At 70.4% G+C, this 54,669-nt stretch carries 57 protein-coding genes and 1 riboswitch (1 of these 58 only partly in view); of the genes, 37 read left to right on the top strand and 20 right to left on the bottom strand.

The window, feature by feature from the left end:
• On the bottom strand, nucleotides 1-118 hold the start of the coding sequence (locus tag AB0M01_RS34660) for a TetR/AcrR family transcriptional regulator (RefSeq protein WP_363676724.1). The gene continues 587 nt to the left of window position 1, outside the view; the window shows 118 of its 705 coding nt (coding positions 1-118); the start codon lies at nucleotides 116-118; the stop codon falls past the left edge of the window.
• Between the two features lie 126 nt (nucleotides 119-244).
• On the opposite strand from AB0M01_RS34660, the gene AB0M01_RS34655 reads away from it, so the two are divergent.
• The 7 genes from AB0M01_RS34655 to AB0M01_RS34625 all read left to right on the top strand — a co-directional run bounded on the left by AB0M01_RS34655 (nucleotide 245) and on the right by AB0M01_RS34625 (nucleotide 5,692).
• On the top strand, nucleotides 245-724 hold the full coding sequence (locus tag AB0M01_RS34655) for a nitroreductase family deazaflavin-dependent oxidoreductase (protein ID WP_363676723.1): 480 nt from the start codon (nucleotides 245-247) through the stop codon (nucleotides 722-724).
• Nucleotides 721-1,791, top strand: a complete 1,071-nt coding sequence (locus AB0M01_RS34650) for an adenosine deaminase (protein ID WP_363676722.1) — start codon at nucleotides 721-723, stop codon at nucleotides 1,789-1,791. Before AB0M01_RS34655 ends, AB0M01_RS34650 begins: the two co-directional genes overlap by 4 nt.
• Nucleotides 1,792-1,843: 52 nt before the next feature.
• Nucleotides 1,844-2,404, top strand: coding sequence for a SigE family RNA polymerase sigma factor (locus AB0M01_RS34645; RefSeq protein WP_363676721.1), 561 nt, complete (start codon nucleotides 1,844-1,846; stop codon nucleotides 2,402-2,404).
• Nucleotides 2,401-3,036 carry a hypothetical protein gene (locus tag AB0M01_RS34640; protein ID WP_363676720.1) on the top strand — a complete coding sequence of 212 codons (636 nt, stop codon included), beginning with the start codon at nucleotides 2,401-2,403 and terminating at the stop codon, nucleotides 3,034-3,036. Before AB0M01_RS34645 ends, AB0M01_RS34640 begins: the two co-directional genes overlap by 4 nt.
• Nucleotides 3,037-3,093: 57 nt before the next feature.
• Nucleotides 3,094-3,789 (top strand): PadR family transcriptional regulator, encoded by a 696-nt coding sequence (locus tag AB0M01_RS34635; RefSeq protein WP_363676719.1) that lies wholly within the window; start codon nucleotides 3,094-3,096, stop codon nucleotides 3,787-3,789.
• Between the two features lie 143 nt (nucleotides 3,790-3,932).
• On the top strand, nucleotides 3,933-4,916 hold the full coding sequence (locus tag AB0M01_RS34630; protein ID WP_363676718.1) for an ATP-binding cassette domain-containing protein: 984 nt from the start codon (nucleotides 3,933-3,935) through the stop codon (nucleotides 4,914-4,916).
• Complete coding sequence (locus AB0M01_RS34625; protein ID WP_363676717.1) at nucleotides 4,916-5,692, top strand: ABC transporter permease; 777 nt, start codon at nucleotides 4,916-4,918, stop codon at nucleotides 5,690-5,692. Before AB0M01_RS34630 ends, AB0M01_RS34625 begins: the two co-directional genes overlap by 1 nt.
• Here the strand turns inward: AB0M01_RS34625 and AB0M01_RS34620 are convergent.
• Together AB0M01_RS34620 and AB0M01_RS34615 are read right to left on the bottom strand one after the other, a co-directional pair.
• Nucleotides 5,655-6,722 (bottom strand): acyltransferase family protein, encoded by a 1,068-nt coding sequence (locus AB0M01_RS34620; protein ID WP_363676716.1) that lies wholly within the window; start codon nucleotides 6,720-6,722, stop codon nucleotides 5,655-5,657. The genes AB0M01_RS34625 and AB0M01_RS34620 overlap by 38 nt on opposite strands.
• Before the next feature lie 132 nt (nucleotides 6,723-6,854).
• Complete coding sequence (locus AB0M01_RS34615; RefSeq protein WP_363676715.1) at nucleotides 6,855-7,805, bottom strand: helix-turn-helix domain-containing protein; 951 nt, start codon at nucleotides 7,803-7,805, stop codon at nucleotides 6,855-6,857.
• Nucleotides 7,806-7,888: 83 nt separating this feature from the next.
• Between AB0M01_RS34615 and AB0M01_RS34610 the strand changes: the two genes are divergently transcribed.
• Nucleotides 7,889-8,140: a hypothetical protein gene (locus AB0M01_RS34610; protein ID WP_363676714.1), complete on the top strand. Its 252-nt coding sequence runs from the start codon at nucleotides 7,889-7,891 to the stop codon at nucleotides 8,138-8,140.
• 216 nt (nucleotides 8,141-8,356) lie between these two features.
• Nucleotides 8,357-9,178, top strand: coding sequence for a class I SAM-dependent methyltransferase (locus AB0M01_RS34605; RefSeq protein ID WP_363676713.1), 822 nt, complete (start codon nucleotides 8,357-8,359; stop codon nucleotides 9,176-9,178).
• 63 nt (nucleotides 9,179-9,241) lie between these two features.
• Here the strand turns inward: AB0M01_RS34605 and AB0M01_RS34600 are convergent, their stop codons facing one another.
• Nucleotides 9,242-9,385 (bottom strand): hypothetical protein, encoded by a 144-nt coding sequence (locus AB0M01_RS34600; RefSeq protein WP_363676712.1) that lies wholly within the window; start codon nucleotides 9,383-9,385, stop codon nucleotides 9,242-9,244.
• Nucleotides 9,386-9,512: 127 nt separating this feature from the next.
• On the opposite strand from AB0M01_RS34600, the gene AB0M01_RS34595 reads away from it, so the two are divergent.
• Complete coding sequence (locus AB0M01_RS34595) at nucleotides 9,513-10,370, top strand: DNA-formamidopyrimidine glycosylase family protein (protein ID WP_363676711.1); 858 nt, start codon at nucleotides 9,513-9,515, stop codon at nucleotides 10,368-10,370.
• Here AB0M01_RS34595 and AB0M01_RS34590 read toward each other — a convergent pair.
• The gene (locus AB0M01_RS34590; protein ID WP_363676710.1) at nucleotides 10,363-11,307 is read right to left on the bottom strand and encodes a hypothetical protein; all 945 of its coding nucleotides are present in this window, start codon (nucleotides 11,305-11,307) and stop codon (nucleotides 10,363-10,365) included. The two genes, AB0M01_RS34595 and AB0M01_RS34590, sit on opposite strands and share 8 nt — an antisense overlap.
• A gap of 113 nt (nucleotides 11,308-11,420) precedes the next feature.
• Nucleotides 11,421-12,329, bottom strand: coding sequence for a hypothetical protein (locus AB0M01_RS34585; protein WP_363676709.1), 909 nt, complete (start codon nucleotides 12,327-12,329; stop codon nucleotides 11,421-11,423).
• Between the two features lie 134 nt (nucleotides 12,330-12,463).
• Between AB0M01_RS34585 and AB0M01_RS34580 the strand changes: the two genes are divergently transcribed.
• Nucleotides 12,464-12,790 (top strand): rhodanese-like domain-containing protein, encoded by a 327-nt coding sequence (locus AB0M01_RS34580; protein ID WP_363676708.1) that lies wholly within the window; start codon nucleotides 12,464-12,466, stop codon nucleotides 12,788-12,790.
• A gap of 96 nt (nucleotides 12,791-12,886) precedes the next feature.
• A complete protein-coding gene (locus AB0M01_RS34575; protein WP_363676707.1) occupies nucleotides 12,887-16,312 on the top strand; it encodes a phosphodiester glycosidase family protein in 3,426 nt (1,141 codons plus the stop codon).
• 92 nt (nucleotides 16,313-16,404) lie between these two features.
• Here AB0M01_RS34575 and AB0M01_RS34570 read toward each other — a convergent pair whose 3' ends face one another.
• Nucleotides 16,405-16,692 (bottom strand): antibiotic biosynthesis monooxygenase, encoded by a 288-nt coding sequence (locus AB0M01_RS34570; protein WP_363676706.1) that lies wholly within the window; start codon nucleotides 16,690-16,692, stop codon nucleotides 16,405-16,407.
• A 74-nt stretch (nucleotides 16,693-16,766) separates the two neighbouring features.
• Here AB0M01_RS34570 and AB0M01_RS34565 point away from each other — a divergent pair, with 74 nt between their 5' ends.
• Nucleotides 16,767-17,678: an LD-carboxypeptidase gene (locus AB0M01_RS34565; protein ID WP_363676705.1), complete on the top strand. Its 912-nt coding sequence runs from the start codon at nucleotides 16,767-16,769 to the stop codon at nucleotides 17,676-17,678.
• A 2-nt stretch (nucleotides 17,679-17,680) separates the two neighbouring features.
• Here AB0M01_RS34565 and AB0M01_RS34560 read toward each other — a convergent pair whose 3' ends face one another.
• The 3 genes from AB0M01_RS34560 to AB0M01_RS34550 are packed head-to-tail and all read right to left on the bottom strand — an operon-like array spanning nucleotide 17,681 to nucleotide 20,321.
• Nucleotides 17,681-18,205 carry a hypothetical protein gene (locus AB0M01_RS34560; protein WP_363676704.1) on the bottom strand — a complete coding sequence of 175 codons (525 nt, stop codon included), beginning with the start codon at nucleotides 18,203-18,205 and terminating at the stop codon, nucleotides 17,681-17,683.
• A complete protein-coding gene (locus AB0M01_RS34555; protein ID WP_363676703.1) occupies nucleotides 18,202-19,353 on the bottom strand; it encodes an AAA family ATPase in 1,152 nt (383 codons plus the stop codon). The genes AB0M01_RS34560 and AB0M01_RS34555 overlap by 4 nt, the downstream gene beginning before the upstream one ends.
• A gap of 8 nt (nucleotides 19,354-19,361) precedes the next feature.
• A complete protein-coding gene (locus AB0M01_RS34550; protein WP_363676702.1) occupies nucleotides 19,362-20,321 on the bottom strand; it encodes a WYL domain-containing protein in 960 nt (319 codons plus the stop codon).
• A 61-nt stretch (nucleotides 20,322-20,382) separates the two neighbouring features.
• Here AB0M01_RS34550 and AB0M01_RS34545 point away from each other — a divergent pair, with 61 nt between their 5' ends.
• Both AB0M01_RS34545 and AB0M01_RS34540 read left to right on the top strand, forming a co-directional pair.
• Nucleotides 20,383-20,781 (top strand): RidA family protein, encoded by a 399-nt coding sequence (locus AB0M01_RS34545; protein ID WP_363676701.1) that lies wholly within the window; start codon nucleotides 20,383-20,385, stop codon nucleotides 20,779-20,781.
• Nucleotides 20,778-21,179, top strand: coding sequence for an SRPBCC domain-containing protein (locus AB0M01_RS34540; protein WP_363676700.1), 402 nt, complete (start codon nucleotides 20,778-20,780; stop codon nucleotides 21,177-21,179). The genes AB0M01_RS34545 and AB0M01_RS34540 overlap by 4 nt, the downstream gene beginning before the upstream one ends.
• Here the strand turns inward: AB0M01_RS34540 and AB0M01_RS34535 are convergent.
• The 3 genes from AB0M01_RS34535 to AB0M01_RS34525 are packed head-to-tail and all read right to left on the bottom strand — an operon-like array spanning nucleotide 21,155 to nucleotide 26,514.
• Nucleotides 21,155-22,945, bottom strand: coding sequence for an alpha/beta fold hydrolase (locus AB0M01_RS34535; RefSeq protein ID WP_363676699.1), 1,791 nt, complete (start codon nucleotides 22,943-22,945; stop codon nucleotides 21,155-21,157). The two genes, AB0M01_RS34540 and AB0M01_RS34535, sit on opposite strands and share 25 nt — an antisense overlap.
• A 27-nt stretch (nucleotides 22,946-22,972) precedes the next feature.
• Entirely contained in the window at nucleotides 22,973-24,751 is a 1,779-nt protein-coding gene (locus tag AB0M01_RS34530; protein WP_363676698.1) for an ABC transporter ATP-binding protein, read from the bottom strand.
• Nucleotides 24,748-26,514: an ABC transporter ATP-binding protein gene (locus AB0M01_RS34525; protein ID WP_363676697.1), complete on the bottom strand. Its 1,767-nt coding sequence runs from the start codon at nucleotides 26,512-26,514 to the stop codon at nucleotides 24,748-24,750. The genes AB0M01_RS34530 and AB0M01_RS34525 overlap by 4 nt, the downstream gene beginning before the upstream one ends.
• Before the next feature lie 119 nt (nucleotides 26,515-26,633).
• On the opposite strand from AB0M01_RS34525, the gene AB0M01_RS34520 reads away from it, so the two are divergent.
• Nucleotides 26,634-28,046, top strand: coding sequence for an MFS transporter (locus tag AB0M01_RS34520; protein ID WP_363676696.1), 1,413 nt, complete (start codon nucleotides 26,634-26,636; stop codon nucleotides 28,044-28,046).
• Here the strand turns inward: AB0M01_RS34520 and AB0M01_RS34515 are convergent.
• Nucleotides 28,043-29,059: a (p)ppGpp synthetase gene (locus tag AB0M01_RS34515; RefSeq protein ID WP_363676695.1), complete on the bottom strand. Its 1,017-nt coding sequence runs from the start codon at nucleotides 29,057-29,059 to the stop codon at nucleotides 28,043-28,045. The genes AB0M01_RS34520 and AB0M01_RS34515 overlap by 4 nt on opposite strands.
• 155 nt (nucleotides 29,060-29,214) lie before the next feature.
• Here AB0M01_RS34515 and AB0M01_RS34510 point away from each other — a divergent pair, with 155 nt between their 5' ends.
• The 6 genes from AB0M01_RS34510 to AB0M01_RS34485 all read left to right on the top strand — a co-directional run bounded on the left by AB0M01_RS34510 (nucleotide 29,215) and on the right by AB0M01_RS34485 (nucleotide 34,994).
• Nucleotides 29,215-30,408 carry an ATP-binding protein gene (locus AB0M01_RS34510; protein ID WP_363676694.1) on the top strand — a complete coding sequence of 398 codons (1,194 nt, stop codon included), beginning with the start codon at nucleotides 29,215-29,217 and terminating at the stop codon, nucleotides 30,406-30,408.
• Between the two features lie 77 nt (nucleotides 30,409-30,485).
• The gene (locus tag AB0M01_RS34505) at nucleotides 30,486-31,352 is read left to right on the top strand and encodes a DUF3152 domain-containing protein (RefSeq protein WP_363676693.1); all 867 of its coding nucleotides are present in this window, start codon (nucleotides 30,486-30,488) and stop codon (nucleotides 31,350-31,352) included.
• Nucleotides 31,353-31,406: 54 nt separating this feature from the next.
• Nucleotides 31,407-32,171: a hypothetical protein gene (locus tag AB0M01_RS34500; protein WP_363676692.1), complete on the top strand. Its 765-nt coding sequence runs from the start codon at nucleotides 31,407-31,409 to the stop codon at nucleotides 32,169-32,171.
• Complete coding sequence (locus AB0M01_RS34495) at nucleotides 32,162-32,827, top strand: alpha/beta hydrolase (RefSeq protein ID WP_363676691.1); 666 nt, start codon at nucleotides 32,162-32,164, stop codon at nucleotides 32,825-32,827. The genes AB0M01_RS34500 and AB0M01_RS34495 overlap by 10 nt, the downstream gene beginning before the upstream one ends.
• Nucleotides 32,828-32,854: 27 nt before the next feature.
• Nucleotides 32,855-32,976, top strand: a riboswitch (TPP riboswitch).
• Nucleotides 32,969-34,297 (top strand): cytosine permease, encoded by a 1,329-nt coding sequence (locus AB0M01_RS34490; RefSeq protein WP_363676690.1) that lies wholly within the window; start codon nucleotides 32,969-32,971, stop codon nucleotides 34,295-34,297. Its footprint overlaps the riboswitch before it by 8 nt.
• Before the next feature lie 25 nt (nucleotides 34,298-34,322).
• Nucleotides 34,323-34,994: a class I SAM-dependent methyltransferase gene (locus tag AB0M01_RS34485; RefSeq protein WP_363676689.1), complete on the top strand. Its 672-nt coding sequence runs from the start codon at nucleotides 34,323-34,325 to the stop codon at nucleotides 34,992-34,994.
• 98 nt (nucleotides 34,995-35,092) lie between these two features.
• Here AB0M01_RS34485 and AB0M01_RS34480 read toward each other — a convergent pair whose 3' ends face one another.
• Entirely contained in the window at nucleotides 35,093-35,677 is a 585-nt protein-coding gene (locus tag AB0M01_RS34480) for a methylated-DNA--[protein]-cysteine S-methyltransferase (RefSeq protein ID WP_363676688.1), read from the bottom strand.
• Nucleotides 35,667-36,161 (bottom strand): sigma-70 family RNA polymerase sigma factor, encoded by a 495-nt coding sequence (locus tag AB0M01_RS34475; protein ID WP_363676687.1) that lies wholly within the window; start codon nucleotides 36,159-36,161, stop codon nucleotides 35,667-35,669. The genes AB0M01_RS34480 and AB0M01_RS34475 overlap by 11 nt, the downstream gene beginning before the upstream one ends.
• 138 nt (nucleotides 36,162-36,299) lie before the next feature.
• Between AB0M01_RS34475 and AB0M01_RS34470 the strand changes: the two genes are divergently transcribed.
• The 9 genes from AB0M01_RS34470 to AB0M01_RS34430 all read left to right on the top strand — a co-directional run bounded on the left by AB0M01_RS34470 (nucleotide 36,300) and on the right by AB0M01_RS34430 (nucleotide 43,629).
• Nucleotides 36,300-36,425, top strand: coding sequence for a hypothetical protein (locus AB0M01_RS34470; protein ID WP_363676686.1), 126 nt, complete (start codon nucleotides 36,300-36,302; stop codon nucleotides 36,423-36,425).
• 102 nt (nucleotides 36,426-36,527) lie between these two features.
• Nucleotides 36,528-37,079: a flavin reductase family protein gene (locus AB0M01_RS34465; protein WP_363676685.1), complete on the top strand. Its 552-nt coding sequence runs from the start codon at nucleotides 36,528-36,530 to the stop codon at nucleotides 37,077-37,079.
• Between the two features lie 19 nt (nucleotides 37,080-37,098).
• Nucleotides 37,099-38,154 carry an ABC transporter substrate-binding protein gene (locus tag AB0M01_RS34460; RefSeq protein WP_363676684.1) on the top strand — a complete coding sequence of 352 codons (1,056 nt, stop codon included), beginning with the start codon at nucleotides 37,099-37,101 and terminating at the stop codon, nucleotides 38,152-38,154.
• Nucleotides 38,151-38,999 (top strand): ABC transporter permease, encoded by an 849-nt coding sequence (locus AB0M01_RS34455; protein ID WP_363676683.1) that lies wholly within the window; start codon nucleotides 38,151-38,153, stop codon nucleotides 38,997-38,999. The genes AB0M01_RS34460 and AB0M01_RS34455 overlap by 4 nt, the downstream gene beginning before the upstream one ends.
• Complete coding sequence (locus AB0M01_RS34450; RefSeq protein WP_363676682.1) at nucleotides 38,975-39,697, top strand: ABC transporter ATP-binding protein; 723 nt, start codon at nucleotides 38,975-38,977, stop codon at nucleotides 39,695-39,697. The genes AB0M01_RS34455 and AB0M01_RS34450 overlap by 25 nt, the downstream gene beginning before the upstream one ends.
• Nucleotides 39,694-41,031 carry an LLM class flavin-dependent oxidoreductase gene (locus tag AB0M01_RS34445; protein ID WP_363676681.1) on the top strand — a complete coding sequence of 446 codons (1,338 nt, stop codon included), beginning with the start codon at nucleotides 39,694-39,696 and terminating at the stop codon, nucleotides 41,029-41,031. Before AB0M01_RS34450 ends, AB0M01_RS34445 begins: the two co-directional genes overlap by 4 nt.
• Before the next feature lie 143 nt (nucleotides 41,032-41,174).
• Nucleotides 41,175-42,032, top strand: coding sequence for a glycerophosphodiester phosphodiesterase family protein (locus tag AB0M01_RS34440; protein WP_363676680.1), 858 nt, complete (start codon nucleotides 41,175-41,177; stop codon nucleotides 42,030-42,032).
• A gap of 173 nt (nucleotides 42,033-42,205) precedes the next feature.
• Nucleotides 42,206-42,622, top strand: a complete 417-nt coding sequence (locus AB0M01_RS34435; protein ID WP_363676679.1) for an ATP-binding protein — start codon at nucleotides 42,206-42,208, stop codon at nucleotides 42,620-42,622.
• A 38-nt stretch (nucleotides 42,623-42,660) separates the two neighbouring features.
• Complete coding sequence (locus tag AB0M01_RS34430; protein WP_363676678.1) at nucleotides 42,661-43,629, top strand: DUF5926 family protein; 969 nt, start codon at nucleotides 42,661-42,663, stop codon at nucleotides 43,627-43,629.
• Between the two features lie 313 nt (nucleotides 43,630-43,942).
• Here the strand turns inward: AB0M01_RS34430 and AB0M01_RS34425 are convergent, their stop codons facing one another.
• Nucleotides 43,943-45,139, bottom strand: coding sequence for an arginine deiminase (locus AB0M01_RS34425; protein ID WP_363676677.1), 1,197 nt, complete (start codon nucleotides 45,137-45,139; stop codon nucleotides 43,943-43,945).
• 203 nt (nucleotides 45,140-45,342) lie between these two features.
• On the opposite strand from AB0M01_RS34425, the gene AB0M01_RS34420 reads away from it, so the two are divergent.
• From AB0M01_RS34420 to AB0M01_RS34410, 3 genes are read left to right on the top strand one after another with little or no spacing between them, the layout of a single operon-like run.
• Nucleotides 45,343-46,095 (top strand): glycosyltransferase, encoded by a 753-nt coding sequence (locus AB0M01_RS34420; protein ID WP_363676676.1) that lies wholly within the window; start codon nucleotides 45,343-45,345, stop codon nucleotides 46,093-46,095.
• Nucleotides 46,095-47,711, top strand: coding sequence for a DUF2029 domain-containing protein (locus AB0M01_RS34415; RefSeq protein WP_363676675.1), 1,617 nt, complete (start codon nucleotides 46,095-46,097; stop codon nucleotides 47,709-47,711). The genes AB0M01_RS34420 and AB0M01_RS34415 overlap by 1 nt, the downstream gene beginning before the upstream one ends.
• A gap of 9 nt (nucleotides 47,712-47,720) precedes the next feature.
• The gene (locus AB0M01_RS34410; RefSeq protein ID WP_363676674.1) at nucleotides 47,721-48,038 is read left to right on the top strand and encodes a cupin domain-containing protein; all 318 of its coding nucleotides are present in this window, start codon (nucleotides 47,721-47,723) and stop codon (nucleotides 48,036-48,038) included.
• Here the strand turns inward: AB0M01_RS34410 and larC are convergent.
• Both larC and larB read right to left on the bottom strand, forming a co-directional pair.
• Nucleotides 48,035-49,438 carry a nickel pincer cofactor biosynthesis protein LarC gene (larC, locus tag AB0M01_RS34405; protein ID WP_363676673.1) on the bottom strand — a complete coding sequence of 468 codons (1,404 nt, stop codon included), beginning with the start codon at nucleotides 49,436-49,438 and terminating at the stop codon, nucleotides 48,035-48,037. The genes AB0M01_RS34410 and larC overlap by 4 nt on opposite strands.
• Entirely contained in the window at nucleotides 49,435-50,151 is a 717-nt protein-coding gene (gene larB / locus AB0M01_RS34400) for a nickel pincer cofactor biosynthesis protein LarB (protein ID WP_363676672.1), read from the bottom strand. The genes larC and larB overlap by 4 nt, the downstream gene beginning before the upstream one ends.
• Nucleotides 50,152-50,249: 98 nt before the next feature.
• On the opposite strand from larB, the gene AB0M01_RS34395 reads away from it, so the two are divergent.
• Nucleotides 50,250-50,741, top strand: coding sequence for a DUF4446 family protein (locus AB0M01_RS34395; RefSeq protein ID WP_363676671.1), 492 nt, complete (start codon nucleotides 50,250-50,252; stop codon nucleotides 50,739-50,741).
• Nucleotides 50,742-50,766: 25 nt separating this feature from the next.
• Here AB0M01_RS34395 and AB0M01_RS34390 read toward each other — a convergent pair whose 3' ends face one another.
• Complete coding sequence (locus AB0M01_RS34390; protein WP_363676670.1) at nucleotides 50,767-52,356, bottom strand: diacylglycerol kinase family protein; 1,590 nt, start codon at nucleotides 52,354-52,356, stop codon at nucleotides 50,767-50,769.
• A 105-nt stretch (nucleotides 52,357-52,461) separates the two neighbouring features.
• On the opposite strand from AB0M01_RS34390, the gene serS reads away from it, so the two are divergent.
• Both serS and AB0M01_RS34380 read left to right on the top strand, forming a co-directional pair.
• Nucleotides 52,462-53,736, top strand: a complete 1,275-nt coding sequence (serS, locus tag AB0M01_RS34385; protein ID WP_363676669.1) for a serine--tRNA ligase — start codon at nucleotides 52,462-52,464, stop codon at nucleotides 53,734-53,736.
• Nucleotides 53,733-54,527, top strand: a complete 795-nt coding sequence (locus AB0M01_RS34380; RefSeq protein ID WP_363676668.1) for an HAD family hydrolase — start codon at nucleotides 53,733-53,735, stop codon at nucleotides 54,525-54,527. The genes serS and AB0M01_RS34380 overlap by 4 nt, the downstream gene beginning before the upstream one ends.
• Nucleotides 54,528-54,669 lie beyond the last annotated feature (142 nt).

Genomic DNA, 54,669 nt, shown 5'->3' with positions numbered 1-54,669 from the left:
CCGCGCGCAGCGAGAGCCGTTCCGCGCCGTCGGTGGCGAGCTGGCGGCGGGCGGCGTCCTTGATCTCCTGGGTCAGCTCGGCGCGGGCCCGGTCCCTGGCTGTTCGTCCGGCGTTCATGACACGCAGTTTGCCATGATCACCGCACCAAAGCGAGAGCACTGCTCTTGACTCGGGAACGACAAGCGTGTTCACTGGTCACAACAGAGAGCACCGCTCTCGAAAACTGAGGAAGGCCAGACCGCCATGAAGCAGACGTACGACAGCAAGCGCGTGATCACCGCCGGCCACGGCAGCATGCTGGTCTTCAACAGGATCGTCGCCGCGCTGACCAAGGCCGGGATCAGCCTGATGGGCAGCCGGGTCCTGTCGGTCAAGGGCCGCAAGTCCGGCGAGTGGCGCAGCACCCCGGTCAACCTGATGACGCTGGACGGCCAGCCGTACCTGGTCGCGCCGCGCGGTCACGTCCAGTGGGTCAAGAACCTGCGGGCCAACCCCGAGGCCCGTCTCCGGATCGGCCGCAGGACCGAGGTGTACGACGCGGTCGAGCTGGCCGACGCCGACAAGCCCGAGGTGCTGCGGCTCTACCTGAAGAAGTGGGCCTGGGAGGTCGGCGCGTTCTTCGAGGGCGACGTGGACAAGAACTCCTCGCTGGAGACGCTGCTGGCGGTCGCGCCCGGCGTACCGGTCTTCCGGATCACCAAGGATGCCAAGATGGGCCGATGATCACTCCCGAGCAGTTGACCGCGGCGCCGAAGGTGCTGCTGCACGATCACCTGGACGGCGGGCTGCGACCCGCGACGATCGTCGAGCTGGCCCAGGAGATCGGGCACCAGCTGCCGCGCACCGACGCCGGTGAGCTCGGCGAGTGGTTCGTCGAGTCGGCCGACTCCGGCTCGCTGGAGCGCTACCTGGAGACCTTCGACCACACCGTCGCGGTGATGCAGAACGCCGAGGCGATCACCCGGGTGGCGAGCGAGTGCGTGCAGGACCTGGCGGCCGACGGCGTCGTGTACGCCGAGATCCGCTACGCGCCCGAGCAGCACCTGACCGCAGGGCTGTCGTTGGAGCAGGTCGTCGACGCGGTCCGGGTCGGTTTCGAGCACGGGATGGCGAACGCCGAGCGCCCGATCGTGGCCCGCCAGCTGCTGACCGCGATGCGGCACCAGGCGCGCTCGATGGAGATCGCCGAGCTGGCCGTCGCCTACCGCGACGCGGGCGTGGTCGGCTTCGACATCGCCGGCGCGGAGGCGGGCTACCCGCCCACCCGGCACCTGGACGCGTTCGAGTACCTGCAGCGCGAGAACGCGCACTTCACCATTCACGCCGGCGAGGCGTTCGGGCTGCCGTCGATCTGGCAGGCGATCCAGTGGTGCGGCGCCGACCGCCTCGGCCACGGCGTCCGGATCATCGACGACGTCACCGAGAACGCGGACGGCAGCGTCGAGCTGGGCCGGCTGGCGGCGTACGTCCGCGACCGCCGGATCCCGCTCGAGATGTGCCCGAGCAGCAACCTGCAGACCGGCGCCGCGACCTCGATCGCCGAGCACCCGATCGGCCTGCTCACCAAGCTCCGCTTCCGCGTCACCGTCAACACCGACAACCGCCTGATGAGCGGCACGTCGATGTCCCGCGAGCTCGCCCTGCTGGCCGAAGCCTTCGACTACGGCCTGGCCGACTTCCGCTGGTTCGCCATCAACGCGATGAAGTCCGCCTTCCTCCCGTTCGACGAACGCCTCGCCATCATCGACGAAACCATCAAGCCCTGGTACGCCGCCGAGCTGAAGGTCTGACTGCTCAGCTCCCGCAGGCAACCTCCCGGCGGCCCGCGGACTCTATGAAGGCATGCAGGGGGAGACGTTCTCGGAGCCGGGCGTGTGGGTCGGCGCGTCGTCCGTACGGCGGGAGGACGACGCGGCGGCCGAGTTCAGTGCGTACGTCGCCGAGCGGTACGACGGCCTCTTGCGGATGTCCTACCTGCTGACCCAGGATCGCGGCCTCGCCGAGGATCTCCTGCAGACGACGTTGGCGCGCTGCTGGTTGTCCTGGTCGAAGATCAAGGCCGCGAACCCGCACTACTACGTACGCCGCTCGCTGGTGAACACCCACCGCGCCTGGTGGCGGCGCAAGCGGAGCCGACTGGAGATACCGACCGACGCCGTCCCGTACGACGTCGCCGACGGCGGGTACGACGTGCTGCACGAGAACGCCGTGCTGCTCGACGCGTTGAGCCGGCTGCCGCGCAGGATGTGCGCGGTGATCGTGCTGCGCTACCTGGAGGACCTGTCCGAGGTGGAGACCGCGCGGATCCTCGGCTGCAGCACCGGCACCGTGAAGAGCCAGTCGAGTCGTGCGCTGGCGAAGCTGCGGGACGATCCCGCGCTGAGCAAGGAGACCTGGCGATGAACCCCGAGGAGCTGCGCCGGCGTCTGCAGCAGGCCGTCGAGCCGGTCAGCGGGTACGGCGACCCGCTCCCCGCGGTCCAGCGGCGCGTGGGCAGTCTCGCCCGTCGCCGGGCAACCGCGACCACCTGCGCGCTGGTCCTCGCCGTCACCTCGGCGGCGTGGCTCGGTACCCACCGCGCCGGCAGCGAGCCGTCGCCGCGCACCCCCATCGCCACCAGCCTGCAAGGCGGAGGCGGCGCCCAGGCCTCGGCGATGGTTCCCAAGACCGGCGGCAAGTACCTCGTCGGGCAGACCTCGCTGACGATCGACCTGCCGGCCACGCCCGTCCTGACCCAGTGGCGGCAGCAGGCGATCGGTCAGGCGCAGCCCCGCGACGCGATCTGGTTGCTGGCCCGTTGCACTCACACCTCCGCGCAGGTCGTCGTCGCGCTACAGAGTGCGAAGAACCCGGCCGTCACACCGCGTCCAGTGCGCTGTGCGACCAAGATCCAGTTCGCCGTACCGGCCGACTGGTCCGCAGGATCACTCGCCGAGCTGTCGGTCGGCGTCGGCAGCGCGGGCGAGGTCGTGGTCGAGGCGGGCCTGTACCGCGCCGAGTCCTGTCGCCGTACGGCGGAGTGCTCGATCACTTGACATCGGGTACCCGCGAGCGAATACTCGATTTCGAGTAATCGAGATCGAGGAGGGACGATGGCCCGGCGCAAGGTGAGCAACCCGCTGGCGTTCGCCGTGCTCGGCAGCCTCGGCGAGCGGCCGATGCACCCGTACGAGATCTCGACCATGCTCAGGTCCCGCGGCAAGGACGGCAGCATCAAGCTCAACTACGGATCGCTGTACTCCGTGGTGACGGCGCTGGAGAAGGCCGGGTTCATCGAGGCCGTCGAGACCGTGCGTGAGGGCAACCGGCCCGAGCGAACGATCTACGCGATCACCGCGCAAGGCCGGGCCGAGTTCGACGACTGGCTCGCCGAGCTGCTCGGTACGCCGGAGAAGGACTTCAGCCAGCTCGAGGCCGGTCTCGCCTACCTGCCGGCCTTCGCGCCGGACCGGGTCGCCGAGCTGCTCGAGCAGCGGGCCGGCGTCCTGGAGCAGGAGATCGCGAAGCTCAAGGGCATGCACGACCAGATGCGCTCGCAGCAGTTCCCGGAGATCTTCTGGATCGAGTCCGACTTCCGGGTCGCGCTGCTGCGCACCGAGGTCACCTACGCCCGCCGGCTGGCGGAGCGGATCCGCACCGACGACCTGGCGGGCACCGAGTTCTGGCGGCGTACGCACGAACTGGTCGCCGAGCTCGGCGTCCAGCCGGCCGATCTGCTGCGCGACCCGGTCAAGTACTTCGGTGTCGACTTCGCCTGGTTGCGGGAGGTCCCACCGGAAGCCCGCTGAGAAACGGCCCCCGGCGTCAGGTGCGGCAACACCTGGACCGAGGGCCGTCAGTTCCCTGAGCCGGTCCCGAAGGACCTGATGACCCAAGGCGCACCATCAGGATAGACGGGCCGGCTCCCACACCCCATGAAGGAGCCGTAGCAATGGTCAGTCATGCCCTGACGGCCGTCGACCTGGTCAAGACCTACCCGGGAGCCCGTCGGGCGCCGGGTGTCCGGGCCCTCGACGGTCTCACGTTCAGCGTGCCGGAAGGCGTCGTGCTCGGTCTGCTCGGACCGAACGGCGCCGGCAAGTCCACCACCGTCAAGATCCTCACCACGCTGTCCCGGGCCGACTCCGGGACGGCGCTGGTCGCCGGGTACGACGTCAACCGCGAGCAGGACCAGGTCCGGCACGTGATCGGCTACGTCCCGCAGAAGCCGAGCTCGGACCCGATGGCCACCGGCCTGGAGAACCTGGTGCTCAGCGGCCGCATCCACGGCCTCTCACGCTCCACCGCGACCAGCAGAGCGCAGGAGCTGCTGGAACGCTTCAGCCTCACCGAGCAGGCCACCCGCCAGGTCAAGACGTACTCCGGCGGTCAGCAGCGCCGCCTCGACGTCGCGCTCGGGCTGGTGCACCGGCCGAAGGTGCTGTTCCTCGACGAGCCGACCACCGGCCTCGACCCGGAGGCGCGCGCCGATCTGTGGGCCGAGGTCCGGCTGCTGGCCGGCGACGAAGGCCTGACGGTGCTGCTCACCACGCACTACCTGGAGGAGGCCGACCGGCTCGCGGACCAGCTGGCGATCGTCGACCACGGCAAGGTCGTCGCCGAAGGTACGCCGGAGGGCCTGAAGGCGGAGCTCCGCGGCGACACCGTGCAGGTCGAGCTGGTCGAGGCCGACGTCGACGGTTCGGTCCGCGCGCTGCTGGCCGGCCTGCCCGGCATCGGCGAGATCGTTGTCGAGGGCAACGCTCTGCGCGCTCGCGTCGATCGCGGCGCGACCGCCGTACCAGCCGTGCTGGGAGCACTTGAGGAGAAGGCGATCCCGGTCGGCGCGGTGACGGTCTCCCGGCCGTCGCTCGACGACGTGTACCTCAGCTACACCGGCCGCTCGTTCCAGGCCGCGGAAGAGCAGGTGGCGTGATGAGCACCGTTCTCGCCCACACCGGGTTCATCACCTCCCGCTGGCTGCGCGCGCAGTTCCGCTCGCCGGCCCTGATCGCGTTCACGCTGGTGCAGCCGGCGATCTGGCTGCTGCTGTTCGGGCAGCTGTTCCAGGGCATCGTCCGGCTGCCAGGCTTCGGCGACACGTCGTACATCGCCTTCCTCACGCCGGGCATCGTGATGATGACCGCGCTGATGTCGAGCGGCTGGAACGGCACCACGTTCATCACCGACATGGAGCGCGGGGTGATGGACCGGATGCTCGCCTCCCCGGTCCGCCGCGGCGCGCTGATGGCCGGTCAGCTGCTCAGCAACGCCACCTCCACAGCGATCCAGGCGCTGCTCGTGTTCGGCATCGGCCTGGCAGCCGGCGCCCGGTACGACGGCGGCGTGGTCGGCTTCCTGGTCACCGTCGCGGCCTCGGTGCTGATCGGTACGGCGTTCGGCTCGCTGTCCAACGCGGTCGCGCTGCTCACCCGGCAGCAGGAGGCGCTGATCGGAATCTCGCAGTTCGTCTCGCTGCCGCTGACGTTCCTGTCGTCGATCATGATCGACCCGAAGCTCGCCCCGCACTGGGTCGAGGTCGCGGCCCGGTTCAACCCGGTCGACTGGGCCACGGTCGCCGCCCGCGAGGCGTTGTCGGCCGACCCGGACTGGGCGTCGGCGGGCCGGCACGGCCTGTGCCTGCTGGCGTTCACGCTGCTCGTCGCGTACCTGTCTACCCGGGCCTTCCGTACGTACCAGCGCTCGGTCTGACCCCGAAGGGGGCTCGTCCCAGGCGAGTCCCCTTCAGCACGCGGAAGGCCGGCTCCTCGACGTACTTGGTGAGCAGCCAGGCCAGGACGACGACGCCGGCGATCGATCCGGCGACCTGCAGCGGCCGACCGAGGCCGAGCGTCATCAGGTGGTAGGCGATCAGGTAGCCGACCTCCTGGTTGAGCAGGTAGAGGCCGAACGAGATCCGGGCCAGGAACTGCACCGGTCGCCGTACGCGAGTGAAGACCGTCCAGTCCGGTCCCCGCGCGGCGAAGGCGACCAGGACCAGGAAGGCCCCGATCCCCAACGAGGACGGCAGATCCGCCGTGTGCACGTACTGCGCGTAGACCGTCGCCACCAGGAGCGCACCGAGCTGCACGGCGCCCATCCGGCGCTGCGCCCACAACCAGATCGCGACGCCGATCGCGAACAGCTGCAGGCGGTGGAAGCCGAAACCGTTCCACACCTGCTGCACGACCAGCGGGCTGTGCAGGATCCGGTCGTTCCACTGCAGGATCACCGGCGCGACCACCATCACCCACAGCAGCACCGTGATCCGCGACGGCGCTCCGATCCCGCGCGGCCACAGCAGCGCAGCCGCGGCGAACGCCAGCAGCTGCAGCGGCAGCGTCCAGTACGAGCCGTCGATCAGCCGCACGGTCGGGTCCAGCGATGCGATCAGCGTCAGGTTGCCCCACAGGTCGCGTGGCGTGGGCAGGATCCAGTTGTCCGGGCCGAACAGCACCAGCAACGTGTACGTCGCCAGCACAGCCGCCAGGTACGGCGGCAGCACGCGACAGATCCGTTTCCACAACCAGCGCAGCGTCGAGCCCTTGCGGACGGTCACGCAGACGAAGTACGCGCTGATCACCAGCAGGATGCTCGCGCCGACCTGGAACGGGTGCCGCCCGAGCGGCTCACCGAGCTCCGGGTGCAGCACCGGGCCTTCGAACGCGGCGTGATTGAGAACGACAGCGGCAACTGCGACGACGCGGACGACGTCCCAGCTCAGGCGGCGTGACGGTGCCACCTGGCGAGCGGGCGGTTCCAATTGCGACAACTCACAGACATCTCGACCGACTCCCCCTGGAGTGCCCGTCGATCCTAGGCAGACCGCGACGGCCGATCGCAACTTGTGTGCGAAGGGTCACGCCAGGTTTCGTCAGGCGGTCTGGAAGGTACGCCGGTAGTTCTGCGGCGGTACGCCGACCACCCGGCGGAAGTGGTGCCGCAGCAGCGCCGCCGTCCCGAAGCCGGCCTCGGCCGCGATCTGCTCGATCCCGAGCGAGGTCTGCTCCAGCAGGGTTCGCGCGTGCAGCACGCGCTGCGTGGTGACCCACTTCAGCGGCGTCGTCCCGGTCTCGGCGACGAAGCGGCGGGCGAACGTGCGCTCCGACATCTGCGCGCGGCGGGCCAGGTCGGGCACGGTGTGCTCGACCGTCAGGTTGGCGACCATCCAGTCCAGCACCGGCTGCAGGCTGTCGCCCGACGACTCCGGGACCGGCAGCTCGACGTACTGGCGCTGGCCGCCGTCGCGCTGCGGCGGAACGACCATCCGGCGGGCGATCCGGGTCGCGACCGCGCTGCCGAGCTCGCGGCGGACCAGGTGCAGGCAGGCGTCGATGCCGGCCGCCGTACCGGCGCTGGTGATGATGTTGCCGTCGTCGACGAACAGGACGTCGGAGTCGAGCTGGGCGCGTGGGTAGCGCTCGCGGAAGAGCTCGGCGTAGCGCCAGTGGGTGGCGCAGTTGCGCCCGTCGAGCAGCCCGGCCGCGCCGAGCACGAACGCGCCCGAGCAGACGGTCAGCAGGATCGCGCCGCGGGCCTCGGCCTTGCGCAGGGCGGTCAGGATGCGTTCGTCGTACGACTCGCGCCAGGTGGTGGCGGGCAGTGCGACCAGGTCGGCGTCCTCCAGCTCGTCCAGCCCGTACGGCGCGATCACGGCCGAGTGGCTGCTGGTCCGCAGCGGCTCACCCGGGCGGGTCGAGCAGACCTTGAAGTCGAACGCGGGAACCCCGTCGTCGGTCCGGTCGATCCCGAACACCTCCGAGAGCACCCCGAACTCGAAGACCGCGACGTCCTCCATCAGCACCACGGCGATCTTGCGCAACATGCGAGCCAGTATGGCAGAAATTTGATGAAGGGGGTCAGTAGTGCCAATTGTGGCTGGATCTGGACGGTAGAATGATTACTGCCATGACCGGAATCGTAGCTCTCGCAGTCCTCACGCTCGCCATCGTCGCCGCGCTCGAACTGAGCAACCGCCGCCACTCCACCGGCCTCCCGGCCGGCCCGAGCAGCGACCGCGACCTGGCCCGGACCAAGCTCGACCTGCTCGCCCTCGGCGGCAGCGCCAAGCCCTTCACCCACAAGCCCGCCACCACCCCCGGCGCGGTCGTCCACATCCGCCGCGCCCGGCTGCACACCCACGGTCGCCACGCGGCCTGAAACCGGGGGCGGGATCCGCTAGTCGCTGTGTTTTTGGCGTCGACTTCGTCGCCGCGGGTTTTGGGGCTTTTTCGCCCGCTCTTCCCTCGTCGGTCGGTCGCTGCGCTCCCTCCCTCCTCAGTCCAGAGCGGGCGGCCCCAAAACCTGGGGGATCAGGTGGCGCCTAGGGGGTAAAACCCCGGGCGGACCCGCCGGTTGCTGTGCGACAGTCTCGGCATGGACGACTACCGCGTGGTGAACCGGGAGAACTGGGACGAGCGGGTCGCGGCGCACGCGGCCTCGCCGGGGTACAAGCTGGCGGAGTTCCAGGCGGACCCGGAGTTCATCTCTGATGTGGTCAGATTCGACCTGCCACGGCTCGGGGACATCGCCGGGCTGCGCGGAGTGCACCTGCAGTGCCACATCGGGACCGACACGGTCTCACTCGCCCGGCTCGGGGCGCGGATGAGCGGGCTGGACTTCTCCGGCCCGGCGGTCGCGCAGGCGCAGTCGTTCGCCGACGGGCTCGGGCTGGAGGTCGACTTCCACCAGGCCGACGTGTACGACGCGGTCGAGGTGCTCGGCGCGGCGGCGTACGACCTGGTCTTCACCGGGATCGGCGCGCTCGGCTGGCTGCCCAGCATCGACAAGTGGGCCGCGACGGTCAGCGGCCTGCTGAAGCCGGGCGGCCGGCTGTTCATCCGCGAGGGCCACCCGATGCTCTGGTCGCTCGACGACGCGACCGAGGACCTGGCCGTGAACTACCCGTACTTCGAGACCCAGGAGCCGATGGTCTTCGACGAGGGCGGGACGTACGTCGAGACCGACACCGAGTTCCAGCACAACGTGACCCACGAGTGGAACCACGGCCTCGGCGAGATCATCACCGTGCTGATCGAGCACGGCCTGCAGCTGACGGCGTTCGAGGAGCACGACAGCGCGCCGTGGGTGCCGCTGCCGGGCAAGATGACCAAGGACCCCGACTTCGACGAGTGGCGCCTGACCGACCGGCCGGAGCGCCTGCCCTGCACCTACACGCTGCAGGCCGTCAAACGCTGACGGGCGCACCTCGGACCCGGCGAGGGTCTTCCCTGCTCGCCGGGCCGGGCGGAGTCGTCGGGGTCAGCGCGCGGTACGCCGCTGCTGGACCTTCTGGAACATCTCCTTGGCCTTGCGCTGGTTCTCCGGCTTGCTCAGCTCGCGCTGCGCGACCTGCACCAGCTTGGCGACCACGGCGCCCTTGACCAGTGACTTCACGAAACCCATCGGGGGCCTCCTTCTCTGCTTCCCTCGAAGGTAGCGGCTCGATCAACCGCAACCCATAGGTGATCCACCGGAGCCGTCCCCGGGTGAACCCGTGGGATCTGTCGGCGCCGTACGGCACACTGGGCAGGTGCCCGAGTTGCCGGAAGTCGAATCGCTGGCGGGGTTCCTGCGGGAACGAGCCGTCGGACGGGCGATCGTGCGTGCCGACATCACCGCGATCAGCGCGCTGAAGACCTACGACCCGCCGATCTCCGCCCTCACCGGGCTGCTGATCGACGACGTCAGCCGGCACGGCAAGTTCCTCGACATCGAGGCCTCCGGCGTGCACCTGGTGATCCACCTGGCCCGGGCCGGCTGGTTGCGCTGGCGCGAGCAGCAGTCGACCGGTCTGGTCCGGCCGGGCAAGGGCCCGATCGCGCTCCGGCTGATCCTGGACGACGAGTCCGGTTTCGACCTGACCGAGGCCGGGACGCAGAAGAAGCTCGCGGTGTACGTCGTCCGCGACATCACCGAGGTCCCGGGGATCGCGAAGCTCGGCCCCGACCCGTTCACGCTGTCGGCGGAGGGTTTCGCCGAGATCATGCGCGACGCCGGCCGGGTCCAGCTCAAGGGCGTGCTGCGCAACCAGTCGGTGATCGCCGGCATCGGCAACGCCTACTCCGACGAGATCCTGCACGTCGCGAAGATGAGCCCGTTCAAACCGGCGTCGAACCTGACCGACGACGAGCTGCAGGTCCTCTACACGGCGATGCGTGAGACGCTGTGGGACGCGGTCGAGCGCTCGAAGGGCCTGGCCGCGCAGGACCTCAAGTCCGAGAAGCGCAGCGGGATGCGCGTGCACGGCCGCAAGGGCGAGAAGTGCCCGGTCTGCGGTGACATCGTCCGCGAGGTCAGCTTCGCCGACTCCTCCCTGCAGTACTGCGCGACCTGCCAGACAGGCGGCAAGCCGTTGGCCGACCGCCGCCTGTCCAAACTGCTCAAGTAGTCATCTGGTCGAACATGCTTTTCACGTCCGCCGAGTTGGGCGTCGCCAGCAGGTACGGCGTACCGCTGGTCGTCCGGCGTGACGTCACCGCGAACACGTAGCCGAGGTTCGCGTCGATCCGGTCCTTCATCCACGGCCCACCGCTCGCGCCGCCGTTCATCGTGCAGTTCAGCGCCGCGTCGGTGCTGCCCCAGGCGAACGTCGTCCCGTCGCAGTAGTACGGCACCTCACCGTTGTACGGCGGCTCGGCCGGCCAGCCCCAGATCCGGGTCCCGGCCTGGGCGCGACCGTTGCCCCAGACCAGCCCGTTGCCGCCGACGGCGTCGATCAGGTTGCGCCCGTTGCGCTGCTGCAGCGTGACGAACGCCTGGTCGTGGCTGAAGTCGCTGCTGCTGATCCACGAGTTGAACGTGCGCGCCTGGCTCCAGTTCCACAGCCCGGCGCCGGACTGGCCGTTGTAGTACGACGGCGCGAACACGATGTTGCTGTGCCAGCCCTGACCGGCTCCGCCGTGCACGCAGTGGCCGGCGGTGATGATCAGGTTCTTGTAGCTGTTGTTGATCGTCGACGCCGAGCAGACGTAGTTCAGCCCGTTGTAGCTGAAGAACACCTTGCCCGCCGAGCTCGGCACCGGATCGTTCGCGACCTTCGACTTCGGCGCCACCGGGTGCGACGCGACGCCGCCGGCCTGGCTCGATTTCCCTTGCGGGGCAGGGGTTTCGAGGCTTCCCGGCAGGTCGGCCGGGATCGCGTTCTTCAGCTTGTCGGCGGTCCAGTAGCCGGTGGCGTCGAGCCCGCCGGCCTTCTGCGGTACGGCCGGAGCCTGTACGGCGGTAGTGGCGGCCGGTGGGGTCGCCGTCGAGGTGGTGGCGGTGGCAACCGCCGTACTGGTGAGCAGAGCGCCGGCTACGAGCAGGCGCAGGACAGGTCGGGTCATGGGCGGTGACTCCTCGTTCGGGGCGGTAACTGTCAGGAGGTGACCGATCACCGACAGTAGAAATCACCGGTACGCCGCCGCGCAACGCCCTGTCCGGTTTTGACCAGAACCGTTCACCAGGGCAACGACGCCGAACGCCGCCCGGCGTCCAGCCGCACCACCAGCGGCTCCGCGTCCGCGCTCGTCCGCCGCAACGTCGTCGGCCGCCCGACGGTCGCGCCTGGTTCGAGGTCCTCGAACTCCCAGGCGTCGGCCTTCCCCGCCCACCCGCTCGGCACCGGCAGCTCGACCGAACCGCGCACCGCCGTCCGCCCGAAGTTCGTCACCTGGACCTCGAGCCGCCCGCTCCGCGCGTGCACAGACGCCAGCACGGTCCCGACCGGCGCGACCAGCGCGCGGGTCACGACCAGCCCCGCAACCGACAGCCGCACCACCCGCCCGGCCCGGACGGCAAACGGCCCGAGCACGTGCCCGACCGCCTCCGCCGCCGGTACGCCGTACGCGCGTCCGGCGACCCGCACCTGGTACCGGCTGCCCGGAGCGAGGCCCTCGATCAGCCGCATCCCGGCCTCGGCCGGCCCGATCAGCCGCACGCCGACATCGGCCGTACGCCGCGCGACCAGGTGGAACGTCGGCCGCGACAACGCGCTCGGAGTCAGGTCCCAGACGCCGTCGGCGTTGGCGGTCGTGGTGTCCGGCGGGACGATCCGCAGCTTGCCCTGCAGCGCGACCTTGATGACCGTGAGCGGTGGGCTGGTCTCGTTGTCGCCGGGCAACCGCGCCGGCAGTTCGTCGCCGGGCAGCCGGACGACCAGGTCGTCGCCGTCGCGCCGCCAGGTCAGCGCCTTGCCGGACTGTTCCTCGACGACGTGCCGCGGCGTGGTCGCGAGCCCGGGCAGCCGGACCTCGTGGTCGGCCGGGCGGCGGGTGATCCGGAGCAGCAGCACGCCGCAGTTCCGCAGGATCGCCTCACCCCACGGTTGCGGGCCGAACTCGCCCGGAATCCCTTCGACCAACGCCAAGCCGTGCCTCCCCGTTCGCTCGTCCGACTGTCCGCCGCCGGGCGACGTACTGTCAACGCGCGATCCACCCGCTGGGCAATCGCATTCCGCGCTCCGGATGTGGCGGCCCACGGCAAGGCTGCAATGATCGTCCCATGACGCAGAACCCGATGATTCCGGCCGTCGTCGTCTCCGACGTGGACGACGCGATGCTGGCCGAGGCCTTCGTGCTCGACGTACGGGAACCGGACGAGTGGACCAGCGGCCACATCGAGGGCGCCACCCACATCCCGCTCGGCCAGCTGCAGCAGCGGGTCGGCGAGGTCCCGCTCGGCCAGAAGGTGATCTGCGTCTGCGCGGTCGGCGGCCGCTCCGGCGTCGCCACCCAGTTCCTGCTCGCGGAGGGCCGCGAGGCGATCAACCTCGACGGCGGCATGCACGCCTGGGCGTCGTACGGCCGCCCAGTCGCCACCGGCGAATAAAACCTTCCGATCGACGACCGGAGACGTTAGTTTGTCACCGGTCGTCGATCGGCGTACGCCCACGCCGACTCGGACGCCCCATCCCGAGGAGGCACCGTGTCCGCTCCCGTACGACGTACGCTCGCCACCGGTCTGCTCACCGGTGGCCTGCTCCTCAGCGCCGCTCTTCCACCAGCCTCAGCCGCACCTGACCAACCAGTCGAAGCCCGGCACGGATCCTCTGCCGCCTCCGACATTCCTGACATCGCCATCGCACCGCCCGGCGAAGGCATCGTCACCCGCCGCACCGACAGCCCCGTCGCCCCCGGCGTCAACTACACGAGCTTCGACCGCCTCGACGCCCGCGGCTGGCTGCGCGGCGACATCCTCGTCGCCGACCTGGACCGCAAGGGCGTCACCGTCGACTACCTCAACCCCGGTACGGTCTCCGGCCGCGAGGTCCTCAGTCAGCAAGCCCAGCGCAAGCAGGCGATCGCCGGCGTCAACGGCGACTTCTTCGACATCAACGACACCGGCGCACCCCTCGGCGTCGGCATCGAGCGCGACGCCGACGGCGGCCCCGGCCGCTTCGTGAACGGCCCCGCGGCCGGCCACAACGAGACCGCCGTGATCGGCGCGAACGGCCTCGGCCGGATCGCCCAGGTCTTCCTCGAAGGCTCCGCGACCGACGACGACGCCAGCAAGGTCGACCTGACCAACCTCAACTCCCCGACCGTCAACGCCAACGGCATCGGCCTCTACACCCCGCAGTGGGGCGAGGCCGCCCGCACCCGCACGGTCGACGGCCTCCCGACCGTCCGCGAGGTCATCCTCCGCGACGGCGTGGTCGTCTCGTCGGCCACGACCCCCGCGACGACCCCGCTCGCCGCCAACGAGCAGGCCCTGATCGGCCGCGAGTCCGGCGCCGCGGCCCTGCAGGCGTTCGAGCCCGGCGACCACATCGACGTGAAGTACGGCCCGCGAGCCGACGCCGCCGACGCGGCGGTCGCGCTGAGCGGCAACCTCCAGTTGGCCCGCGACGGCCAGATCCTCGACGTCGACGACACCGCCCTTCACCCGCGCACCGCGATCGGGTTCTCCGAGGACGGCCGCCGGATGATCCTGCTCACCGTCGACGGCCGGATGGTCGACTCCCGCGGCCTGACCGAGAAGGAGCTCGCCCGCCTGATGCTCGACCTCGGCGCCGACGACGTGCTCAACCTCGACGGCGGCGGCTCCTCCACGATGCTCAAGCGAGCGCCCGGCGAGGCTGCCCCCGAGGTCGTCAACAAGCCCTCCGACGGTTCCGAACGCCTCACCCCGAACGGCCTCGGACTCCTTCCGGTCAAGGGATCCGGCCAGCTCAAGGGCTTCCGCGTCGAAGCAACCGGTACGGCGGAAGAGCCGGCCGACGCCGACCTCACCCGCAGCGCGAAGGTCCTCACCGGCCTGACCCGCGTCCTCACCGCCCGCGGCCACGACGAGACCTACGCGCCGGCCCCCGGTACGCCGTACTGGTCGGCCGGCAGCAACGCGCGGGTCACCAGCCAGGGCGTCGTCACCGGCCGCCGCGGCGGCGACGTCGTGATCACCGCCGCGAAGGGCCACGCCAACGGTCGCTTCCCGATGACCGTGCTCGGCGAGCCGACCCGGCTCGCGCCGTCGAGCAAGCAGGTGTCGCTGCCGAACGCCACCAGCAAGGGCTTCTTCAGCATCACCGGGTACGACGCCGACGGTTTCTCGACCTGGGTCGAGCCGCGTGACGTCAAGCTTGCCTATGACAGCACCCTCGTCAATGTCGTTGCCAAGGGCAATGGGTTCGAGGTGAACGCGCTCGGCACCGACGCGGTCTCCACCGTCGTCACGGCGCGCGTCGGCAGCCTCAGCACCCAGCTGAGCGTCACCGCCGGTCTGAGCATCGAGGTGGTCGACGAGGTCGACGACCTGACCCGCTGGCAGGCCAACGCCGTACCGGCCGGTGCCGCCACCGCGTCGCACTCGGCGGCCGAGGGGCACGACGGCGGTCAGGCCATCGCGCTCGACTACTCGCTCACCGGCAGCACCGCCACGCGGGCGGCGTACCTGTCGATGACGCCGCAGCAGGTCCTGCCCGGGCAGCCGCAGAAGCTCGGCGCCTGGGTGTACGGCGACGGCAAGGGCGCCTGGCTGCGGGCCAACGCGTACGACGGCGCCGGCGGCTCGGCGCAGACGCTGAACCTCGCGGCGACCGTCGACTGGACCGGCTGGAAGTACGTCGAGGCCGACATCCCGCCGGGGCTGACGATGCCGCTGAAGTTCTGGCGGATCTACGTCGTCGAGACCGTCCCCACCCGCCAGTACGCCGGGCGGATCGTCGTCGACGACCTGACCGTCCGCGGTGCGCCGCCGGTCACCGTGCAGCCGCCGGCCAAGGTGGTCGACCCGATGGTCGTTGCCGACGGCAAGCTCGACGGGAAGCGCTGGAAGTTCGCCGTCCTGTCGGACGCGCAGTTCACCGCCGACGATCCCGAGTCGGACTTCGTCAAGCAGGCCCGGCGGACGATCCGCGAGGCGCTCGCGCAGCGCCCGGAGTTCCTGGTGATCAACGGCGACTTCGTCGACCGCGGTTTCGCGAACGACATCGCGCTGGCCAAGCGGATCATCGACGAGGAGGTCGCGGGGAAGGTGCCGGTGCACTACGTGCCGGGCAACCACGAGAGCTACGGCCCGGGTGACCTGTCCGAGTGGACGAAGGTGTTCGGCGCGCCGACCAGCACGTTCGACCACAAGGGCACGCGGTTCGTGCTGCGCGACTCCTCGCTCGGCTCGCTGCGCGCCGGTGGGTTCGCGCAGATCCTCGACCTGCGGCGTCAGCTCGACGACGCCGCGCGGAACAAGGCGATCCGGAACGTCGTCGTGATGGCCCACCACCCGATCGACGACCCGTCCCCGACCGCGAACTCGCAGCTCGGCGACCGCAAGGAGGCCGAGCTCCTGGTCCGCTGGCTCGCCGACTTCCGCGCCACGACCGGCAAGGGCGCGGCGTACATGGCGGCCCACGCGGGCACCTTCGCGGCGACCCGCACCGACGGCGTCCTGCTCCCGCTGACCGGCAACTCCGGCAAGAGCCCAGCAGCCGCTCCCGACGCCGGCGGCTTCACCGGCTGGGCGCTGGTCGGCATCGACCCCACCGCCCGCGCAGCTGACGCCGGCGTACGCCACTGGTCGGCCCCGGAACGCAGCTGGTTCCAGCTGGAACTCCGCCCCCACGTGGACACCCTGGAGCTGGCCGCCCCCACCACCCTCCGCCGAGGCCAGTCCACAACAGCCACAGCCACCGTCGTCCAGGACACCCGCCGAGTCCCGGTCACCTTCCCAGTCTCAGCCGACTGGACCGGCTCAACCTTCCTCCACGTAGGCCCGGCAAACACAGCCCCCTTCTGGGCCGCCGCCTCCTACGACCCAACCACCAGCACCCTGACCGCCCTCCGCCCCGGCACGGTAGACCTCACGGTCACCGTCAACGGCACCACGAAGATCCAACGCATCCGCATCGACTGGTAGCGACGTGCACCACCGTCCAACCCACTGAAACGACCCCGACACGCCGAGTGCATCGGTGTGTCGGGGTCGTTGGTGGGTGGTGGAGATCCGCGTCAGCCTTCGACGTCGGTGAAGTGCTCCACGTGCGGCGGGTTGGCGAAGTGGGGGCCGATCAGGCCTCGCCAGATGCCGAAGGCGTCGCTGGCGCGGAAGGCTTCGTGGGCCTCGACGGACTCCCACTCGACGAGGAGGACGAAGCGGGTCGGGGTCTCGATGCCGCGGGTCATTCGGATGCTCTGGGCGCCGGCGCCTTCCAGCTGTCGCCGGGCCTCGCGGTACGCCGCCTCGAAGTCCGCTTCCTGTCCTGCCACCACGTCGATCAACGCAATCTCGAGAGCCATGTCGTCAGCTTTTCACGTGGCCGTCGAGGCGTCCGGGTGTGGTCGGAGGGTGGACAGCGGATAGCGTTCCGGGTGTGACGGACGTGAGGAAAGCGCGGCGGCTGCAGGCCGGGGACCGGGTGGCTGTGGTGGCGCCGGCCGGGCCGTTGAAGGCGGAGCGGCTGGAGGCTGGGAGCCAGAGGCTGCGGGAGTGGGGGCTCGAGGTCGAGGTGATGCCCTCGGCGCTCGCGCGCGACGAGCGGCTGCCGTACCTGGCGGGGAGCGACGCCCAGCGCGCCGAGGACTTCACGAACGCCTGGCTGGACGACCGGTTCGCGGCGGTGTTCTGCGGGCGTGGCGGGTACGGCGTCCAGCGGATGCTGCCGCTCCTCGACCTGGACGCGCTGGCCGCGGTGGAGAAGGTGTTCGTCGGGTTCAGCGACATCACCGCGCTGCACGAGGCGCTCAACGCGCGCGGGCTGGTGACGGTGCACGGCCCGATGGCGGCCGGCGTCGAGCAGCTCGCGACCGGCGGTGACCGGCTCAAGGACCTGCTGTTCGAGCCGGAGAAGGTCGTCGACCTGCTGGCTCCGCGCGGTGCACAAACGGTCGTCGCCGGTACGGCGGAAGGCCGGCTGCTCGGCGGCAACCTGGCGCTGCTCGCGTCGAGCCTCGGCTCGCCGACCGTGTCGAAGCCGCACGGCATCGTCCTGCTCGAGGACATCAGCGAGGACGGCTACCGAGTCGACCGCCTGCTCACGCAGCTGCTCCGCGCGGGCTGGTTCGACCACGTCACCGGGCTCGTCATCGGCGACTTCAGCGAGGCCGACGACGACGGCCTGGTCGCGGACGTGGTGCGCGAGCGGCTGGAGCCGCTGCAGGTCCCGATGGTCACCGGCGCCGCGATCGGCCACGAGGACCTCAACCTCGCCGTACCGCTGGGCCTGCCGGTCCAGCTCGACGCGACCAACGCCGTACTGCGGCCGCTCGAGCCCGCGTTTTATTGAGATCAGTCCCGGAAGGCAGCCCCCTTCGTAGATCGATCGACGACGCGCTCGACGATGCGCTCGATCACCCGGTCTGGATCCTTCCATTTCATCGCCAGCCGATCGGTGTCCATGCCGTGCTCGGCGACAATGTCACGCAATGCCTCGAGGTCGAGGGCGCCGAGCAACGTCCGCAGATGAATCTCTCCGCCGTTGGCGTATGAGACGAAGGGATCGAACGGGCCCGGGTTTCGGCGGTTCTGCGGTCGTCGTGTTCTCGCTGAACTGCTCGGACTGGCCGGACCTCGAAGCGCCTTGGACAGCGAGTTGGCGAAACGAGGGCCGCGGCTGGCTTCGAGTGCCACGGCGGTGAAGAGGCGGGTCAGTGTCGCGGCCAGTTCGGGATCGCGCTGACGAAGGCCCGCGATCGCGACGTCGAGCGAGTCGTCTTCTTGTCCGTGGGCAGGGCTGCCTGGCTGTGCTGCATTGCCTGATGTCACGTTCAGCTCGACCGGTGTGTCGGTCTGCTCGGTCGATGACTCGCTCACAGTTTGTCCTCCACCATCTCGATGAACTCCTTGGTCAGTGCGTGGAAGTCGTTGAAGCGGCCCTGGTAGCCGTACTTCTGTCGCAGCGTCGACCGCCGAACGAACTCGGCCGAAGCCGCAACATCGTTGCCTTCGGGAATGATGGTTTCGAACACCTCGGGAAATTTGTCGTCACGCTCAAGCTGCTCCACCGTGTTCTGGTGCAGCGTCGAGGCGGCCCGAAACTTGGAAACGATCACGCCGAGTGGCTCGATTGTCTCGCCGATGCCGTTCGCGAAATCCTCGACTCGCTTCGTGATCTGCGGAATGCCGTACGTCGAGAGCACGTCGGGGATCGTCGGGATTACATACCCCCCGGAGATCCTCAGTCCGTTCAGCGTGACGATCCCGAGGTTGGGCGGGCAGTCCACCAGCACGTAGTCGTAGTTGTTCACGATCGGTTTGACCGCCTTGCGCAGCAGATCGGTGGGGTTGTTCGAGAAGAACTTCCCCGACGACATTGACCCGAGTCGGTCCTGAACGTCGATCAGGTCGAGCGAGGAGGGCAGTAGATCGACGTCGCGGACGTCCGTGACTGGGCTGACTCCCCGCTGCAGCGTGGCGTCAAGGTCGAACTCAGGCTCCTCGCCGTCCGCCTTCAGGGCATCGGTGAACAGCGTGGCGAGGGTGTGCTTGGCGTCGTTCAGGCGTTTCCACGCGTTCTCGCCGATCAGCATCGTGGTCAGGTTGGTCTGGGGGTCTAGATCGATGACCAGCACCTTCTTGCCGAACTCGCGCGACAAGAACTCCGCCAGTGCCGCCGTGGTGGTCGTCTTGCCGACGCCACCCTTCAAATTGATGGTCGCGATGGTGTACGCCGCCATGATTCTGTTCCTCCGTTTGAGGTATCGCTTGATCTGGCCTGCCCGATAGACAGGCCCGCTCCGCAGATCTGCTGCGGGACTGGGGAACCGATCGTCGCGAGTACGCCAGTTGGATACGACAGTGCGACTCACCCCGGCGAGTTCGGCGATCTCGTAGATGCCCAAGAGGTCGCGGTCGTCGGGCTGCGCAGGCACTTGTTCTCCAAACGTGAACAGGATTAACGGCCCTTGAGTCCAGTGTGAATGCTGTTCACGCTGTTGGCAAGAGCTGATGAAGGTGTTCACAGGTTAAGTCATGGTGGGCCCTCGGCATCTAGATGGCGCTCGGCCAGCCACTGCCCGAAGCGCTGCAACCGAGCGCTCAAGTCGGCAGGCTCGATCACGTCCAGATCCAGGTTCAGGTACGCCAGCCACCGCGCAGCCCAGTCCAGGTCGTCGGTGCCGAAGACCAGCTCGCACTCGTCACCGACGTCCACCACGGCCGCCACGCTCGGGTCGACCAGCTCGCGGACCAGGTCGCCCGACGTGTGCACAGCCACCCGCACCTGATGCCGCCACCGCCCCTGCGCCAACGACCGAGCGACCAGCTGAGCCGCATCGTCAGGTGGAGCAGGTGCTGCCACAGCAATCCCCAATGCCTGAACCCGCGAGATCCGGTCGGCGGCGTACACCCTCCACTCGTCCCCACCCCGCGGACAAGCCACCAGGTACCAAAGCCGCCGCAGCGTCACCAACCGGTACGGCTGCACCTCCACAGCATGGTCCTCCGCAGCCCCCAGCCGCCGGTGCCGGAACCGCACCGCCTCACCAGCCCGGCACGCCAGCGCCAGCTGAACCAGCACATCGCGGTCCGCCCGCCGCGGCGTACGCCCCTGATAAGCCTGTACGTCGGTCAGCGCCGTCAACCGCGTCTGCCACTGCGACGGCACGACCTGCGTCAACTTGGCCAGTGCCGTCACCGCCGCCGTCTCCAGCCCCTCGACTCCAACGCCTGTCCGCAGGCTCAGCGCCACCGCAGCCACCTCGTCGGCGTCCAGCAGCAGCGGCGGCATCGCCCGGCCCTGCGCCAGCCGGTAGCCGCCGTCGCGGCCAGCGGCGCCGTCGATCCGGTAGCCCAGCTCGCGCAGCTGCGCGATGTCGCGCCGCGCGGTCCGCTCGGTGACGCCGAGCCGGGCCGCGAGCGTGGGCGCGGAGATCCCCGGGTGGGTCTGCAGCAGCGCGAGCGTCTCGAGCCGGCGGCTGGTGGTGCTCATAGCCGAAAACTACCTGGAAACCCGGACACAATCTGACCGGGTGAGGGATGATCCTGGGGTCATGACCGAGAAAACGCTGCTCCGACCCGAAGGACTCGTGAACTCCCCGGCGTTCACCCACGTCGCCGTCGTCCCGGCCGGGATGACCACCCTGTACGTCGGCGGCCAGAACGCCGTCGACGGCGCAGGCCGCCTGGTCGGTGGTGACGACGCCGCGGCGCAGACCGAGCAGGTGATGAAGAACCTGAAGACCGCGCTGGCCGCCGCGGGCGCGACCGTGCACGACCTGATCTCGATGACGATCTACCTGGCCGAGGAGGTCGACCTCGCCCAGGCGTACCCCGTCGCCGCGGCCGGGCTCGAAGGCGCGGCGCCGACCGTGCAGGGCATCCGCGTCACCAGCCTGACCGTCCCCGGCGCCCTCCTCGAGGTCAGCGCGATCGCGGCGATCGCCCCGTGACAGGGAAGACCAAGGACGCCGGCTGGCAGATCGGAGTCTCGAAGACCATCGACCGCCCGGTCGACGAGGTCTGGGACTTCGTCACCTCGCCGGCCGGCGTCGCGATCTGGCTCGGCGAAAGCGTCACCCTGCTCAACGAGAAGGGCACCGGCTACGAGACCAAGGACGGCACCCGCGGCGAGCTCCGCAGCTTCCGGGAGCACACCCGGGTCCGCCTCACCTGGCAACCAGCAACCTGGTCGCACGAGACAACGCTGCAGCTGTCGGTAGCCCCGACAGCTGCAGGTAAGGCTCGTCTAGTCGTGCACCAGGAACGCCTGGCCAACGCCGCCGAGCGGGAGCAGCAACGCACCCATTGGCAGCGCGTCGTCAATCAGTTGGTCGAGGCGCTGGCCTGAAGGTGCTCGCGCAGGAACGCGAACGCCTTCGGGTACGCGTCCAGCTTGTTGGCGCGCTTCACCAGCCCGTGCCCCTCGTCGCCGTATACGTGCAGCTCGCACGGCACCTTCCGCTGCTCCAGCGCCGCCACGATCTGCTCGGCCTCGGACAGCGGCACCCGCGGGTCGTTGGCGCCGTGGATGACGAACAGCGGCGCCTGGATCGCGTCCACCCGGCTCAGCGGGCTCACCGATTCCAGGAACTCCCGGTCGGTCTCCAGGTACCCGTACTCGCGCTCGCGGACCCGCCGCCGGTACGGCGAGGTGTTCTCCAGGAACGTCACCAGCGAGGCCACGCCGACCAGGTTGACCCCAGCAGCCCACAGCGACGGCTGGAAGGCCAGCCCGGCCAGCACCATGTAGCCGCCGTACGAGCCACCCCAGAGCGCGACCCGCGACTGGTCGACACCGATGGTCGGCAGCCACGCGTGCAGCGCGGCCAGGTCGCGCACGGAGTCCAGCCGCAGCTCCCGGTCGTCCAGCGAGTACCAGCGCTTGCCGTACCCCGTGGAGCCGCGCACGTTCGGCACCAGCACGGTGTGGCCGTCGGCAACGAGTCCGGCGACCAGCGGGTGCCAGATCTTGCCGTGCTGCCACTCCGGACCGCCGTGCACGAACACCACCGCCGACCCGTCGCCACCGCCCTCCGGCTGGTAGACGTAGACCGGCACCTGCTCACCGTCGAACGACTCCACCCGGTACGACGTCGGCGGCGTCAGCCCGGCCGGCACGGCGACGGCGTCCGGCGCCCGCACCTTATCCAGCGAACCGCCGGCCACGGAGTACCGGAACACATGCTGCGGCTCGACCGGACTGCTGTAGGTGATCACCAGGTGCTCGCCGTCAGCGGACCAGTGCGGCTGCGCCTCCACCAGCACCGCGCCGCAACCACCAGCAGGCAGGTCGATAGGAGCGACCAGCTCGCCGTCGGCAGTGTGCAGCGCCAGTGAGATCTCCCCGTCCACATTCGCTGCCACTAGCAGGTGCTGCCCGTTGGGGCTCGCCCAGCCGACCAGGTCGCGCTCGTCGTCGGTGACCACCGGCGTGAGCGAGCGCGTCGCCAGCTCGTACCGAAACACCGCGACCCGGTCCCGGTCGATGTCAGCGGACAGCAGGAACCCGCTGGAGTCCGGCAGCCAGGAGACGGCGTACGACGCGTTCGGGTCCTCGTACGCCGTGACGTCGCTGATCTCACCGGTCGCGGTCTCGACCAGCAGCACGTGGCTGGAGTTCGCCGGACCACCGGCGCGGCTCACCGCGACCCACTGGTCGTCCGGCGACGCGTTCACCGCGTAGACGTAGCCGCCGCCGTCGTACAGCGTGGTCTCCTCGCCGGTGGCGAGGTCACGGGCGACCAGGTCGAAGTCGATCTCGTTGCGGCGGTTGGTGGTGAACAGCACCCGGCCGGGCCGCGCGGCGATCAGGTGGTGGAAGTACGCGGGGTCGTGGACCAGCGGCTCCGAGGAGGAGCCGGCCAGATCCAGCAGCGACAGCTGACCGCGCTCGTCGCCACCGGTGTCGTGCTCGACCACCACGTGGCGGGTGTCCGGGACGTAGGCCGCGTTGACCACCCGCTCACCAGAGGAGGTCAAGGTGCGCCAGTCGCCGTCCGGTCCGACCTCGTACAGCTCACGGACGCCGCTGCCGTCGTACCCGATCAGCAGGCGACCCTCAGGGTCGATGTCAAAGGCAACAAGATAGGGAAGGGCGAGCAGCGTGGGCAGCATGCTGCCGACCCTACCCACCCTCCCGTGTCATCGATCCCCGTGCCAGGAGTGCCACAGCGCGGCGTACGGACCGCCCGCATCGACCAGGTCGTCGTGCCCGCCGAGCTCGACGATCCGGCCGTCCTCGACGACCGCGATCACGTCCGCGTCGTGCGCGGTGTGCAGCCGGTGCGCGATCGCCACGACCGTCCGGCCCTCCAGTACGCCGGCCAGCGACCGCTCCAGGTGCCGGGCCGCGCGCGGGTCCATCAGCGAGGTCGCCTCGTCCAGCACCAGCGTGTGCGGATTGGCGAGAACCAAGCGGGCCAAGGCGACCTGCTGCGCCTGCGCGGGCGTCAGCGTCGTACCGCCGGAGCCGACCTCGGTGTCGAGACCGTGCTCGAACCCGGCCACCCAGGCGTGCGCGTCGACCGAGCGCAGCGCGTCCCAGAGCTCGGCGTCGCTCGCCTCCGGACGGGCCAGCAGCAGGTTGTCCCGCATGCTCCCGACGAACACGTGGTGCTCCTGGTTCACCAGCGCCACGTGGCTGCGCACCTGCTCGGCCGACATCTCGCCGAGCGCAGCACCGCCCAGCGTGATGTCACCGACGCGTGGCGAATAGATGCCGGCCAGCAGGCGGCCCAGCGTCGACTTCCCGGCGCCCGACGGCCCGACCAGCGCCACCCGAGCGCCCGGCTCGACGGTGAGCGTGACGCCGTGCAGCACGTCGCGGCCCTCCAGGTACCCGAAGCGGACCTCGTCGGCCAGCACGGTCCGGCCTTCCGGCTCGTCCTGGTCGCCGCCGGCGGCCTCCTCGATCTCCCGGACGCCGACCAGCCGGGCCAGCGAGACCTGGGCGACCTGCAGCTCGTCGTACCAGCGGATCATCATGTTGACCGGCTCGACCAGCATCTGGATGTAGAGCGCGCCGGTGGTCAGCGCACCGACCGTGATCCAGCCCTGGATGGACAGCGCGCCGCCGACCATCAGCACCGCGGCCAGCGCGATCGCGTGCGTCATGTTGATCACCGGGAACAGGATCATCCGCAGGAACAGCGTGTACCGCTCCCAGGCGACCCACTGCCCGATCCGGGTGTCACCGAGCTGGATCCGGCGGCTGCCGAGCCGGTGCGACTCAACCGTGCGGCCGGCGTCGACGGTCTCGGCCAGGCCGGACGCGACCGCGGCGTACCCCGCGGCCTCCGACCGGTACGCCGAAGGCGCGCGCCGGAAGTACCAGCGGCCGCCGACGATCAGCACCGGCGCGGCGATCACCAGGGCGACGGCCAGCTCCGGCGCGGTCACCACGAGCGCACCGATCAGCAGACCGCCCCACACGACGGCGATGGTCAGCTGCGGTACGGCGTCGCGCATCGCGTGCGACAGCCGGTCGATGTCGGTGGTGATCCGGGACAGCAGGTCGCCGGTCCCGGCCCGCTCCAGCACGCCCGGCGGCAGCGCCACCGAGCGGACCAGGAAGTCCTCGCGCAGGTCGGCGAGCATCTCCTCGCCCAGCACCGCGCCGCGCAGCCGGGTGATCCGGACGAACACGGTCTGCACGATCAGCGCGACCAGGAAGCCCAGGACGACGTACGGCAGGTTGACGTCGGTGTCGCCGATCGACAGCTGCTCCACCACGTTGCCGAGCAGCCAGGGCCCGACCATGCCGCTCAGCGCCGCGATGGCGTTGACTGCCGTCAGCCAGCCGAACGCCCTGCGGTGCCGGCGGAACAGGACCTTCAGGTAGGCCTTCACCGTCGCCGGACCGGCCACCGGGAGGCGGGCCGCCTCCTGCGGGGCGGCCGGGTCGTACTCGGGGCGCTTCACACCGACTCCTCGAGAGTGGGTTCGTCTTCACGGGTCACGACCGCGCGGTAGCGCAGGTCGCTGTGCACCAGGTCGCGGTGGACGCCGACGGCGGCCACCCGGCCGTCCGGCACGAACACCACGCGGTCGGCGCGGTCCAGCATCAGCGGGCTCGACGTGAACACCACGGTGGTGCGGCCGGACCGCAGTGTCCGCAGGCCGTCCGCGATCCGCGCCTCGGTGTGCGCGTCGACGGCGCTGGTCGGCTCGTCGAGCACGAGCACCGCCGGGTCGACGTACAGGGACCGGGCCAGCGCCACCCGCTGCCGCTGGCCACCGGACAGCGACCGGCCCCGCTCGGTCAGCACGGCCTCCATCGGGTCGTCGGTGCCACCGGCAGGCAGCGACTGCCGCAGGACCTCCAGGATGTCGGCGCACTCCGCCGCATCCAGCGCCTGCTCGGCCGTCACGGCTCCGCTCGACGGTACGTCGAACAGCTCGCGGACCGTCCCGGACAGCAGCACCGGGTCCTTGTCCTGCACCAGCACCGCCGTACGGGCGGACTCCAGCGGCAGCTCGTCGAGCGCCACGCCATCCAGCAACGCCGACAGGTCGTCAGGCTCCGCCTCGGGGCTGTGGCCGCCCAGGTGGTCGGCCAGCCGGCCACCGGCGTCCGGGTTACCGCAGACGACCGCGGTGAAGCTCCCGGCCGGCACCTCCAGCCCGGAGACCGGGTCGAACAGGTCACCGTCGGGCACCTGCGCGGCGCCGGTCCCACGGGTCTCGTCCATCCGCTGCAGCGACAGCACGCGAGCCGCCCGGCGCGCGGACACCTTGGAGAAGATGAACGCGCTCGCCGTCTCCTCGAAGGTGTGCAGCGGCACCAGCATGAACGTGATGAAGCCGTACGTCGTGACCAGCTCGCCGACGGTGATCCGGCCGGCCACCACCAGGCGGATGCCGAACCACACCACGACGACCAGGAACACCCCGAACAGCAGCACCTGCAGCGCCGCGATCAGCGACCACATCCGGGCGCTGTGCACCGCGCTCTGCCGGTACTCCTGGGAGGCCGAGCGGTACCGGTCGAGGAACAGCTGCTCACCGCCGATGCCGCGCAGCACGCGCAGCCCGGCGACGGTGTCGGCGGCCAGCTCGGTGGCCCGGCCGCCCTTCGCGCGCTGCGCGTCGGCCCGGCGCTCGGCCGGACCCATCAGCGGCACGATCGAGAAGGCCAGGACCGGTACGGCGATCGCGACCACCAGACCCAGCTGCGGCTCGTAGAAGAGCAGCCCGATCACCACCGCGAAGCAGGTCAGCAGCGCGGCCGCGAACCGGCCGAGCACCTCGACGAACCAGCCGATCTTCTCGACGTCGCCGCTGCTCACCGCGACCACCTCGCCGGCCGCGATCCGGCGGGTCAGCAACGACCCGAGCTCGGCGGCCTTGCGGAACAGCAGCTGCTGCAGGCGGGACGCCGTACTGATCCAGTTGGTCACCACCGCGCGGTGGAAGAAGGAGTCGGCGGCCGCCTTGGCCGCGCTGAAGGCGAGCAGCAGGAGGACGGCCAGCACCAGCTTCGACCAGGACTTGTCGATCACGGCCTGGACGGCCAGGCCGACGGCGACCGGTGACGCGGCGATCCCGCCGAAGTAGAGCAGTCCCCAGCCGAGCGCGGCCAGCTGCCCGCGCAGCTGCTGGTGCTCCAGCCAGAGGATGAGTCGGAGACCGGACCGGGTGTCGGGCACACCCGGATCGGCGAACGGAACAAGGCGCAACGACATGACGTCTCACAGGAGGCGTAGGAGGGGGTTTTGGCACCTGACCAGGCGAACAGACCAAGCCTAGGCGGGGCCCCGACCGGCCCTCAAACTGTTTTCGGGCCGAATGAGACACTGCCGAGGTGGGCGAGCTGACTCGGCGCAGGCGGTTGCTGGTGCTGGGCATCTGCTGCCTGAGCCTGTTCATCGTCGGGCTGGACTCGACGATCGTGAACCTGGCGCTGCCGGCGATCCGGGCCGACCTGGACGCGTCGGTGGCCAAGCTGCAGTGGACGATCGACGCCTACACGCTGGTGCTGGCCAGCCTGCTGATGATCTCCGGCTCGACCGCGGACCGGGTCGGGCGGCGGCGGACGTTCCAGGTCGGGCTGGTGCTGTTCGGGCTCGGCTCGCTGCTCTGCGGGCTGGCGCCGACCGTGGACCTGCTGATCGGGTTCCGGATGCTGCAGGCGGTCGGCGGCTCGATGCTGAACCCGGTCGCGATGTCGATCATCACCAACACCTTCACCGACCCGCGCGAGCGCGCCCAGGCGATCGGGCTCTGGGGCGGCGTGGTCGGGCTGAGCATGTCGGTCGGGCCGCTGGTCGGCGGTGCCCTGGTCGACTCGGCCGGCTGGCGGTACATCTTCTGGATCAACGTCCCGGTCGCGCTGGTCGCCCTCGTGCTGACCGCGCGGTTCGTCCCGGAGTCGCGGGCCGCGGTGGCGCGCCGGATCGACCCGGTCGGTCAGGTGCTCGTGGTGCTGCTGCTCGCCGGTACGACGTACGGGATCATCGAGGGCCGCGCGGCGGGCTGGACGTCGCCGCTGATCATCAACTGCTTCGTGGTCGCCGTCCTCGCGCTGGCCGGGCTGGTCTTCTACGAGCGGCGCCGCGACCAGCCGCTGCTCGAACCGCGCTTCTTCCGCAGCGCACCCTTCTCCGGCGCGACGCTGATCGCGGTCGCCGGTTTCGTCGCGCTGTCGGGCTTCCTGTTCCTCAACTCCCTGTACCTGCAGGAAGTTCGCGGCTTCACCGCGCTGCACGCCGGGCTCCTGACGTTGCCGATGGCAGCGATGACCGTCGTGTTCGCGCCGGTCTCCGGCTGGCTGGTCGGCCACCGCGGCCCGCGCATCCCGCTGGTCGTCTCCGGCGTGATGCTCGCCATCAGCGGGCTGATCCTGTCCCAGCTCACCACCAGTACGCCGACCCTGCTGCTGCTCGGCGGCTACCTGATCTTCGGGCTCGGCTTCGGCGTGATCAACGCGCCGATCACCAACGCGGCCGTCTCCGGCATGCCCCGCGCCCAGGCCGGCGTCGCGGCGGCGATCGCCTCGACCAGTCGCCAGGTCGGCGCCTCCCTCGGCGTCGCGATCGTCGGCACCGTGCTCACCGCCCGGCTGACCGGCCCGCTCGAGACCGGCTTCGTCGACGCGGCCAAGCTCTGCTGGTTCATCATCGCGGGCTGCGGCGTCCTGGTCCTCGTCCTCGGCCTGATCACCACCGGCCGATGGGCGCAGCGCACTGCCCGAGCCGTTGCCGCCGACCTGACCTAACCGTCGTACAGGCCGGCCCGGCCGAGCGCCTTGAGGCGGCCGCGGAGGATCTTCTGCCGCCGCTCCTCCTCCGGGAACAGCTCCACGTACGCCGGACCCTTCGCCGCGAGCAGGTCGTCGTCGAGCCGCCGGACCGTGCCGGCCGGGAAGCGGTGCGTCATCGCGGCCTGGACCGCGGCGCTGTCGATCCCCTGCAGCAGCTCGGTCAGCTCCTCCTCGGTGCTGACGCCGAGGTCGGCCAGGATGCCGAGCATCCACGCGTAGTGGTTGGTCTTCGCGTGCGGAGCGTCCGGGTACCGCCGGGTCAGGTACGTCGTCAGCGTCGCCGCGGTCAGGTCGCGCGGTGCCTCGTCGTCCGCGGCGGCCGCCAGTTCGCGGTACAGCCGGTCGATCTCGGTGAACTCGTTGTCGGCCAGCTCCATCAGCGCCGCCGCGAGCAGGAACCGCCGGTCGAACTCCGGCTTGCGGTCCGGTGGGATGTCCAGCTTGTACCGGATGTCGTGCTCGAACTCGGCCCACGCGTGCTGGACCGCGGTGCGGACCTGGATCTCCATCACCAGGTTCCGCAGGACGGCGTACTCGGGCAGTTCGCGGCGGTGCGCGTTCAGCCGGACCAGGTAGTGCTTGCTGGCGTAGCCGAAGACGCCCTGCGCGCGGGTGTGTGCGCCCATGTCGGTGTGCTCGACGATCTCGAACTCGGCCTCGATCACCTCGCAGACCCGGTCCACGGCCTCGACCAGGAAGGTGATGATCCGGGCCGCGACCAGGTCGGTGATCTGGTTCAGCGGGTCGTCGTACTTCGGCCGGGCCGGCTCGCCGGGCCGCGGTTTGGAGGCCTTGGACAGGAACGAGTCGGGGTCCTTCGCGCGCGCCGTCGCGCTCAGGTAGTTGATGCCCTCCTCCTCGCCGATCAGCTCGTTGATCAGCGACTCGAGCTTGCGGGCACCGCCGACGTACTGCTGGTGCATGCGCTCGTACTGCGCCGCGGCCTGGACCGCCCAGTCCCCTCCCATGCGCAGACCATAGTCGGCTACGCCCCGATAGGCGCGTCTAGGGAAATCTAGTGATTTCGGTAGAGAACGCGAGTCTTTGACAGATCAGCGACACGCGCTCGGGTTCGCTAGCGAAATCTAAGGAAAACGCTAGACGCGCTCATACAGTGAAATGCATGGATCCGATCCGGAATCCCTATGCGCCCGGCGCCGGCCAGCGCCCGCCCGAGCTGGCCGGACGCGACACCGAGGTGCGGCAGTTCGAGGTCGTGCTCGAACGCGTCGCCGCGGGCCGCCCGGAGCGGAGTCTGGTGCTCAGCGGACTCCGCGGCGTCGGCAAGACCGTGCTGCTGAACACGCTGCGCTCCCAGGCGATCAAGCGGGCCTGGGGCACCGGCAAGATCGAGGCCCGGCCGGACCAGAGCATCCGGCTGCCGATCGCGCAGGCGATGCACACCGCGATGCGGGAGCTCGGCCACCGGCACCGCGACGACGAGCGGGTCGACCAGTTCAGCGCCGTCCTGAAGGCGTTCGCGCTGCGGACCGCGCAGAACGACCGCAAGGGCATCAAGTGGCACCCGCCGGTCGACGTCGCCGCCGCCAAGGGCCGCGCCGACTCGGGTGATCTCGAGATGGACCTGATCGAGCTGTTCGCGGACGCCGCCGACCTGGCCGGCGACCTGTCGGTCGGCGTCGGGCTGTTCATCGACGAGATGCAGGACATCTCCGACGACGACCTGTCCGCGCTCTGCGCCGCGTGCCACGAGATCTCCCAGCAGAGCGCGCCGCTGGTCGTGGTCGGCGCCGGGCTGCCGCACCTGCCCGCCGTACTGTCGGCGAGCAAGTCGTACTCCGAGCGACTGTTCCGCTACGTCCGCGTCGACCGGCTGGCCCGCGAGGCCTGCGACCGCGCGCTGATGATCCCGGCCGAGTCCGAGGACGTGTACTTCGAGGAGGAGGCCCTCGACGAGCTGTACGCGCAGACCGACGGCTACCCGTACTTCGTCCAGGCCTTCGCGCACGCCACCTGGGACCACGCCCCCGCCAGCCCGATCACCGTCAAGGACGTCGCCGTCGCCGGCCCCGAGGCGTCGGCCGAGCTCACCGTCGGCTTCTTCGGCTCCCGCTACGAACGCGCGACGCCGGCCGAACGCGAGTACATGCGCGCGATGGCCGAGCTCGGCGTCGGCGTCGCCGACGGCTCCGTCCCCACCGCCGAGGTCGCCGGCACCCTCAAACGCAAACCCCAGTCGTTGTCCCCGGCCCGCGACGGCCTGATCAAGAAAGGCCTGGTCTTCTCCGCCGAACGCGGCACCGTCGCCTTCACCGTCCCGCACTTCGGCAAGTTCCTCCGCACCCGGACTGCCTGAGCTGTCAAACTCTTGACCGGAAGCTGACGTGAACCGGCCTTTCGGGAATTACCGGTGAGTCGCTAGGGTGAACCGACATGACCACCGGGCGGAACGGGCAGCGTGCGGGCACGCGTGCGTCCAGATCCGCCAAGCGGCGGCGCAGTGCGCGGCACTGCCGGAAGAAGTCGTACAAGGCGCAGTGGTTCTCGGTGACCGCGCTGGCCGTGCTGGGGACCGTGATGGTCGTGCACCCGGACGCCGGGCGGCAGAGTCTCGCGGCGTCGTTCGCGGAGCAGCAGGACGCGGTGGCGCAGCCGCCGGTGCAGCCGGTTGTGGTGCCGACGCACATGCCGTCGGCGGTGCCGACGCTGACCAAGCCGCAGCGGCCGGCGCCGACGCTGACGCGGCAGCCGAAGGGCTCGAAGCCGAACGTGACGGTGTCGACCGGCAAGCTCAGCGTCGTACCGGGCTTCGCCAAGGCGACGCGGAACGTCGGCAAGATGACCTACCGGATCGAGATCGAGCAGGGCCTGTCGCTCAACCCGGCAGCCGTCGCCACCGCCGTGCACAAGACGCTGACCGACCCGCGCGGCTGGCAGGCGCTGCACCCGGTCAGCTTCGAGCGGACCGACAAGGCCGACGCCGACCTGCGGATCATCCTCGCGACGCCGACGCTGACCGACAAGCTGTGCCTGCCGCTCGACACCGGCGGTGAGGTCTCCTGCCGGGTCGAGGACCGCGTCGTGCTGAACGCCAAGCGCTGGGTGTACGCCGTACCGGCGTACAACGGGGACGTCGACCTGTACCGCAACTACCTGGTCAACCACGAGGTCGGCCACGCGCTCGGCCACGGGCACTCCGACTGCGACCAGCCGAACACGCCGGCCCCGGTGATGATGCAGCAGACCAAGGGCCTCGGCGGCTGTCTCCCGAACGCCTGGCCGACCACCAAAGCTACCTAGTCCCACACCCTCCGGCATGAGAGTCTGACGAGAAGACCAGCCGAGGGAGCCACGATGTCGTCACCGCAGTTCCCCACCTACGGCCGGGGCGACGACCCGGACGAGCAGGACCGCAGCCAGTACTACGCCAAGCCGGTCCCGTACGGCCACGAGACCTACCCGCAGCCACCGGCCGAGCAGCCACCAATCTACGGCCAACCTGGTGACACCCAAGGCCACCACCAGCCACCGGCGTACCGGCCCGGCCACCCGTACGGCGCTGCCGCCGCACCCCAGTCGCACCAGCTCCCGTCGTACGGGCCGGAGCCTCGCCGCGACCCCAGAGCTGCCCGGGTGGTCCTGCTGGCAGCAGTGATCGCCGGTGTGTACGGCCTGCTCGTCATATCCGTGCAGCGGGTCTCCCTGCGCGAGATCTCCCAGGCTCCGGGCTCTCCGCTCAACCACCCGCTGCGGACCGACGTGCTGGACACCATCGGCCAGCTGCTGACGGTGATCGTCGGCATCGCCGCGCTGGCGATGTGGTTGCGCGACCTGCAGGGCCGCCGGAAGGCCCGGCGCGAGCTGGACCCGTTCGAGCTCGGCGGCCTGCTGCTGGTGGCGCTGTCGCTGGTGCCGATCCTGATCTGGCTCGGCATGGTGCTGAGCACCGGGCTGGGCGCGGTGGACGACTCGCTGCACCGCCTGCCGACGGCGTACGGGTGGGGTGGGTTCGGCCTGCTGCTGCTCGCTCTGGGCTTCGCGCTCGGCTACCGCGAGCTCAAGCCGGAGGTGGCCAACCCCGTCGTCCAGGCAGCACCGGACCGGCCCCCGTGGGAGTGATCGCGCCGGTCGTCCTGGTGCCAGGGCTCGGCCTCGGCCCGGAGTCCTACGGCCCGACCCAGCAGCACCTGGAGATCCCGTCCGACGTCGTCACCCTCCCCGGGTACGGCGAACCGACGCGCGACGACGACCTGCACGTCGAAGCCCTCGCTGATCGCCTGGCCAAGCACTTGCAGCCCGGCACGGTCCTGGTCAGCCACTCCGCCAGCTGCCACGTCGCCGTCGCTACAGCGCTCGCCTACCCGGACCTGGTCTCCGCGCTGATCCTGCTCGGCCCGACCGGTGACGTGACCGCCTCCGGGTGGCCGACGCTGGCCGGCCGCTGGGTCCGCTCGGCGCTGTGGGAGCGGCCGACGCTGATCCCGACGCTCACCAAGCAGTACTTCCGGACCAGCTTCCCAGCGATGGCCCGCGCCGAGCAGGTCGGTCGCCAATACGACCTGGCCGCAGCGCTGCCACAGGTCGCCGTACCGGTTGTCGTGCTCAGGTGCTCCCACGACCACTTGTGCCCAGCGGCCTGGGCTCAACGGCTTGCGGACCTGGCCGGTGGCGAGGCCTGGACGCTGCCAACTGGCTCGCACATGCCGGTGCTGACGAACGGCCGCGACCTGGCGGCGTTCATCCATCGGGCAGCCGGTGTATACAAAGCTGGATGACGAGCTAAAGTTGACGCGCTAACAACACCACACCTCCGCGGGAGCTCGCACCGGATTGCGGGCTGAGAGGGCGACGAGCATCAGCCGGGTCGCCGACCGCCTGAACCTGACCGGGTAATGCCGGCGTAGGGAGCAGGTCAGATGACCACGACTGCTGTCCGCAAACCCAGTACGACGACCGAAGCGCCGCTCGTCCTGACCACCGACGCGCCGCGCACGCTCGGTTTCTTCGACCAGTTCACGCTCTGGGGCAACCTCGGCATCTCGCTGTTCGGCCCGGTCACCGGCGCGCTCGTCGCGGCGTACACCGGATCGCTGTGGCAGGGGCTGCTCGCGGTCGTCGTCGGCTGCGGGATCGGCGCGCTGGTGCTCGGCGGCGCGGCCGTCTTCGGTTCGCACACCGGCGCTCCGGCGATGGCCAGCCTGCGCGGGCTGTTCGGCCGCCGCGGCTCGATGGCGCCGACGGTGCTGAACATCGCCCAGAACATCGGCTGGGCGACGATGGAGATCATCGTGATCTCGCAGGCCGCGGTCGCGGTGACCGGCGAGCGGTGGCGCTGGCTGTTCGTCGTACTGGCCGGGGTGATCGCGACCGCGATGGCGGTCCGGCCGCTCGGCAGTGTGAAGCTGCTGCGCAAGTTCATGGTCTGGTTGGTGCTGCTGGCATCGATCTACCTGTTCGTCCAGGTGCTCAGCAAGCCGGTCCACGATCTCCCGCAGGACAGCGTTTTCGGCTTCTGGCCCGGTGTCGACCTGGCCGCGGCCGGTGTCGTCTCGTTCGCGCCGCTGGCCGCGGACTACACCCGGCACTCGCGCACCAACAAGGCCGCCTTCGCCGGTTCGTCGCTCGGCTACGGCCTGGCCGCCATCCTGTACTACGCGCTCGGCGTGCTCGCCGTCGCGACGCTGCAGACCAACAGCACCGACGTGATCACCGCGCTGGTCACGCTGCCGGCCGGTGCGATCGCGCTGTTCGTGCTGCTGGTCGACGAGGTGGACGAGGCCTACGCGAACGTCTACTCGACCACGATGGCCGCGCACAACCTGGTCGGTCACCTCGATCGCCGCTGGCTGTCGGTCGGGATCGGCGTCCTGGCCACCGGCCTCGCCCTCTTCGTTGACCTGGGCAACTACACGCAGTTCCTGTACCTGATCGGCTCGGTCTTCATCCCGCTCTTCGCGGTGGCGATCGCGGACTTCTTCGTGGTCAGCCGGATGAACTGGAACGTCGGCGACAGCGCGCCGTTCCGCTGGCAGCCCGCGGTCGCGTGGGTGTTCGGCTTCGTCGCCTACCAGCTGGTGAACCCGGGCACGGTCAGCGGCTGGTCGCCGTTCTGGCTGGACCTGCAGGGCAAGCTGTTCGGCGGCGAACCGGTGCCCGGCTGGCTCGGTGCGACGTACACGTCGATCATCGTCTCGATGGTCGCCGCGGTTGCGTTCGGCGCGATCGGACGCCCGAGGAGACAGTGACCGGAGACTTCGCAATACTTGCGCAATGCTGAACTCCGCACTGCGCAGCCGGGCCGAGTACGCCGAACTCGGCGCCGAGGGTCTGGCCGCGCGCACCACGCCCGAGCGGGACGCAGCCGTCGTGAAGGCCGTCGAGGAACTGCTCGACGGCCGGGAGTCGGTGCTCGACCTGTGCTGCGGCTACGGCCGGATCGCCCTGCCGCTGCGCCGGGCCGGCAAGGTCGTGAGCGCCCTCGACATCTCCCCGAACCTGATCGAAGCCGGCCAGGCCCAGGCCGCCGAGGAGGAGCTCCGGATCGACTGGGCGGTCGGGTCGATGACCGACCTGCCGTACAAGTCGGACTCGTTCGACGCGGTGATCTGCCTGTGGACGGCGTTCCACGAGCTGTTCGGCGAGGACGAGCAGCTGTCGACGATCTGGGAGATCTCCCGGGTGCTCAAGCCGGGCGGCCTGGCGATCATCGAGGGCCCGGTCTGGGGACCGGCGACCGCGTCGGAGATCGCGAACGGCCTGCGCCAGGGCCCGGAGCACCGGATCGTCACCACCGAGCACTTCGGCACCAGCAGCATCCACTTCATCCACGACGAGGCCAGCTACGGCCGGCTCTGCGCGGCCGCCGGGATCAAGGACTACAAGGTCTACAAGCGCGAGTGGGGCGGCCGGCGCCGGCTGATCCTGGAAATGCATCAAAGCTGACACGTCAGGAAAAAGAAGAAGCAGATCCCCACTCCACAATGGGGACCTGCTCCTTCACTGACCAAAGTCTAAATGTTTTCTCCCGACCGGTGGAAAACTCAGCTTTTCGATTCAAGATTCAAAAGGAAGCGTTTCGCGTCCAGGCCGCCGGCGTACCCGGTGAGCGCGCCGCCCGCCCCGATCACCCGGTGGCAGGGAAGCACCACGCACAAAGGGTTCGCGCCCAGTGCGGTCCCCACGGCACGGGCCGCCTTGGGTCGTTCGATGTCGCCCGCGAGCTCGCCGTACGTCGTCGTTCGCCCGTACGCCGTGAAGCGCGGCAGGTCGGTCAGGACCAGGCGCTGGAAATCCGTCGCCAGCGTCAGGTCGACTTCCAGGTCGAACGTTCGCCGCTGCCCGGCGAGGAATTCGTCGAGCTGGCGCCGTACGTCGTCCAGCGGCGCCGACTGGCGCAGGACGCGCGGCGAGATGGCGCGGGCCAGCCGGTGCGTCATCGTCTCCTCGTCGCCGAACGAGCTGGCGACGACCTTGCCGCCCGCGGTGGCGAGCAGCATCCGGCCGATCGGGGTGTCGTGCAGGGTGTAGGCGACGTCCGCGGCCGGGAGCACCGGCGGGCGGGCCGGCGATCGGTCCAGGTCAGGGCCGCCGAGGCGGCTGAGGCGTCCTTCGAGGTCAGTCATCATCAACTCCGAGTGTGCTGCGCAAGGTGGCCAGCGCGTCGCTGACCAGGCGACGCGACGCGGCCGGGGTGGTGTCGAGGGCGGCGGCCACTCCGTGGTGGTCGAGGTCGCCGACGTACTTGAGCGTGACGGCGTACCGCTGCCGCTCGGGCAGCGCGCCGACCGCCTTCCAGAGCTCGGGATCGGGCCAGTCCGCCGCGTCCGGCCCGTCGACCGCGACCGGCGGCGCCTCGTCGAGCGGCCGTTGCGGCTTCCGCGCGCGGTGCACGTCGGTCGCGCACCGCGCGGTGATCGTCAGCAACCAGCTCCGCAGGTTCTTCGCCGAGGTCAGCTTCGGGTACGCCGCGAACGCCTTCTCCCAGGCCCGCTGCGCGACGTCGTCACCGTCCACCGGCCCGGCCAGGGCCCGGGCCAGCCTGGTCACGTCGCGCCAGTGGTCGTCGACGAGCACCTGGAACGGCGGCAGGCCGGTCTTGTTCGTAGCCATCACGCCAGTAGAACGCACTGCACCTCAACCCTGTGAGCCCGCCTCACCTCCTCTCTCCCTCTGTTCTGCTGTGGACTCCTGTCCCGGATACCGAGATTGTCTAGTTTTCCAGTCGACTTTGATGAGACAGTGATTGACATGACGACGACCAGGCAGCACCGCGAGCGCGGTCGAGGGGACTTCACCCTCGTGCTGACCAGCCGTCTGCTCACCCGCCGCCGCGTCATCGACCAGATGCGGACGGCCAGCGCGACCTGTCGCTGACAGCCGCCTGAGGCCCGTCGAGGCCCCGCACGATCACCCGCACCGGTTGCGGCCGACCGCAGAGATCCGCCGCCGGGTTCACCCCTGCCCAGAGGGAGTGTCATGTCCGTCCACGCGATCAACCCTGCCCAGAACCACCGTCCCGGGCTCACTGTCGTGCCCGACCACCTGGACGAGCGGACCGTCGACGCCGACCTGTTCCGTTCCGTGTTCCGCCGGCACGCCGCCGGCGTCGTCGTGATCACCGCCGACGCCGGCCACGGCCCGGCCGGTTTCACCGCCACCTCACTGGTCTCGGTCAGCTCGCTGCCGCCGCTGGTCTCGTTCTCGATCGCGACCACGGCGTCCAGCTGGCCGACCATCCAGTCCACCCAGAGCGTGGTGATCAACTTCCTGGACGCCGGGCAGCGCGACCTGGCCGGCCGGTTCGCGACCAGCGGCATCGACCGCTTCGCCGACCCGACCCGCTGGTCCCGGCTGCGCACCGGCGAGCCCGTCCTGGACGACGCCCCGAGCTACCTGCGCGCGCTCGTCGAGCACCGCTTCGCCGTCGGCGGCAACCACATCGTCGTGGCCCGCCTGGCCGTGCACGCCGAGCGCCGCGAGCACGAACCGCTGCTCTACCACGACGGCCAGTACGTCACCACCGCCTGAGCTGATGAGGAATCCCCTTATGTCGAAGAGAAAACTCGCCGTACTGGCCGGAGCCGCCGCCGCGATCACGCTCCTGGCCGGCTGCGGTGGCGCCGCCGAAGCCGGCGGTGGCCCGAAGCTCGCCCTCGACGCCGCGCTGCCGACGTCCGCCGTACCGGACGGCGTCAAGATCGTCGTCGGCGATCCCACCACCCAGAAGGCGCTCGAGCTGTCCGGCCAGCTCGGCAAGGTCGACAAGTTCGTCCAGTTCGCCAACCTGAGCGGCGGTCCGCAGACCACCGAGGCGTTCCGGGCCAAGGCGCTCGACCTCGGCTCGGTCGCGGAGATCCCGCCGATCCACGCCACCTGGACCGGGCTGCAGGTGAAGATCGTCGCCTCGAAGTTCCGCCAGGACGCGCTGAACCACCCGATCTACCAGCTCGGCGTCGCGCCCGGCGTACCGGTCAAGACGCTGCAGGACCTGCGGGGCAAGAAGATCGCCTACAGCCCGGGGCAGGCGCAGGGCGCGCTGGTGCTCAAGGTGCTGAAGAAGGCCGGGCTGACCAAGGACGACGTGAAGCTGGTCGAGCTGCCGAGCACCGGAGACATCTACCCGAACGCGCTCGCCGCGAAGCAGGTCGAGGTCGCCCCGATCGGTGGCGTCGCGATCAAGCGCTACCTGACCAAGTACGGCAAGGACGGCGCGACCACGATCCAGCACGGGATCCGCGACGACGCCGGGCACCTCTACACGCTGACCTCGTCGCTCGAAGACAGCAACAAGGCCGCCGCGATCCGCGCGTACGTCGCCGCCTGGGGCGTCGCGCAGGAGTGGATCGACAAGCACCCGAAGGAATGGATCGAGGGCTACTACGTGAAGGACCAGGGCCTGACCACCGCCGATGGCCAGTGGCTGGTCGACAACGCCGGCCACCCGGAGATCACCAACGACTGGAGTGCCGCCATCACCCGCCAGCAGGAGACCATCGACCTGCTGTCCAAGGAGACCGGCAACGAGGACATCAAGGCCGCCGACCTGTACGACCTGCGCTTCCAGCCGGTCGCGGCCGACGCGATCAAGGCGGCGGCCAAGTGAGCGGCTCAGCGGCGACGCTGACCGGCGTACGGGCGTCGAAGGCGGTCACGACCCAGCCGGTACGACGGCGCCGCCGGCTCGGACCGGGCAAGCCGATCCGCTTCGGCGCGCTGATCGGACCGGTGCTGCTGCTGGTGATCTGGAGCATCGGCTCGGCCGCCGGGTGGCTGGACCCGCGGATCCTCTCCGCGCCGTGGACCGTCGTCACCACCACCGGCGACCTGATCGCCGACGGCCGGCTGCAGTCCAACCTGATCACCTCGACGCAGCGGGCGTTCCTCGGGCTCGGCCTGGGCGTCGTCCTCGGCACGGTGCTGGCGCTGCTGTCCGGCCTGAGCCGGATCGGTGAGGCCGTGCTCGACGGGCCGATCCAGATCAAGCGCGCGATCCCGTCGCTGGCGCTGCTGCCGCTGCTGATCCTGTGGCTCGGCATCGGCGAGACGATGAAGGTCACCACGATCACGCTCGGCGTCTTCGTCCCGATCTACATCCACACCCACAACGGCCTGCGCACGATCGACAGCCGGTACGTCGAACTGGCGCAGACCGTCGGGCTGTCCCGGTGGACGTTCATCCGCCGCGTGGTCCTGCCCGGCGCGCTGCCGGGTTTCCTGCTCGGCCTGCGGTTCGCGGTCACCGGCGCCTGGCTGTCGCTGGTCGTGGTCGAGCAGATCAACTCCACCAGCGGGATCGGCTACATGATGGAGCTGGCCCGCACCTACGGGCAGACCGACATCATCATCGTCGGCCTGGTCCTGTACGGCGTCCTCGGGTTGCTCTCCGACGGAGCGGTCCGCCTGATCCAGAGGAGGGCCCTGTCATGGCGACGCACACTGGCGGACTGACGCTGACGAAGGCCGTCGAGGTCCGCGGACTCGTCCGCTCGTACGGCGACCGCGCGGTCCTCGACGATCTCGACCTGAGCATCGCGCCCGGGGAATTCGTTGCCCTGCTGGGGAAATCGGGATCCGGCAAGAGCACGCTGCTGCGCGCGCTGGCCGGGCTCGACCACGACGTGACCGGGACCGGTGAGCTGGTGGTGCCGGAGAACGTGTCGGTGGTCTTCCAGGACTCCAGATTGTTGCCCTGGGCCCGCGTTCTCGACAACGTCGTACTGGGCCTGCGGGACGCCTCGGAGCGTGGGCTGCGCAGCCTCGACGAGGTCGGGCTCGCCGGGCGCGAGAACGCCTGGCCGAACGAGCTGTCCGGCGGCGAGCAGCAGCGGGTCGCGCTGGCCCGCTCGCTGGTCCGCGAACCCGCGCTGCTGCTCGCCGACGAGCCGTTCGGCGCGCTGGACGCGCTGACCCGGATCAAGATGCACGTGCTGCTGCGCAAGCTCTGCGCCGCGCACCAACCCGCCGTACTGCTGGTGACGCACGACGTCGACGAGGCGATCGTGCTCGCCGACCGCGTGATCGTGCTCGATGAGGGCCGCGTGGTCGCCGAGGAGCGGATCGAGCTGGCTCCGCCCCGCAACTCCGCCGACCCGGCGTTCGCCGCGGTCCGGACCCGACTTCTCGATGCCCTGGGGGTAACGCTATGAGCAGGCAGTTGCACCTGAACGCGTTCTTGATGAGCACCGGTCACCACGAGGCGTCGTGGCGGCTCCCGGAGAGCAACCCGGTCGCCAACACCGACGTCGGGCACTACCAGGAGCTGGCCCGGACCGCCGAGCGCGGCAAGTTCGACTCGATCTTCTTCGCCGACTCGCCGGTCCTGTTCAGCGACGTCGGCCGGCGCCCGGCCGGGTCGCTGGAGCCGACCGTGCTGCTCACCGCGATCGCCGCCGCGACATCCCGGATCGGGCTGATCGCGACCGCCAGTACGACGTACAACGATCCGTACAACCTGGCCCGCCGGTTCGCGAGCGTCGACCACGTCAGCGCCGGCCGGGCCGGCTGGAACGTCGTCACCACCGCCGGCCCGGACGCCGCGAAGAACTTCAACCTGGCCGACCAGCCCGCCCACGCGGACCGCTACGACCGGGCCGCCGAGTTCCTGGAGGTCGCGTTCAAGCTCTGGGACTCCTGGGAGGACGACGCGACGCTGGCCGACAAGGAGTCCGGCGTCTGGGGCGACAACGCGAAGGTCGCCCCGATCGACCACGTAGGCCGCCACTTCCAGGTCCGCGGCCCGCTCAACCTGCCGCGCTCCCCGCAGGGCCATCCCCTGATCGTCCAGGCCGGCTCCTCGGAGGACGGCAAGGGCCTGGCCGCCCGCTACGCCGAAGCGGTCTTCACCGCCCAGCAGACGCTCGAGGACGCCCAGGCCTTCTACGCCGACCTCAAGGCTCGGACGGCGGCGTTGGGTCGTGACCCCGACGGTCTGAAGATCCTCCCCGGGATCGTCCCCGTCATCGGCTCCACCGAGACCGAGGCCCTCGCCCTGGAACGCGCCCTGGACGACCTGATCAAGCCCGAGTACGCCCGCCAGCAACTCGCCCGCACGCTCCGGGTGGCCCCCGAGGACCTCCCCCTCGACCAGCCTCTCCCCGCGGGCCTCCCCGACGAGGACGAGATCGAAGGCGCCAAATCCCGCTACACCCTGATCGTCACCCTCGCCCGCCGGGAGAACCTGACGGTCCGCCAACTCATCGGCCGCCTCGGCGGCGGCCGGGGCCACCGCACCTTCACCGGCACCCCCGACCAGGTCGCCGACGCCATCCAGTCCTGGTTCGAAGCCGGCGCCGCCGACGGCTTCAACATCATGCCCCCGGTCCTCCCGTCCGGCCTGGTCACCTTCACCGACGAGGTCGTCCCGATCCTCCAGCGGCGAGGCCTCTTCCGGGAGGACTACACCGGTACGACGCTCCGCGACCACTACGGTCTCCCGCGCCCCGCCGGCCGGACCGCGTCGTTGCAGGAGGCAACAGCCTGAGCGATCCGTTGCCAGCCGGACGGCGGCCCCTCCTCCGCCGTCCGGCGCTCGGTCAGCAACCGCGAGACAAATCGGTAACCGATTTCCGAGTTGGCGGCGTGGCTGGGTGAAAGGTTGGCCGGGATGCGTGCCAGAGTTGGCTCATGGCGAAACGCCCGAGCGTTGTTGCTCATCGCGGCGCGAGTGAGGTCAGTCCCGAGCACACGCTGGCGGCGTACCAGCGTGCGGTCGAAGCCGGGGCGGACGGGCTCGAGTGCGACATCCGGCTGACCTCCGACGGGCACCTGGTCTGTGTGCACGACCGCAGGATCGACCGGACCTCCAACGGGCGGGGGGTGCTGTCGACGATGAGCCTGGAGGAGCTGGACGGGTTCGACTGGGGGTCGTGGAAGAACCCGTGGGCCGACCTGGACGACGAGGCGGACCTGCCGAGTCCGGATCTGACCAAGGTGCTGACGCTGGACACGCTGCTGGCCACCGTGCGGGACGCGGGGCGGCCGGTCGAGCTGGCGATCGAGACCAAGCACCCGACCCGGTACGCCGGGCTGGTCGAGCGCCGGCTGATCGAGGCGCTGGACCGGTTCGGGTGGGCGCACCCGCGGATCGGGTCGGAGTCGCCGGTGCGGGTGATGTCGTTCTCGTGGCTGTCGCTGCGGCGGATGCGGACGATGGCGCCCGGCGTACGGACGGTGCTGCTGATGGACCGGGTGCCGCTGCGGTTCCGCGACGGGTCGCTGCCGACCGGGGTCTCGTACGCCGGTCCGAGCCTGGAGCTCGTCACCGCGCACCCGGAGTACGTCGACCGGGCGCACAAGCACGGTCACCAGGTGCACGTGTGGACGGTGAACACCCCGGAGGACGTCCGGCACTGCCACGCGCTCGGGGTGGACGCGATCATCAGCGACCGCCCGGAGGTCGCGATCGCGACGCTGGCCGAGCATCCGGACCGGCCGCCGCTGCCGCCGTCGCGGACCCGGCGCCGGCTCACCCGCCGGCGCTGAACTACTTCTCAGTTTTATCGGGGCATTTCGTGATCACCTGAACGCACTGAGTGATTTGTACGTTCAATTCTCTTGATTTGCCCGCTGTCGTGTAACAGAACTCTCACAGGGGTTTTCAAGCCCTTGATCGTGGGCAGATGTGCTAGTGCTGTTCCGACCCGAGGAGACCCTGCTTGTCCTCTGCGACCATGCCCGCCGACGTGAGCGTCGTGGACGTCGTCCTGCCGCACGAAGTGTCCGCGGTGGCGGCCGCCCGTCGCCGTCTTCACGACTTCCTGATTCGGGCCCAGGTCGCCGAACCCACCTGCGACGACGCGCAGCTGGTCCTGTCGGAGCTGCTCTCGAACGCGATCCGGTACGCGCCCGCGCTGCCGACCGGCGACGTCCGGGCGACCTGGTGGGTCGACAAGGCCGGGGTGCACATCGAGGTCACCGACGGTCGCGGCGACACCGAGCCGCAGCGGATCGTCGAGGCGCACCCGGAGTCGATCGGCGGCCGCGGGCTGGCGATCGTGGACATGCTCAGCTCCGACTGGGGTGTCCGCACCGGCGACAAGAGCCGGACCGTGCACGCCGTCGTACCGCTCTGACTAACTCTCCGCGGGAAGATCCTGCAAGACTGCGGTGCATGGGAAAGAAGTCGCGCAACCGCGCCAAGAACACGACAACCGTCGAGCTCGACCCGGCCGACCTGGTCGACGTCGGCCCGCGGGAGCCTTGCCCGTGCGGTTCGGGCAAGCGGTTCAAGCAGTGCCACGGCAAGGACCGGGCGCAGGCCGCCGACGCGTTCGTGGTCCGGCCCTTCGAGGGGCTGCCGGCCGAGTGCGACCTGATCGCGTTCCGTGAGATCGTCCCGGCCGGAACGGCGGAGGTGACGCTGACCGGCGAGCACCAGGGCAAGAAGGTCAACCTGGTCACGCTGCTGCCGATGGCGATGCCGGGTCTGGTCCGCGACGACGAGACGATCTGGATCGGGCTCCAGACGCACGCGTCGACCGGTGACCCGAGCCGCGACGTCGCGCACGCGATCACCGCGGCGCTGGCCACCGAGCCGGGCAACCCGATCCAGCTCGGCGACCTGCTCAAGGACGGCCCGCGGCTGCAGGACCTGATCGACACCACCGAGCCGATCGTCGCCAAGGTGCACGAGGGCTTCGACTTCTGGGTCGGCGAGAACGTCGAGGACCCGACCGGCGAGGTCGCCGCGGGCCTGGAGCGGGCCAACGCGGCCGCGGCCCCGACGGTCCGGCTGGAGTCGGTCGAGGCGGCGTACTGGACGCAGATCGGCGACCGCCGGTACCTGCGCTGGGTGATGCCGCACAGCGAGGACGACCTGCTGAACGCGCTGGCCCGGCTGCACGCGGCCGGTTCGTCGGCGCTGGTCGACGGCAGCCGGCTGATCGGCTCGTTCCGCGCGCTGGGCGTGCTCGCCCCGGTCTGGGAGCTGCCGGCCGACACCGAGGCCGCCGACCTGGAGAAGCCGGCCGCGGACTTCCAGACCGCGCTCGACAAGGCACTGAAGGCCGGTACGCCGCTCAGCACCGAGGAGCGCGCCGCCAAGGCCGGCCTGGCCAGCCGTCAGCTCACCATCCGCTGACGGCCACCCACCCCGGGCGCGCAGCCGGGATCTTGAACACCTCCGCGGGGCCTCGGACATGTTATTTCGTGTTCAAGGCCCCCAGGTGGTGTCCGAGCCCACAACACAGAGGCCCCCGGATGGTGTCCGAGCCCCCTCCACGCAACGCGAAGGCCCCCGCACCTGAGGTGTGGGGGCCTTCGCAACGTGGACGGCCCAAGTCCTGCTGACGGGGGAGCAACAGGGCCTGGGCCTAGGCATGAAGAGTACTCACAAGTTGCCTTCACGACAACCCCCGATTTCACTCCGCGTGTCGTCAGGCTTACTTGCGCCCTCAACCACCAATCGGGGCGCGCAGCACCGGGCAGGACATGCAGCGCGGCCCGCCGCGGCCGGACCCGAGCTCGGAGCCGGAGATCCGGATCACCTCGATCCCGGACTCCTCCAGCCGCGCGTTGGTCTCCACGGTCCGCTCGTAGGCGATGCAGACCCGCGGGGCCAGCGCGAGGGTGTTGTTGCCGTCGTCCCACTGCTCGCGCTCGGCGGTGACCGGGTCGAGGCCGGTGTCGATCCGGCGCAGGGTGTCGATCCCGAGCGCCTTCGCGGCCGCGACCAGGAACGGCTCCGGCTCGGCGACGTGCAGCCGGTCGCCGTCGGCGGTGACCGCCAGTGCCCGCATCTCCTCGGCCATGTTCGGATACATCAGTACGGCGTCGACGTCGACCATCGTGCAGACCGTGTCCAGGTGCATGGTCGCGCGCTGCTGGGCGATCGGTACGGCGAGCACGGTGTGCGCGAGGTCCTTGGCGAACACCCGCTGGGCCAGCCGCTCGACACCGGCCGGCGTCGTCCGCTCGCCGACCCCGACCGCCAGTACTCCGGGGCCGAGCGCCAGGACGTCGCCGCCCTCGACGTGCTCGAGCTGGTGGTCGTACACCTTCTCGGCCCCCGCGAAGCGTGGGTGGAAGCTGTAGATCAGGTCGGTCAGCTGGCTCTCCCGGACCCGCGCGGGCATCGCCAGCGAGGTCACCGCGACGTTGTCCCGGATCCAGACGCTCGAGTCGCGGGTGAACAGCAGGTTCGGCAGCGGGTCGATCAGGAAGTCCTCGTGCGCCAGCAGCGACGTGACCAGGCCACCGGCCCGCACCTCGTCGTTCCGTACGCCGGCCATCAGCGCCTCGGCGAGCTGGTCCGGGTCGAGCGCGCTGAGCGCGTCGCGCAGGTAGTTGCGCAGCGTGTCGCCGAGCCGGAGGTCCTCGATCGTGCCGGCCACCGCGGTCGCGCGGGCGTCGGGATCGGTCAGCGCCTCGGTCAGCAGCTCGCCCAGGTAGAGCACCTCGACGTCGCGGTCGCGCAGCGCCTGGGCGAAGGCGTCGTGCTCGTCCTGCGCGCGGCCGACCCAGGGCAGGCCGTCGAAGAGCAGCTTGTCGTTGTTGCGCGGGGTGAGCCGGCGCAGCTCGTTGCCCGGCCGGTGCAGCATCACGGTTCGGAGCGGGCCGACCTCGCTGTCGACGCCGTACGGCTGGCTCATGCCTGTCCCTCTCGTCGCGGTTCCGGGTGCTGTCCACGCTACGGCAGCGCGGCGGCCGCCGTACGGATCAACGAATGTGTCTGATTGTCCGACAATCTTCGGAGGAAAGCGAACCGGAGCCGGTCCTTCGAAAGAACGAGATGTCCACAGCGAGCGGGTCCGGAGGCCAGCGATCGGCTCGGGAGCAATTAGGCTGCGGTGCTGTGTCCGGGAATGATCAGCCGTCGGTCGAGCCGCAGCGTGGGGTTGCCTGCGTGATTCCGGCGAAGGACGAGTCCGCGCGGATCGCGGCCACCGTGGACGCCGTCCGCAAGCTGGTCGGTGTCGACCTGGTCGTCGTGGTCGACGACGGGTCCACCGACGAGACCGCCGCCGAGGCCGAGCGGGCCGGTGCGGTGGTCGTCCGGCACGAGCGGAACCAGGGCAAAGCCGCGGCGATGGAGACCGGCGCCGCGGAGGTCGCGCGCCGCGACGGCGCCCGCGCGCGGCACCTGCTGTTCCTGGACGCCGACCTGACCGACACCGCGACCGGCGCCGAGCCGCTGATCGCGCCGGTGCAGGACGGCCGCGCCGACATGACGATCGGGACGCTGCCGACCCAGGTCCGCGCCGACGGGAGCAAGGCCGGCGGCCGCGGGTTCGTCGTCCGGCTGGCCCGGGACGGCATCGAGCAGGCGACCGGCTGGGCGCCGGAGCAGCCGCTGTCCGGTCAGCGCTGCCTGACCCGCGCGGCCTTCGACGCTGCGCTGCCGCTGGCGAGTGGCTTCGGTGTCGAGGCGGCGCTGAGCATCGACCTCGGACGCAAGGGCTTCCGCATCATCGAGGTCCCGATCGAGGTCCGGCACCGGGCCACCGGGACCGACCTGCGCGGCCAGCTGCACCGCGGCCGCCAGTTCCTGCACGTACGCCGGGCGCTCGCGGCCCGCAGCGCGCTGCCCTCGCGGAAGTCTTCCTGATGAGCACCGACCGTCCGACGCCCAGCACCGATGACCCCGCCGCCACGAGCGCCGGCGAAGCAGTTTCAAGTACCGACCAGCAAACCTCCCGCGCGAACCGCGACGGTCGTCGCGCCGTCGGCCTGTACCTGATCTCCACCGCCCTCATCGTCGCCGCCGGCCTGCTCGGCCCGTCGGTCGTCGTCCTCACCCTGACCAACCGGCACGCCTGGCTCCCGTCGTACTGGTTCGACAGCAAGCCGAACGACTGGCTCGTCACGGTGATGATCTACGTCGCGATCCTGCTCGGCGGGTACGGCGTCTACCTGGCGACCCGCGCGCTCAAGCACGGCTGGGCCCCGCGGGTCCAGCGATTGGTTGCCCTCGGCATCGGTACGACGGCCGCCATCACGCTGGTCCCGCCGATGGCCTCCGGCGACGTGCTGATCTACGCGGCGTACGGCCGGATCATGTCGCTCGGCGGCAACCCGTACACGACCGCGCCGGCGGACACGATCCGGCTCGGCTACGACCCGGTGATCGCCGCGACCGAACGCCCGTGGCAGGGCGCGCGCAGCGTCTACGGCCCGATCGCGACCTGGATCCAGTGGTTCTCGTCCTGGGTCGGCGGCGACTCGATGCAGCTCACGGTCTGGATGCTGCAGCTCACCGTCGCGGTCAGCCTGGTCGTCTCCGGGCTGCTGCTGCTCAAGCTGGTCGGCCCCGACCTGGTCAACCGCCGCCGGATCGCGATGCTCGCGCTCGCCAACCCGCTGCTGCTGTGGACCGTGCTGGCCGGCGCGCACAACGACGCGATCGCGGTGATGTTCGCGGTGATCGCGCTGGTGCTGTTCCGCCGGCACGTGTTCGCGGCCGGGATCATGCTCGGGGTCGCCGGCTGCACGAAGCTGTCGATCGGTCTGGTCGGCGTCGCGATGCTCTGGTCGCTGCGCGCCGATCGCCGCCGCGCGCTGATGTTCTGCCTCGGTGGCGGTGTCTCGATGGCCGGCCTGTACGCCGTGGTCGGCCTGCAGGCCTTCCAGCAGGCGCGCTCGCAGACGTCGTTCATCTCCACCGGTACGCCGCACAAGGTGATCTTCAGCCTGTTCGACCTGTTCCTGCCCGGGGCGCTGGTGCGCACGATCATCGGGATCGCGGCCTGGATCGGGCTGATCTTCGTCGCGATCCTGCTCTCGCAGGTGTTCCCGAAGTCGCTGGTCCCGCAGACGCATCCCGATGACCCGACGCCCGCGGCCATTCGCTACACGGCCATCTACGCCGTCGCCTGGCTGCTGACGGCGATGTACACGCTGCCCTGGTACGACCTGATCGCCTGGACGGCGCTGGCCGCGGTCGCGGCGTCGAAGGTCGACAAGCTGATGGTGATCCGGACGACGATGCTCGCGATCGCCTACGTCCCGGGCCGTGATCCGAACGCCCGGCAGGTCGCGGCGTCGCTGTCGGACTCACTGGAGTGGTTCAGCGCGCGGCTGCGCGACACGGTGACGCCGGCGGTCGAGCTCGCCGTCCTGGTGCTGCTGATCCTGTGGGCCCGGCGCGGTGGGGCGCAGTGGTGGCCGTACGACTGGCCGAAGCGCAAGGCCAAAGCTCCTGTGGAAAAGACGGTCAGCGGCTAGTCTCTGCCGATGCAGAAGCTTGTGGGGGCGGGGCAGTACCAGACCGCGGAGCCGAACCATTTCGCCGAGCACCTGCGGACCGAGTCGCTCTCGGTCGGCACGTACTCGATCCCGGCCGGTGGCGTCGACGACCAGGCGCCGCACCACGAGGACGAGATCTACGTGGTGACGGCTGGGCGAGCGGTCATCGTGACCCCGGACGGCGAGGAGCCGGTCGGCCCCGGTGACGTGCTGTTCGTGGCGGCCGAGGAGCCGCACCGCTTCACCGACGTCACCGAGGACCTGGCGCTGCTCGTCTTCTTCGCGCCGCCGTACTCGGGGCGTTAACTCCAGAGGTCGTGGCCCGCGGCGATCGCCTGGGCCAGCACCGACTTGACCGGCTTGTCGAGCGCCGTGGCCGCGGTGACCACGTCCTCGTACTCCGGCTGCACGTTGACCACCTGGCCGCCGTACCGGGCGATCTTCACGTGGATCAGCTGTCCGCCGACCTCGACGCTGGCGAACTCCCGGTCCGCCGCGTGCTTGCGGATCGGGAACTCGCGCAGCCCGATCGCGGACGTCTCGGTCAGGATCACCGAGCGGACGACCTCGGCGTGGGGGCTGCTCACCAGCACCGAGAGGGTGTGCGCCGGGCGGCCCTTCTTCATCAGGATCGGCGTCAGCCACGCGTCCGCCGCGCCCGCCTGGAGCAGCCGCGCCAGCACCTGCGGCCAGATCCGCGGGTCGAGGTCGTCGACGTTCGTCTCGTAGACGAGCTCGGTCGCCGGCTGCACGGTCGCCTCACCGATCACCACGCGCACGATGTTCGGCACCTCGACCGGATCCCGCCCGCCCGCGCCGACACCTGTCTGCACGATCCGCACCGGCGGCATCAGCCCGAACTCGTCCGCCAGCGTCGCCAGCAGCGCGGCGCCGGTCGGCGTCGTCATCTCGTACGGCGCGGTGCCGCCGACCACGGGCGCCTCGGCCTCCCGCAGCAGATGCAGCACCGCAGGCCCCGGGATCGGAATCCCACCGTGCTGCCCGCGCACCTGCCGCCCACCGCCGAGCGCGATCGTCGACACCACGATCCGATCGAGCTCGAGCGAGACCGACGCGGCCGCGACTCCCACGATGTCGGCGATGGCGTCCAGCGCCCCGACCTCGTGAAAGTGCACCTCGTCCAGCTCGACCCCGTGCGCCGCACCCTCAGCCCGAGCCAACCGAGCGAAGGTGTCCAGCGCGCGATCCCGCACGGCGTCGTCGAGCCCAGCGGCCTCGATCACTGCCCGAACCTCAGCCCAGGAGCGGGTCCCACCCGAGTGCCCATGCCCGTGCCCGTGTCCCGAACCCGTGTCGGTGGGGTGGGAGGGGGAGGAGCCCGCCGCCCCGGGCCCTACGGCTCCGCCGTGGGCAGCCCCGGCTTCGCCGTGACCCTGCGCAGCCGCGCCGTGCTCGTGCCCGGCCTCGTCATGACGATGTCCGTGCCCATGCCCCGTGTCCACCGGCGGCTCGGCGTACGCCGCGTTCGGGTCGTTCTCCGGGTGCGGCTCCTCGTTCACCCACACCGATGCCTTCGTGGCCGCGATCTGGTGCCTCAGCGTCTTCTCGACGCGCACCGACAGCGACGCGTCGACCGACGCCACCGCCGCGTTCACCGCCGCGACGTCGGCCCCGGCGTCCAGGAAAGCACCCAGCAGCATGTCACCCGACGCCCCCGCGGAGCAGTCGATCCAGGCGACCCTCACTGCTCCTTCACCTCCGCCGGCGCGGCCCGCCGGGCGACCCGCGCGGCGAAGACGCCCGCGCCGAAGCCGTTGTCGATGTTCACCACCGTCACCCCCGGCGCGCACGAGTTCAGCATCCCGAGCAGCGCGGCGACCCCGCCGAACGAGGCCCCGTACCCGACCGACGTCGGTACGGCGACCAGCGGCACCCCCGTCAGCCCGCCGACGACACTCGGCAGCGCGCCCTCCATCCCGGCGACCACGATCAGGCAGTCCGCCGCCGCGAGCCGCTCGCGCACCCCGAGCACCCGGTGCAGCCCAGCCACACCCACATCCGTGATCAGCTCGACCCCGGCCCCGAACACCCGAGCCGTCGTCGCCGCCTCAGCGGCAACCGGCGCGTCCGACGTACCAGCCGACACCACAGCGACAGTCCCGCTCGGCGCGGGCGCAGTCCCCAGTACGGCGGTCCGCCCCACCGGATCGACCACAGCGTCGGGCAGCTCAGCCGCGACCAGCTCCTGCGCCTCGACCGACAACCGCGTCGCCAGCGCCGCGCGACCGCCGTGCGTCGCGTGCAGCGTCCGGAGCAGCTCCACGATCTGCACCGGGGTCTTCCCGGCGCCGTAGACCACCTCCGGGTCGCCGGTGCGCTCCAGACGGTCGGTGTCGAGGCGGGCGTAGCCGAGGTCGTGAACGCCGGGCAAAGGTCCAGGGTCAGGCAGATGGGTCACCCCGCGAATCTACGTCGCCGCCCAGCCTTCCGCCGATTCGAGGTCCACATCGACACGGAGAGCACCTGACAAACCACACAACCGTTAGGCTGCGCCTCGTGTCTTCGACGTTAGCCGCCGGTTTCGGGATCGCCGCACTGTTCGTGGCGGTGCTCGCGCTCGTGTTCGCCGTCCAGGCGCTCCGCGGGCAGTCCGCGGCGGCCAAGGAGGCCGCGAAGGTGCCGGTGACCCCGCCGAAGGCCGAGCTGCCGCCGCGGCCCGAGCCGAAGCCCGGCACGGTCGGCGCCCAGCTGCACACGCTCGGCGAGCAGCTCGACGCGACCCAGGCCGCGGTCCGGCTCTCGCTGCAGCACCTGGCGATCGTCCGGTACGACGCCTTCGGCGACATGGGCGGCCGGATGTCCTGGTCGGTGGCGCTGCTCGACGACAACGGCGACGGGGTCGTGCTGACCTCGATCAACAGCCGCAACGACGCCCGCTCGTACGCCAAGGAGATCAAGGCGTTCGAGAGCGAGGCCAAGCTGTCCCCGGAGGAAGAGGAAGCCCTCGAGACCCTCCGCAAGCAGGCCGCCCAGCCCACCGACAGCTGACCCCGCCCGTACGCCGTACCAGCCCTCAGCGCCGCTTGGGCACCTGCACGACGAGCGCCCCTGGCTCCACCTCAGCTGAGAGCGACCTCCCCGGCCCGATCCCGTCCCCGTCCAGCTGCCGTTGCACGTCCACGGCCGCGTCGATCTGCACCTTCCGCGCCGTGAACCGCTCCAGGTACATCTCGGTCCGCTTCGTCCGCGTCATCACCCGCCAGAACACCAGCGGCCACTGCGTCACCCGCCGCGGCGCGATCACCACCACGTCGATCATCCCGTCGTCCGGCCGCGCGTCGGGCAGCAGCGGGATGTTCGCCTGCAGCATGCCGACGTTGCCGATCACCACGGTCCGCACCCGCCGCTCGATCGGTTCGGCGTCGTCGAGCGCGATGCGGACCTTCACCGACGGGTGGTTGATGTTCTTCGCGGCCGACACCAGGTACGCCGTCCAGCCGATCTGGGCCTTCAGGATCGGCGGTGCCCCGGTGATGATCGCGGCGTCCAGCCCGAGCCCGGCCATCACGGCGAAGTGGTCGGTGTCGAGCCCGTCGCCGTGCACCTTGACCAGGTCGATCCGGCGTTCCCGGCCGTCCAGGATCCGCTCCAGCGCGTCGTCGAGGTCGAGCGGGATGTGCAGGTTGCGGGCCAGCAGGTTCCCGGTGCCGGCCGGGATGACGCCGACCGGGATCGCGGTCCAGGCCAGCGCGGCGGTCACCACCCGCACCGTCCCGTCACCGCCGGCGACCAGGACCAGGTCGGACTCGTGCTCGATCGCGCGCTTGGCCATCGCGTTGCCGGCGTCGTCCTCGCGGGTCTCCAGCCAGAGCGGGTCCTCGAAGCCGCGGACGGCGAGCGCCCGGGTCACCTTGCGGCGGAACGCGACCCCGTCGCCGACCTTGATCGGGTTCACGATCACGGCGGCCCGCGGGGGCGTCGTACGGGCTTCGTCGGACGGCGTACGACGGCGCCTGCGGCGCAGACCGGGCCGGAGCCCGAAGCCGATCGACGTGGCGGTCAGGATGGCCAGGCCGAGCGCCCAGCCGCCGAGCACGTCGGACACGTAGTGCACGTTCAGGAAGATCCGCTCGGCCGAGGCGAGCAGGACGACCGCGATCGTCGGCAGCAGCACCAGCGTCCGGAACCGGCGCCGCCAGCCGCGCACCGACGGCAGCACGACGCCGAGCGCGCCGGCCATCACGAACGCGGCCGTCGCGTGCCCGGAGACGTACGACCAGCCGTCGTTCTCGACCAGGGCCGCGGCCGGGCGGACCCGGTCGAAGATGTGCTTGACCGCCTGGACCAGGCCCAGCTCGGCGCCCGCGGAGACGACCAGCCAGACCGTCAGCAGACGGGCGCGCCGATGCCACAGGTAGATCGCGACGCCGAGGATGACCGCCCGCATGGTCCACGGGATGACCACCGCGTCGATCACCTGCCACAGGTCGACCCAGCTGGGCCGGGCCGACCCGTACGACGCGACGCGCGCGGCCACCGACTCGTCCCAGCGGCGCAGCGGCGGCCAGTCGCCGAAGACCAGCAGCGTGATCACGGTGAACGGCAACGCACCCAGCACGACCGTGACGGCACGGCCGAGATGACTGGGTGGATGGTGGTTCATCGCCGCCCCGTGACCCCCTCGAAGAATCCTGACCGTCCGGCTGGTGCAAGCTCATCATCCCGAATAAAATTCCGCGCCCGCGACACACCCCGATAACCTGTCGGTGTGATCGATGCCAAAACGCTCCGTGAGAACCCCGATGTCGTCCGTGCGGCGCTGACCAAGCGCGGCGATTCGCCGGCCAAGGTCGACGAGATCCTGGTGGCCGACAGTGAGCGCCGATCGTCGATCGCGGCCTTCGAGGCGCTCCGGGCGGAGCAGAAGGGGCTCGGCAAGCAGGTCGCGCAGGCCAAGGGCGACGAGCGGACCGCGCTGCTGGAGCGCACCAAGGCGCTGGCCGCCGAGGTGAAGGCCCACGAGGCGACCGCGAACGAGGCCGAGAAGCGCTTCGACGTACTGTCCCGCGCCCTGCCGAACCTGGTCTCCGACCAGGCCCCGGTCGGCGGCGAGGACGACTTCGTCGTGCTGGAAGAGATCGGCAAGCCGCGCGACTTCGCGGCCGAGGGCTTCGAGCCGCGCGACCACCTGGAGCTCGGTGAGCTGCTCGGCGCGATCGACATGGAGCGCGGCGCGAAGGTCTCCGGCGCCCGGTTCTACTTCCTGAAGGGCGTCGCCGCCCAGCTCCAGCTCGGCATGCTCCAGCTGGCCATCAACCAGGCGGTGGAGTACGGCTTCACCCCGATGATCACCCCGACGCTGGTCAAGCCCGAAGTGATGGACGGCACCGGGTACCTGAACGCCCACGACGACGTGTACCGCCTGGAGGAGCCCGAGCTCTACCTGGTCGGTACGTCGGAGGTCGCGCTGGCCGGTTTCCACATGGACGAGATCGTCGACCTGTCCAACGGCCCGGTGCGGTACGCCGGGTGGTCGTCCTGCTACCGCCGCGAAGCCGGCTCGTACGGGAAGGACACCCGCGGGATCATCCGGGTCCACCAGTTCGACAAGGTCGAGATGTTCTCCTACTGCAGCCTCGAGGACGCCGAGGCGGAGCACCAGCGGCTGCTGGGCTGGGAGAAGGAGATGCTCGACAAGATGGAGCTGGCCTACCGGGTGATCGACACCGCGACCGGGGACCTGGGCGCCTCGGCGTACCGGAAGTTCGACTGCGAGGCCTGGGTGCCGACCCAGGGCGCGTACCGCGAGCTCACCTCGACGTCGAACACGACCGACTACCAGGCCCGCCGGCTGAACATCCGGCACCGCGACGCCGACGGCAAGACCCGCCACGTCGCGACGCTGAACGGCACGCTGGCCACCACCCGGTGGATCGTCGCCATCCTGGAGACGCACCAGCTGCCCGACGGCTCGGTCCGGGTCCCGGTCGCGCTGCGCCCGTACGTCGGTGGCCGCGAGGTCCTCGAGCCGGTCCGCGGATGACGACGGGTGACACCTGGCGGCCGCAGGCCGTCGCGCTGGACATCGACGGCACCCTGGTCGACCACGACGAGCGGATCTCCGCCGCCGTGGTCGACGCGGTCCGCCGGGCCTCGGCGCAGGTGCCGGTCGTGCTGGCCACCGGCCGGTCCTGGCAGTCGACCGTGCCGGTCGCCGAGCTGCTCGGGCTGACCTCCGGATTCGTTGTCGTGAGCAACGGTGCGCGCACGCTGAGCTACCCGGCCGGCGAGATCGTCGACGAACGGACCTTCGACCCGGCGACCGTGATCGCGTCGGTCCGCGAGCACGCGCCGAACGCGCGGATGGCGGTCGAGGAGCACGACGGCGGGTACCGGGTGACCGCGCCGTTCCCGGACGGCGACCTCGGCGGCGACGCGATCCGGGTGGTCTCGGACGCCGAGCTGGCGCCAGAGCCGGTGACCCGGTTGATCATCCGCGACCCGGACGCCTCGGAGGCCGACTTCGTCGAGCTGGCCGAGCGCCTCGGCCTGCACGGCGTCAGCTACTTCGTCGGCTGGACCGCGTGGCTGGACATCGCGCCGGAGGGTGTCGACAAGAGCACCGGGCTGAAGGTCGCGCTGGCGCAGCTGGGCGCCGAGGCGTCCGGCCTGGTCGCGATCGGCGACGGCCGCAACGACATCGAGATGCTCACGTACGCCGGACTCGGGGTCGCGATGGGCGCGGCGCCGGACGAGGTGAAGGCGGCGGCCGACGAGGTGACCAAGTCGGTCCAGGACGACGGCGTGGCCGCCGTACTCAACCGCTGGTTCTGACCCAAGCCACCACCGCCCGGCCCGGACCCACCTGCGCCTTTCGAGTACCGGCCACCGATCGGTGGCCGGCGAGACCCCCGCCGGCGACCCGGACGATCCGGCGGCGCCACTTGCTTCGGACGGCCTGCTGACGCACGGGAAC

Origin of the sequence: Kribbella sp. NPDC051770 (assembly GCF_040681455.1) — a bacterium.
GTDB lineage: Bacteria > Actinomycetota > Actinomycetes > Propionibacteriales > Kribbellaceae > Kribbella.
This window is presented reverse-complemented; position numbering and strand designations above follow the sequence as displayed.

What these genes read in the sequence shown, in the direction of transcription:
- AB0M01_RS34425 (WP_363676677.1), bottom strand. Translation starts at nt 45,139, where the DNA reads ATGAGCCAGCCGTACGGCGTCGACAGCGAGGTCGGCCCGCTCCGAACC.
- AB0M01_RS34470 (WP_363676686.1), top strand. Translation starts at nt 36,300, where the DNA reads ATGACGACGACCAGGCAGCACCGCGAGCGCGGTCGAGGGGACTTCACC.
- AB0M01_RS34510 (WP_363676694.1), top strand. Translation starts at nt 29,215, where the DNA reads ATGGATCCGATCCGGAATCCCTATGCGCCCGGCGCCGGCCAGCGCCCG.
- AB0M01_RS34500 (WP_363676692.1), top strand. Translation starts at nt 31,407, where the DNA reads ATGTCGTCACCGCAGTTCCCCACCTACGGCCGGGGCGACGACCCGGAC.
- AB0M01_RS34625 (WP_363676717.1), top strand. Translation starts at nt 4,916, where the DNA reads ATGAGCACCGTTCTCGCCCACACCGGGTTCATCACCTCCCGCTGGCTG.
- AB0M01_RS34490 (WP_363676690.1), top strand. Translation starts at nt 32,969, where the DNA reads ATGACCACGACTGCTGTCCGCAAACCCAGTACGACGACCGAAGCGCCG.
- AB0M01_RS34655 (WP_363676723.1), top strand. Translation starts at nt 245, where the DNA reads ATGAAGCAGACGTACGACAGCAAGCGCGTGATCACCGCCGGCCACGGC.
- AB0M01_RS34380 (WP_363676668.1), top strand. Translation starts at nt 53,733, where the DNA reads ATGACGACGGGTGACACCTGGCGGCCGCAGGCCGTCGCGCTGGACATC.
- AB0M01_RS34450 (WP_363676682.1), top strand. Translation starts at nt 38,975, where the DNA reads ATGGCGACGCACACTGGCGGACTGACGCTGACGAAGGCCGTCGAGGTC.
- AB0M01_RS34600 (WP_363676712.1), bottom strand. Translation starts at nt 9,385, where the DNA reads ATGGGTTTCGTGAAGTCACTGGTCAAGGGCGCCGTGGTCGCCAAGCTG.
- AB0M01_RS34605 (WP_363676713.1), top strand. Translation starts at nt 8,357, where the DNA reads ATGGACGACTACCGCGTGGTGAACCGGGAGAACTGGGACGAGCGGGTC.
- AB0M01_RS34505 (WP_363676693.1), top strand. Translation starts at nt 30,486, where the DNA reads ATGACCACCGGGCGGAACGGGCAGCGTGCGGGCACGCGTGCGTCCAGA.
- AB0M01_RS34410 (WP_363676674.1), top strand. Translation starts at nt 47,721, where the DNA reads ATGCAGAAGCTTGTGGGGGCGGGGCAGTACCAGACCGCGGAGCCGAAC.
- AB0M01_RS34615 (WP_363676715.1), bottom strand. Translation starts at nt 7,805, where the DNA reads ATGTTGCGCAAGATCGCCGTGGTGCTGATGGAGGACGTCGCGGTCTTC.
- AB0M01_RS34635 (WP_363676719.1), top strand. Translation starts at nt 3,094, where the DNA reads ATGGCCCGGCGCAAGGTGAGCAACCCGCTGGCGTTCGCCGTGCTCGGC.
- AB0M01_RS34485 (WP_363676689.1), top strand. Translation starts at nt 34,323, where the DNA reads ATGCTGAACTCCGCACTGCGCAGCCGGGCCGAGTACGCCGAACTCGGC.
- AB0M01_RS34630 (WP_363676718.1), top strand. Translation starts at nt 3,933, where the DNA reads ATGGTCAGTCATGCCCTGACGGCCGTCGACCTGGTCAAGACCTACCCG.
- AB0M01_RS34515 (WP_363676695.1), bottom strand. Translation starts at nt 29,059, where the DNA reads ATGGGAGGGGACTGGGCGGTCCAGGCCGCGGCGCAGTACGAGCGCATG.
- AB0M01_RS34415 (WP_363676675.1), top strand. Translation starts at nt 46,095, where the DNA reads ATGAGCACCGACCGTCCGACGCCCAGCACCGATGACCCCGCCGCCACG.
- AB0M01_RS34610 (WP_363676714.1), top strand. Translation starts at nt 7,889, where the DNA reads ATGACCGGAATCGTAGCTCTCGCAGTCCTCACGCTCGCCATCGTCGCC.
- AB0M01_RS34460 (WP_363676684.1), top strand. Translation starts at nt 37,099, where the DNA reads ATGTCGAAGAGAAAACTCGCCGTACTGGCCGGAGCCGCCGCCGCGATC.
- AB0M01_RS34475 (WP_363676687.1), bottom strand. Translation starts at nt 36,161, where the DNA reads ATGGCTACGAACAAGACCGGCCTGCCGCCGTTCCAGGTGCTCGTCGAC.
- AB0M01_RS34480 (WP_363676688.1), bottom strand. Translation starts at nt 35,677, where the DNA reads ATGATGACTGACCTCGAAGGACGCCTCAGCCGCCTCGGCGGCCCTGAC.
- AB0M01_RS34545 (WP_363676701.1), top strand. Translation starts at nt 20,383, where the DNA reads ATGACCGAGAAAACGCTGCTCCGACCCGAAGGACTCGTGAACTCCCCG.
- AB0M01_RS34535 (WP_363676699.1), bottom strand. Translation starts at nt 22,945, where the DNA reads ATGCTGCCCACGCTGCTCGCCCTTCCCTATCTTGTTGCCTTTGACATC.
- AB0M01_RS34550 (WP_363676702.1), bottom strand. Translation starts at nt 20,321, where the DNA reads ATGAGCACCACCAGCCGCCGGCTCGAGACGCTCGCGCTGCTGCAGACC.
- AB0M01_RS34640 (WP_363676720.1), top strand. Translation starts at nt 2,401, where the DNA reads ATGAACCCCGAGGAGCTGCGCCGGCGTCTGCAGCAGGCCGTCGAGCCG.
- AB0M01_RS34465 (WP_363676685.1), top strand. Translation starts at nt 36,528, where the DNA reads ATGTCCGTCCACGCGATCAACCCTGCCCAGAACCACCGTCCCGGGCTC.
- AB0M01_RS34390 (WP_363676670.1), bottom strand. Translation starts at nt 52,356, where the DNA reads ATGAACCACCATCCACCCAGTCATCTCGGCCGTGCCGTCACGGTCGTG.
- AB0M01_RS34645 (WP_363676721.1), top strand. Translation starts at nt 1,844, where the DNA reads ATGCAGGGGGAGACGTTCTCGGAGCCGGGCGTGTGGGTCGGCGCGTCG.
- AB0M01_RS34570 (WP_363676706.1), bottom strand. Translation starts at nt 16,692, where the DNA reads ATGGCTCTCGAGATTGCGTTGATCGACGTGGTGGCAGGACAGGAAGCG.
- AB0M01_RS34445 (WP_363676681.1), top strand. Translation starts at nt 39,694, where the DNA reads ATGAGCAGGCAGTTGCACCTGAACGCGTTCTTGATGAGCACCGGTCAC.
- AB0M01_RS34430 (WP_363676678.1), top strand. Translation starts at nt 42,661, where the DNA reads ATGGGAAAGAAGTCGCGCAACCGCGCCAAGAACACGACAACCGTCGAG.
- AB0M01_RS34650 (WP_363676722.1), top strand. Translation starts at nt 721, where the DNA reads ATGATCACTCCCGAGCAGTTGACCGCGGCGCCGAAGGTGCTGCTGCAC.
- AB0M01_RS34440 (WP_363676680.1), top strand. Translation starts at nt 41,175, where the DNA reads ATGGCGAAACGCCCGAGCGTTGTTGCTCATCGCGGCGCGAGTGAGGTC.
- AB0M01_RS34580 (WP_363676708.1), top strand. Translation starts at nt 12,464, where the DNA reads ATGACGCAGAACCCGATGATTCCGGCCGTCGTCGTCTCCGACGTGGAC.
- AB0M01_RS34590 (WP_363676710.1), bottom strand. Translation starts at nt 11,307, where the DNA reads ATGACCCGACCTGTCCTGCGCCTGCTCGTAGCCGGCGCTCTGCTCACC.
- AB0M01_RS34525 (WP_363676697.1), bottom strand. Translation starts at nt 26,514, where the DNA reads ATGTCGTTGCGCCTTGTTCCGTTCGCCGATCCGGGTGTGCCCGACACC.